The sequence below is a fragment of the Hymenobacter caeli genome (assembly GCF_013294115.1).
GTDB classification, from domain to species: Bacteria; Bacteroidota; Bacteroidia; order Cytophagales; family Hymenobacteraceae; genus Hymenobacter; species Hymenobacter caeli.
On the sequence record NZ_JABSNP010000011.1, the window covers coordinates 113,805 to 163,612 of the forward strand.

Here is a 49,808-nt window from a genome sequence, read left to right on the forward strand (position 1 = left end):
CTTCAATTCATAACTCATAATTTTTAATTCATAATTAATTAGCTAGCGCTGCATTTCCACCACGGTGGTTTTGGGCGCGATGTTGTTGCGGATGCTCACCTGGCGGGCCACGGCTTCGGCTAAGTTAGCAAAGGCCTGGCCGACGGCCGATGCGGGGTCGAGCACGGCGGGGCGGCCCTGGTCGCCGTCTTCGCGGATGCTTTGCACCAGCGGCAGCTGCCCCAGCAGGGGCACGTCGTGCAGTTGGGCCAGGCGCTGGCCGCCGTTCTCCCCAAAGATATAGTATTTGCTCTCGGGCAGCTCGGCCGGCGTGAACCAGGCCATGTTTTCGACGATGCCCAGCACGGGCACGTTGATTTGGGGCTGGCGGAACATCTGGAGGCCCTTCTGGGCGTCGGCCAGGGCCACGCGCTGCGGCGTGGTCACAATCACGGCCCCGGTCACGGGCACCGACTGCACCAGCGTGAGGTGAATGTCGGAGGTGCCGGGCGGCAGGTCGAGCAGCAGGTAATCCAGCTCGCCCCACTCCACTTCGGTGATGAACTGCTTGAGGGCCGACGAGGCCATGGGGCCCCGCCACACGATGGCGCTTTCGGCCGGGGCCAGGAAGCCGATGCTCATCAGCTTCACGCCGTAGCGCTCGATGGGCTGGATGAGGTTCTTGCCGTTGGGGCCCTGGAACACGTGCGGCTTGGCGTCTTCCACCCCGAACATCAGCGGCATGCTGGGGCCCGAAATGTCGGCGTCAATCAGCCCCACCTTGGCCCCGGAGGCGGCCAGCGCCACCGCCAGGTTGGCCGTGACGGTGCTTTTGCCCACGCCGCCTTTTCCCGAGGCAATGGCGATGATGTTTTTCACGCCGGGCAGCAGCTCGTTGTTGTTGCGCAGCGTGGTCACGCGCGAGGTCATGGTAATCACCACGTTGGCGTCCTTGTCCACCATCGTGTGGATGGCCCGCTCGCAGGCGTCGTGGATGAGCTGCTTGAGGGGGCAGGCGGGCGTGGTGAGCACCACCGTGAAGGCCACGGTGAGGCCGTCAATGCGCACGTCCTCAATCATTTTGAGGGTTACCAGGTCCTGGCCCAGGTCGGGCTCCTCCACGTAGCTCAGGGCCTTAAAAACGGCTTCTTCGGTTATCGGCATCTTGGGTGCGGCACCCGTTGGGGGCGCTGTGCAAAGATAACCCGTGGGCGGGGCCACGGGTTCGGCCCCGCCGGTTATTAGCTGCTGGGCATCACCGGCACCTCGACTTGCGAGGCCAGCACGCCGGCCGGCACTTCCAGGGCCCCGGTGTGGAAGTTGATGAGGCCGTTGCGCTCGTCCTCGATGTTGGTGGCCTGGGTGTACACGTCGCCGGCGATGGAGCGCTGGCGCAGCTCGTGCTTGAAGGCGCGGATGCTGTTGGTGCGGGCCTCGGCGTCCTGGGGCCCCCCGTAGTCGGAGAAGCCGAAGCCGCCCCACTCGCTCACAATCAGCGGCTTCTGGCAGCGGTAGAAGAACGGGTCGCCCACCACGAGCGGGAAGGCGGCGGTGCCCTCCAGTTCGCCGTGCACGAGGCGGTCGAGCAGCTCCTGCCAGCGGCCCAGGTCGGGGGTGTAGAGGTGGGCCGTGAGCAGGTCCGATTTCAGGCGGCCCCGGTCGGAGATGTGGTGCCAGCCGTCGTTGTCCACCACCAAAAACTGGGGGTGGTTGATTCGCATGTAGTGGTACATCTCCACGATGTAGGCCCGGGTTTCGGGGTTCGTGGCAATGTCCTGGCAGCCCCAGTCCTCGTTGTAGAGGCTCCAGATGACCACCGAGGGGTGCGATTGCATCAGGGCCAGCATGCGCAGCAGCTCGAAGCGGTGGTTCTGGCGGCTGCGGGGCGTGGAGCTGTGCGGGCTGGGCACCTCCACCCACAGCAGCAGGCCCAGCTCGTCGGCCAGGGCGTAGAGGCGCGGGTCGATGCCGGCGATGTGCACCCGCACCAGGTTGCAGCCCAGCGCCTGCATGGCGTAGAAGTGGCGGCGGATTTCCTCGTAGGTAGCGGTGCCGGGCTGGTAGAGGATGCCGTCGAGGTACACCGGCGCGTTGTTGAGGTACACGCGGCTGCCGCGGCTCTCGATTTTGCGCAGGCCGAAATCGGTCTCAATCTGGGCCGCGTAGCCGTTCTGGTCGATGAGCTGGGCCACGAGGCGGTAGAGGTGCGGGGCCCCGGGCTGCCATAAGCGGGCCCCGGGCAGTTCCACCACCACGCGCTGCTCGCGCTGCCCGGCGGCGAGCCGCAGCGGAAAGTCGGCGGTGGCCAGCGGGCCGGGCGCTTCGTCGGCATTGCCGAACACTTGGAGGCGCAGCGTGTAGGGCCCCGGGTCCTGGATGCGGGTGCTGAGGTTGAAGCGCACCAGCCGGTCCTCGATGATGCTGTCCACGCCCACGCGCGAGCGCAGGCGGTTGCGCTCCACCATCTCCACCCACACGCTGCGCACGGCCCCGGTCTGGGTCTGGTACCAGATGCCGCCGCGCTTGTACACGTGCGACTCCTGCTTGCCGCGCGGCGTTTCGGCGTCCATCGTGTCGGCGATGCGCACCGTGAGGCGGTTGACGGGCTGGAGCAGGCCGGGCCGCAGCTCGAACGAGAACGAGGTGTACTCGCCGTAGTGCACGTCCTCGCCCTCGATGGTGCGCAGCAGGTGGCCGTTCAGCCACACCCGGGTTTCGTAGCCGCAGGCCCCGAACGTGAGCTGGAACAGCGAGTGCTTGTCGTCGGCGTCGCGGGCGGGCAGGTCGAACTCGCGCTCGTACCAGGCCACCACCTGGTCGTGCCACGCGGCGGGCTGGTTCTGGTCCTTGGCGGCGGCCATGTGCTCTTCCACCGAGCCGGGCCAGCTGGCGGTGCGCTCGTAGGTGTGGCCCAGGCACCAGTCGTCGTTTAGGCCAACGTCCTGGTAGTCAACCGTAAAATTCCATACGCCGTCGAGCAGCAGGTAGTTGTTGTCGCGCACCACCGAGCGGGGCAGGGGGTTGGCCAGGTGCGGGTCGTGGTTGAGGGCAGAGAAGCCGTAGTTGGGGGCAGGGGGCAGCATGTGGCGGGGGTAAGGTCATCGATAGAGTTGCAAGGTCAGCATAACCGGCGAAATGCCCGCCCGGATGACGAAATTCCAACTTTTACGCCCCGCCGGGGCCCTAATACAGCTTTACACCGCCGATGGTGTTCAGCTCCGTCCACTTCACGACCGGGTTTTTGCGCAGCTCGGCCCGCCAAAACTTCTCCTGGCCCGCCGGTACTTTTAGCTGCACGTTCCGGTAGTCGCCCGTACCAGCCGTTAGCCGCAGCTGGGGCACGGTGGCCAGCCAATCCTGCTGGCTGGCCAGGTCCATGCTAAAGAAGGTACTGGCTTCGCGCAAAGACCCATCCACTGCGCTCAAATAAGTGTAGGGCGTGAACCCGCGCTGGTTGAAGTAGGGCTTGGCCCGCACCACCCGTTGCACGTAGGCCAGGCTGTCCTTTGGCAGGGCCGATACGTAGTCAAACCCATTCATCTGGTTGATGACAAATTGCTGCGCGTTGGCGAGCTGAAAAACCTGCTCAATGGGCACGCCCACCTTGATGCCCACCAGCAAATCGCCGGCCACGAACGGGTAGGCATCTTCCGGCTCTGCCGGGTCGGGGGTGGCTTTCTGGCAGCCGCCAAAGGCCAGCAAAAGCAGCAGAAGCCAGGCGCAGGTAACGTTTTTCATGTTTGACGGGGAAGACGTTCGACGGGGAAGGCGGGAAAACCACCGCCCCGAACCGAAGAGCCCGGCGGGGCCCCAACGGTTGCACGGGCCCCGTAGCGCGGTTAGGTTTTCTGCTTCTTCTTTTTAGCGGCCGGAAACAGCACGTTGTTCAAAATCAGGCGGTAGCCGGGCGAGTTGGGGTGCAGGGCCAGGTCGGTGGGCTCTTCGCCCACCAGGTGCTGGTAGTCCTCGGGGTCGTGGCCGCCGTAGAACGTCCAGGTGCCCTTGCCCAGGGTGCCGTGCAGGTAGCGGGCCTCGCCGGTCTGCTTGGTGTCGCCCATTATCACCACGTCGGGCTTGATGAGGCTCTTGCGGAAGGCCGTGGTCTGGCCCATGAAGCCCTTGATGACCTTCTCGTAGTCCTGGGTGAGCATGGTGGGCACGGGGTCGTACTTGGCCGAGAAGGTGAAGAGCTGAAAGTAGTCGTTCTGCTCGCCCAGGCCCCGCTCGTAGGGCTGCATGTCGATGTTGGAGTACTCGTACTGGTAGGGGTCGCGCACGAGCTGGAAGTTCTGGAAGGCCAGGCAGCGGTTGAAGTTGAGCTTGCTCTGGGCGTTGGGGTCGGCGGGGTCGCCGTCGTACATGCTCTCCACCATGTCCACGCCCAGGCCGGCCAGGGCAATGTCGTAGCTGTCGGTGGCCGAGCACATGGCGAACAAAAAGCCGCCCCCGGCAATAAATTCCTGCATCTTCACGGCCACCGTGGCTTTCATCTGGCTCACTTTAGTGAAGCCGTTGCGCTTGGCGGCGGCCTCGGCGTCGCGCACCTGCTGCTGGTACCAGGGGTAGTTGCGGTATGTGGCGTAAAACTTGCCGTACTCGCCGGTGAAGTCCTCGTGGTGCAGGTGCAGCCAGTCGTACTTGGGCAGCACGCCGCTCAATATTTCGTCGTCGTAAATCTTGTCGTAAGGAATTTCGGCGTACTCCAGCACCAGCGTCACGGCGTCGTCCCAGGGCTGCTTGCCCTTGGGCGTGTACACCGCAATTTTGGGTACCTTCTCCAGCTTCATCACGTCCATGTTGGCGTTGGCATCGGCGATTTCGGCCAAAATGCCGCCGTACTGCGCCTCGCTGATGACCGAGTAGCTCACGCCGCGGGCGGCCAGCTCGGTTTCGGCCCCCGGCGTCACGTCGAAGGCAAACGAGCCGCCGCGGTAGTTCAGCAGCCAGTCCACGGGCACTTCGCGCTGCAACAGCCAGAAGGCCACCCCGTAGGCTTTAAGGGCTTCCTTCTGGGTATTATCCATTGGAATAAGGACGTGGTTGGCGCGGGCCGCCAGGGGCCCTAGTAAGCCGGCCACGGCCAGCAGCAGCGAAAGGGCAAGGCGCTTGAATAGCATAGGTTTTTCGGGGGATGGAAGCCTTAGTTACGAAACACTTAGATTATAACGTCATGCTCATCTGGCGTCCGCGCAGCCGAAGCATCTCTACCGCGGCAGTAATCAGGGTTAGTCAGCGGGAGAGATGCTTCGGCTGCGCTCAGCATGACGGTCTAGTACGATGTTGTAAGCAGTGTCAAAAGACGTTGCCGCAACGAGGCGTCCGCCGCGGTGGTTCAAGTTAGGCGCGGGCCGCCGAACTTTGGCGCGGCCCGGGCCCCCGCCGGGGCCCCGCCGCCCAAACCCGCCGCCGCCATGAACCTGCTCGAAAACATCCGCGAAGCCTTCCGCTCCATCCGCAGCAACCTGCTGCGCACCGTGCTCACGGCCCTCATCGTCAGCATCGGGCTGTTTGCCCTGGTGGGCATCCTCACCAGCATCGACGCCATGAAGAACTCGCTGAACGAGACCTTCGCCAGCCTGGGCAGCAACTCGTTCGAGATTTCGGCCAAGGGCTACACCAACCGCTTCCGGCGCGGCGGCGTGCAGGGCAAGCAGTACCCGGCCCTCACGCTGCTCCAGGCCCGCCAGTACAAGGCCCTGATGGGCGGCGAGGCCGAGGTGGGCGTGTCGGCGGCCATCACGGGGGCCGCCGAAATCAAGGCCCGGGGCGTGAAAACCAACCCCAACATGCAGGTGGTGGCCGGCGACGAAAACTACCTGCGCATCCAGGGCTACAACCTGGCCCAGGGCCGCAGCTTCTCGCAGGGCGAGCTGACGCGCGGGGCCAACGTGGTCATCGTGGGCGACGAAATCCGCTCGAAGCTGTTCCCGCGCCAAACCCCGGTGGGGCAGTACGTCACGGCCCTGGGCCGGCGCTTCCAGATTGTGGGCCTGCTGGCCCCCAGCGGCTCCTCGATGGGCGGGGGCGGGGCCGACCGCCTGGCCCTGCTGCCGCTCGAAACCGGCAACCAGCTGCCCCGCTCCGGGGCCCTCACCTACGCCCTGAAAACCGCCAGCCCCCGCCCCGCCCTGCTGCCCTACCTGCTCGACCAGGCCACCGGCACCATGCGCAACGTGCGCCACGACCGCCTGGGCCAGCCCGACTCGTTCGAAATCGAAAGCAGCGACTCGCTCTCCAACAAGCTCGACGACTTGTCGGGCAAAATGCGCGTCGGGGGCGGCATCATCGCCTTCATCACCCTGCTCGGGGCCAGCATTGCCTTGATGAACATCATGCTGGTGTCCGTCACGGAGCGCACCCGCGAAATCGGCGTCCGTAAGGCCCTGGGGGCCACGGCGGTGCAAATCCGGCAGCAGTTTCTCATCGAGGCCATCGTGATTTGCGTGCTCGGCGGGGCCCTGGGCATCTTGCTGGGCGTGCTCGGCGGCAACGGCGTGGCCGCGCTCATCGGCAGCGGCTCGTTCTACGTGCCCTGGTTCTGGATGCTGGTGGGCCTGGCCATCTGCGTCAGCGTGGGCCTGCTCTCGGGCTCGTACCCAGCCGGCAAAGCGGCGGCCCTGGACCCCATCGAAAGCCTGCGCTACGAATAAGACCGCTGATTTGATGGATTTCCAGCGGATGAAACGGATTTTTTGGGGTTCCGCCCGGTCGGTTTGCGGGTTTGGGATTTTCGTGGGATTGGTACTGGCTAGGGCCCCGGCGCGGGCCCAGTCCGCGCCAGGTGGCCGGGCGCAGGTGTACAGTGTTACCGAGGCAAGTTTCACTGTGCCGCAGGTGAAGCTGGCGGACGCCGCTGTGGCCCGGCGCATCAACCGCGTACTGCTTCGGCACTTGGTGGAAGAAACGGTGGACTCTACTGCCAGTGCCCACCGGCAATTGCGCCAAGCCGCGCTGGCGTGCTGCTACGACCAGGAAAACCACCAGTGGATGGCCAGCGGCATGGGCTATTCTGGTACCAGTTATAAAGTGCTGCTGAACCAGGGCTACCTGTTGTCGTTTGAGTTTCATAAGGACTATAACGGCCTCGAATGGCCCGCCCAAGACTGGCACCTCACCTTCGACCTGCGCACCGGCCGCGTCCTGACGTTGGCCGATGTGGTAGCCGACCCGCCTGCCCAACTGGACCGCCGGCTGGGCTGGGCCGTGGACCGCCGCCTGAAAGACGAGTTGGCCAAAGTAGCCGAGACCTACGGCGACTCGTCCATAGTTGCGCACGTGGCTGACCTGTACGGTCTGTCCGATTGGATTACCCCCACTACTCCTGTTGCGCCTGGAGACACGGCGGCTGATGAATCCGGAACTCGCTTTAAACTGCTCGATTTTGCGCTGCGACCCCATGCGCTGCTGCTTTTCCATGCAGTGGATATGGGACGCTTCGACTTTCCCTTTTTGCCTGACCCTACTTACACTTTTCCCTACGCCCGCCTGCGCCCCCGGGGCTTGCTGGTGCCCCTAGCCAAAGCCGCAGCGTTAACCAAAAGCAAATAGACGCGCCGCGCTTTTATACATTTGCAAAACTTCTCATTTGTGCAAATTTTCATGCTGGCCCCCGTCAACTTGCGTTTCGCCGAACTCATCCAAGAAATTGGCCTGACCAAGAACGCCTTTGCGCAGTCGCTGGGGAAAACGGCCAGCGTAGTGCAACACCTTATCGATGGCCGTAATAAGCCGGGCTACGACTTGCTCTGCAAGGTTTTTGAGGTTTACCCAAATGTGTCGAAGGATTGGCTGATGGAAGGCCAGGGCCCCATGCTGCGCACCGGGGTTCCCAAGGCCGCCCCATTCCTGGCCGCCCCAGTAACCGCTGCGCCCGCCGTGGCTTTGAAAAGAGCGCCGTCGGACACGCCGCTCTTTGGCGCTACCGCCACCGAACCCGCGCCGGCCGCGCCCGTGGCCAGCGTTCCGCCGCCGGCTCCCGCAGCCCCGGCCGCTCCGCTCGCGTTGCCCGCCGCCGCGCCCGCCGCCGACGGGGCCATCGGGGCGGCGCTGCAAACCCAGCACCTGCTGCACCAGCTGGCCCTGGCCGAGCTGCGCAACCAGCACCTGCTGGAACAGCAGCTGCTGCTGCGCCAGATGCTGGAACTGGCGCGGGGGCGGTAGGGGCCCGGCGTTGTTTAGTCCGGGTTGTTTGGTGACGGAACCATTACTCCTGGTTCGGTAAGAAGGGTTTTGCGGTGGGGTGAATGTGGATGATGTCCACCCGCTCGGTATTGATAATTTCGTACATCAAGCGGTACCGTCCGTCCAGCAATTCGCGCACCGCAGCGTTGCCGTATTCGGGTACGACGCGGCCCAGGCGCGGAAATTCTGCCAGGGTGTCCGTGCGTTCAATCAACCGCTCAATCAATTGCTCCGCGTAGCGAGCCGAAAATTGCAGCGCATAGTCCCGTACTTCGGCCAGGTCGGCCAGCGCCGCGTTGGTCCATCTTATTTGGACCATGTTTTCACCAGCTGCTTTACTTCTTCCTGGGAGTAGGTTTGGTTGTTGCGGCTCTGCTCCCGGCCCTTTTCGATTCTCTGAATCAGTAATAAACGGTCAATTAGCTCGTCCAACTCAAAGTGGTCGGGTAATTGGTCGGCGGCGGCTAGCAGGGTTTCTTTGCTCATGATGTCCAAAAAAGCAGGCTACGGGCACCGGGGCTGGAAACGAAACCAGCCCGCAGCCTGTACCAAAGATAGCACGGGCGGCTTTACAAAGCCCGGGGCGGCCGCGTATCTTTGCCGTCCCCCAACCCTAGCCTTGCCGCCTTATGAAATTCATCGTCTCGTCTTCCGCGCTGCTCAAGCAGCTCCAGAGCATCAACGGCGTGGTGACCAACAACCCCGTGGTGCCCATCCTGGAGAATTTCCTCTTCGAGATTGAGGCCGGCAAGCTGACGATTACGGCTTCCGACCTGGAAACCAGCATGATCACCGAGCTGCCCGTGGAGGCCCGCGACGCCGGCCGCATCGCCGCGCCCGCCCGCATCCTGCTCGACACCCTCAAGAACCTGCCCGACCAGCCCGTCACCTTCACCATCGACGAGGAAACGTACACCATTGAAATTGGCTCGGCCAACGGGCGCTACAAGCTGGCCGGCGAAAACGCCGCCGACTTCCCCCGCGTGCCGGTGGTGAAGGGCTCGGCCCCGGTCGAAATCCCGTCGTCGTCGCTGGCCCGGGCCATCAACAAAACCATCTTCGCGGTGAGCACCGACGAGCTGCGCCCGGCCATGACCGGCATCCTGGTGCAACTGGCCGACGCGCAAATCACCTTCGTGGCCACCGACGGCCACCGCCTGCTGCGCTACCGCCGCCAGGACGTGGGGGCCGGCCAAACCGCCAACCTCATCATCCCGCGCAAGGCCTTCAACCTGCTCAAGGGCGTGCTGCCTTCGGAGGCGGCCCCGGTGCGCATCGAGTTCAACCAGAGCAACGCCTTTTTCTCGTTCAACCAGATGCGCCTCGTGTGCCGCCTGATCGACGAGCGCTACCCCGACTACGAAAACGTAATTCCGGTGAGCAACCCCAACAAGCTCACCATCAACCGCCAGGAGCTGCTGAACTCGGTGCGCCGCATCAGCATCTACTCCAACAAAACCACCCACCAGGTGCGCCTGCGCCTGGCCGGCTCCGAGCTGGCCGTCTCGGCCGAAGACCTCGACTTCAGCAACGAGGCCAACGAGCGCCTGGCCTGCCAGTACGACGGCGAGGACATGGAAATCGGCTTCAACGCCCGCTTCCTGCTCGAAATGCTTGCCAACATCGACTCCGAGGAAATTACCCTGGAGCTGAGCACCCCCAACCGCGCCGGCCTGCTGATGCCCGCCGCCGCCGACGACAGCGAAAGCATCCTGATGCTGGTGATGCCGGTGATGCTCAACAACTACGTCTAATTTTTTTGTTCACTGATTGCGCTTACCAATTAGGCCCTCGTGCTGAACGCAGTGAAGCATCTCTCCCACGCAAGTAATTCATTACTGCCGCAGGAGAGATGCTTCACTGCGTTCAGCACGAGGGCCTCTTTATATTTTGAACCATGAAAAAATCCGAAATCCGCTTTAGCATTGCCCTCGACGACAAGAAGGTGCCCGAGGCCATCAGCTGGTCGGCCACCGACGCGGGGCCCGACATCCACTTTGCCAAGGCCATCAATATTGCGGTGTGGGACCGCGAGCAGGTGGGTACGATGAAAATCGACCTCTGGACCAAGGACATGCCCACCGACGAGATGAAGCGCTTCTGCGTGGACAACATGGGCTCAATGGCCGAAAATATCGTCTCGGCCACCAACGACGTGGAAATGGCCAAGAAAATCCGGGCCCTTTGCAAGGAGCTGTCCGAGTACCTCGACCAGCAGGAGCAGGGCCTGAGCTAGGGCCCCGTTGCAATAAGACGACAAAAAGCCCCGCTGGCAATACGCGAGCGGGGCTTTTCTGCCGTTAAAGCAGGTTTAATTTGAGTTAGCAAACCGAGAAAAGGCTAACAGCTTAAAGAAGCTAGCGGGCGTTGCGGCCCAGGTTGCCGGCGGGGCGGGTGGTGGCTTTGGGGTTGGCCGGGCCGATGGTGGCGTTGTTGGCGCGGGCCGGGGCAGGGTTTTGCACCGATTTGATGAAAGCCTGGGTGGTGGCCTGGCTGGCGGTGCTGGCGTAGTCGCGGTCGGCCTTGTTGTAGCGGTTGCGGGCGTCGAAGTAGTTCGAGTACTGTTCGGTGCTGAGCACGGCTTGCAGCTCCTGGTCGCGCTCGTGGTAGATGCCGGTGCGCTGCTGGTCGAGGACCGGCGCGTTTTTGGCGTTGGTGCGCTCGGCGGCTTCTAGCTTGGTGGTTTTGTCGGCGTTGATGGCCCGCAGGCGGGCGGCCTGGTAGCCGTTGAGGCGCAGGTCGCGCACCATGACGTCGCTCAGGTGCCCGGCGCGGTCGGCGGCGGGGTTGGGGCGGGGGCTGGGCGGAGTTTGGGCCGGCGCGGCCCCCGGGGACGCGGCCTGCTGCTGGGCCCGGGCGGCGGGACCGGCGGCCAGGGCGAGGGCCAGCGCGGCGAGGGAAAGGCGGTTAGTCATCGTGGAAAGGAATACGTGGGACCACTGCATGCGCAAGGACCGGGCCATGCCCGCCCGTTCCCCGGTTTCTTTCTAACGACGAAAACGGCCCGCTGGTTGGGCTAAAACGTATTTTGCCACATCATCGACTCCACGGGCCGGTCGCTGCGGCGGTTGTACTTGGCGCTGGGCTTGCGGTTGTAGAAGGTGGCCACGTCGCCCTGCACGGCGAAGTAGATGAGCTGCCCAATGGGCATGCCCGGGTACACGCGCACGGGCACCGACACGCTGATTTCCAGCGTCCAGTGGTTGCAAAAGCCCACGTCGCCCTTGCCGGCCGTGGCGTGAATGTCGATGCCCAGGCGGCCCACGCTGCTCTTGCCTTCGAGGAAGGGCACGGTGGCGTGGGTTTCGGTGTATTCGGCCGTCACGCCCAAATACAGCTGGCCCGGTTGGAGCACGTAGCCTTCGGCGGCGTCCAGCTCGAAGGTGTCGATTTCGTTGTGGCGGCGGGCGTCCAGCACCGCGTCGCGGTAAGTGGCCAGGTAGCGGCCCAAGTGCACGTCGTAGGAGTTGGTGCCGAGGCAGCCGGGGTCGTAGGGTTCGATGACGATGGTGCCCTTTCCGATTTCGGCGAGGATTTGCTGGTCGGTCAGAATCAAAATGAAAGCGGTTGGTTGGTAAGCGGTAAGGGCTGGTTATTCCTGGTTATTCGTAGTCGGGCCGGGGCGGCGGGGGGCCGGGGGCTTCTTCCTCGTCGTCGTCGGCGTAGCGGTCGTCGCGCAGGGGCTTGGGGCGGGCGTCGCGCAGGCGGCTGAGCAGGCTGCGCGGCGCGGGCCGGGCCGGGGCGTCGGGCTCCGGGTCGGCCTCGGGCGTCAAGTAGTCGATGCGGCGCTGGAGGCCGGGCAGCACGTTGAGCACCAGGTGCAGCAGCAGCAGGAAGCTGCTGAGGCTGAGCAGGAACGTGAGGTAGTCGAGCCAGTTGTGGCGCGGGGCCGGGCCGGCGGGCTCGGGCGTGGCCACGGCGGTGTCGTCGCCGGCCGGGGCGGGCGCGGCGGCCGGCTCGGTCGGGGTGGCGGCGCTGGCGTCGTCGTTGGTGGTGAGGGGGGCGGCCACGGGGGCCTCGGCGTCGGCGGGCACGGCGGCGGCATCGGCCGGGGCCCCGGCGGCGTTGAATTGGGCGCTGGCCTGCTTGATGAGGCGCTCCTCGGCCCGCACCAGGGCCACCCGCTCGTCGCGCGGCAGGCCGTGGATGAAGAACTCGAAGTTGCGGTCGCGCAGGATGCCGTTGAGCTGCTTGTCGAACTCGGCCAGCGACACGGGCCCCGTGCCGAAGCGGCCCTTGTAGCGCTCGGCGCTGGCGTTGTAGTTCAGAAACAGCTTTTTGAGGGCAGCGTTGGCGCCGAACTGGTCGAACTGCCGGCGGGCGGCGGCGGTGCGCAGCGTGACGGGGAACTTGCCGCGGGTGAACGACTTGTCGTACACCGTCTCGAAAGTGCGGAAGTTCAGCTCGTCCACCGTCTTGTCGAACAGCGCTTTGTTGGCCTGGGCCGGGGTTTGGGCCGGGGCCAGCCGGGCCAGCAGCAGCAGCAGCGCGAGGAGTTTTAGTTTCAGCATAAAAAAACGGCGCGCGAAGTGGCGCGGAGTTTAAAATTAAGTTTCGCGAAGAGCGGGGATGCGGCCACAAACTTCGCGAAACTTAATTTTAAACGCTGCGTTACTTGGCGCGGTGGGCTTCGACCAACGACTCGCGGCAGGCATGGAAGTACATTTCCACCAACTCGTCGGAAATGGCGGTGGAAACGAACAGGGCCTCGAACTGTGAGGGGGCCAGGTAGATGCCGCGGGCCAGCATGGCGTGGAAGTAGCGGCCGAAGGCGGGCAAATCGCAGCGCTTGGCGTCTTCGAGGTGGTTTACGGGCCCGGACGTGAAGAACAGGCTGAACATCGAACCCACCTGGTTCACGGTATAATTGAGGCCCAGCTCCTGGGCAATTTGGCGGGTGCCGTCGGCCAGGCGGGTGGTGGTGGCGTTCAGCTGGGCGTAGAGGGCCGGGTTGTTTTGCAAGTGGCGCAGCTGGGCCAGGCCGGCGGCAGTGGCCAGCGGGTTGCCCGAGAGCGTGCCGGCCTGATAGACCTTGCCCACCGGGGCCACCTGGTTCATGATGTCGGCGCGGCCGCCGTAGGCCCCCACGGGCAGGCCCCCGCCGATGATTTTGCCCAGCGTGGTCATGTCCGGCGCGATGCCGAACAGCTCCTGGGCCCCGCCGGGCGCGAGGCGAAAGCCGGTCATCACCTCGTCAAAAATCAGCACGATGCCCTGGGCGGTGCAGAGGGCCCGTAGCCCCTGCAAAAAGCCCTGCTGCGGGGCCACCAGGCCCATGTTGCCCACCACGGGCTCCAGAATGATGGCCGCGATTTGGCCGGGGTTGGCGGCCACGGCGGCGGCCACGGCGGGCAGGTCGTTGTAGGGCACCGTCAGCGTGTCCTGGGCCACGCCGTGGGTCACGCCGGCCGAATCGGGGGTGCCCAGGGTGAGGGCCCCCGAGCCCGCCGCGATGAGGAAGGCGTCGGCGTGGCCGTGGTAGCAGCCCTCGAACTTGAGGATTTTGGCCCGCCCCGTGTAGCCCCGCGCCACCCGGATGGCCGCCATGCAGGCCTCGGTGCCAGAGTTCACGAGGCGCACCTTCTCCACGCTGGGCACCATCTCGATGATGAGTTCGGCCAGCTCGCTCTCGCGGCGCGTGGGGGCCCCGAAGCTCAGCGAGTGGGGCAGGGCGGCCCGCACGGCGTCGAGCACCACGGCCGGCGCGTGGCCCAGAATCATGGGGCCCCAAGAATTGATGAAGTCGACGTAGCGGTTGCCGTCCACGTCGGTAAGCCAGGCCCCGGCGGCGCTCTGCATGAACACCGGCGTGCCGCCCACCGAGCGGAAGGCCCGCACCGGCGAGTTTACGCCCCCGGGAATCAGGGCCTGCGCCTGGGTGAAGAGGGTATCGGAAGTGGTTTGGTTAAGCACGGATTTTAGTTAGGAGTTAGAAGTTATGGGTTATGAGTTGGGGTTTACACATATTCGTTGCGGCGTAGGGTGCGGGGCTTGCCCCCGCCCGTCGTTGAACGGAATCGTGGAAACGGGGCGAACGGCGGGCAGGGGCAAGCCGCGCACCCCACGCCGTTACTGCATTTCACCCTTCAATGAGTATAACAAGCCAACGCACGAATTGAAAAGCTCATAACGCATAACCCGCAACTCACAACTCACTTCACCACGCGCACGTCCAGCCCGTCGAGCCGGGTGATGGGCACCACCTGGTTGTCGCGGAAGCCGTTGGGGTAGTCGTAGCCCTGGAACACGGCCCCCGGCGCGGCCCCCTCGGTGGCCAGGGGGGGCTGGAACGCGGGGCCGAACTGGGCCAGCGCGGCCCCAAAAAACAGCAGCAGGTCGTAGCCCTGGCCCGCGTAGGGGCTGGGCGGCAGGTGCTGGTGCTGCAAGTAGAGCTGCCGGAAGCGCCGGTAGCCCGGGGCTCCCTCGTCGATGAACTTGGGCTGCACGAAGTACGTGCCGGGCCCGTTGAGCTGGCCGGGGTCGAGGCGCGGGTTGTCGAGCCAGGCCCCCGAGGCCAGCAGCGGCGGCCGGGCGGCGGCCGGCGCGCTGCGCTGCACGCCCAGGAAGTAGGGGCCCGCCTTGCGGCTGTCGGAGGCCACCACCAGGTGGCCGGCCCCGGCCAAATCGAGGCCCGTGCTGGCGGCGGCGAGGCTCTCGTCCGCGTCGGGGTTGAAGCGGCGGCGGGCGCTAATCTTCCCGCCCAGCGCCTCGAACGTGGCCTGGTAGGTGTCGGCGAAGGCGGTTTCGTCGCGGGCGTCCTCGTGCAGCAGCACGGCCGGCCGGCCGATGCCGAAGGCCGCCGCCGCGAACTGCGCCGCCAGCCGGCCCTGGGTGGCCGCGCTGGGGCTGTTGAGGAAGTGCCAGGGGTTGTCGAGCACCAGGTCGCCGTCCTGCGAGAGCGGGTTCACGCACACAATCTGGTGCTCCTGGGCGTAGCGGCCCAGCAGCCGGGCCCCCGCCTTGTACACCGGCCCAATCAGCAAATCCATGCCGGCCAGCTCGGGCAGGGCCAGCACCTGCTTCAGCTTCAGGGTGTCGGCCCCGGTGTCGTAGGCGAAAAGCTGCACCGGGTGGCCGGCCCGTTGCAGCGAGTCCTGGGCCAGGCGCAGGCCGGCGTAGAGGTCGGTCACGAACTGGTTTTTGCGCAGCTTCTGCCAGCTCGGGTCGTCCAGCTCGAAGGGCAGCAGCACGGCCACGTTGTAGCTGGTTTTGTGGGCCGCGGCGTGGGCCACGGGGCGCGGGGCCAGGGCCCCGGCGTAGCGGGCGCGGTCGAGGTGGAACTTGTCAATCAGCGCGTCGAGCTGGGGCCGGTCGGCCTCGGTGCCGAAGCCGATGGGCGCGGCCAGGCGGTCGGCGTAGGCGCGGGCCAGGGCGGCATCGTCGGGGCTGCGGCGCAGCAGGCGCTGCCAGGTGGCCCGCTCGTTGAGGCGGGGCAGGTAGGCGGCCTTTAGCGCGTCGCGCTCGGCGTCCAGCTTCCCGGCCGGAATGGCCCCAAGCGTTTTCAGGGCCGTGTCGTAGTCGCCCTGCTCCAGCGACACCTGGCCTTGCAGCAGCAGCGCTTCGGGCAGGGCGGGGTAGGCGGGGTACTCGGCCCGCAGCAGGTTGAGGAGCTGCTCGGCGTCGGCCCACTGCCGGAGGCGGGCGTTGGCCACGGCGGCCAGGTAGGCGGCGTCGGCGGCGTGGGCGAAGCGGGCGGCGGGCTGGGCCAGGGGCTCCAGCGCGGCCAGCGCGGCGGCGTACTGGCCCTGGTCGAGCAGGGCTTTGCCGGCGCGGTAGCGGGCATCGGGCGGGGTGGGCTTCGCGCCGGCTTTGCCGACGGGCTTGGCCACGTCGGGCTTGGCCGCTGCTTTCGCCGCCGGCTTCGCCGCGCCGGCCTTGGCCGGGGGCCCCGCGGCCGGCGCTTGGGCCGCGGCGGCCAGCGGCGGCAGGGCCCCCAGCAGCAGGCAAAACAACCGGAACCGGCGGGTAGAAGCAAAGGGCATGAGCGGCGCGGGATGAACAGTGCGGGGTGGGTGGCCCCGCAAAAGTACGCAGGGCCCGGGCCCCCCGGTGGGCCGTGCAGCCCCCGGAAGGCAACGAAGCCCGCGCCCGCGGCTCCGAAGCCCTGCGCCAACCGCCGGGGCCCGGGCCGTACTTTCGCCGGCATGGAACCCACCTTGCCCTTCACCCGCACCCGGGTTACGCTGCTGTTCGTGCTGGCCCTGTCGGTGGGCCTGAGCCTGTTTCTGATTGCCGGGCGGGTGGTGGTCACCCACCAAATCCGGTTCCTGTTCCTGGCCTGGAACCTCTTCCTGGCCGCCATCCCCTACGCGCTGAGTACCCTGCTCGGGCTGGCCCGGGGGCCCCTGCGGGCGCGGCTGCTGCTGCCGGTGGGGGCGGCGTGGCTGCTGTTTTTTCCTAATGCGCCCTACCTCGTCACCGACCTCTTCCACCTCGACGAGCGCCCCGACGCCCCGCTCTGGTTCGACCTGGCCCTCATCCTCTCCTGCGCCTGGAACGGCCTGATGCTGGCCTACGCCTCGCTGGCCGACATGCAAACCCTGGTGCGCCTGCGCCTGGGGCCCCTGGCCGGCTGGGCCTTCGCCACGGTGGCGCTGCTGCTCAGCAGCTTCGGCATCTACCTGGGCCGCTACCTGCGCTACAACTCCTGGGACATCCTGGCCAACCCGCTCACCCTCTTCTACGACATCCTCGACCGGCTGCTGCACCCCTTCGCCTACCCCCGCACCTGGGGCGTAACGGTGGTATTCGGCGCGTTCCTATTGCTAGGTTATGGAACCGTTAGGGTGTTAGGGCGGGCCCAGGCGGAGTAGGAAAGGGGTAGTGCGTCGTAAACCGAAATCCTTTTTATTTATACAGTGGTTTCCACTTGCCTTTTTTGAAAAACACATTTCCGAACTTGGGAGAGTTGAAGACCAAATAAAATCCTCCGTTTCTGCGATATACAGTAGGATTAGTAGTTAGAATATGGTGCGTTGGCTGCTCCATATCCATAACGGGAACTTCAGAGCTATTTGGCTTTACTGTACTGAAACTGCCCCTAAAAACCTTCGTTGTCAAGCTTTCTTCCATTACATAAAAGACTATTGAATTATCAGACCTAATTTAAAATTTGAAGCTTTTGTATTGCCAATCAGCTTGTTTTCCTGGGTACTGATTCCGGTCAATTACATATTGACCGTAAAAATCGTCTTTATCCAAATACGGTTTAGGACCTAAAAAATTAACCATTCCAACAAATAATACTAGGCTAATAATTCCTGCCCAAATACCTAAAAGTATTTTGCCAAAAATAATTTTACCTGATCCAGCCCAAACAAGTACGAGCAGTACTGTCAGTGGTAGTAATATAAATATAAAGAATAAATTAAAGCCAAATCCCATTTCGTGCGATTTTAATTATATAAATTTGGTACTTATCAAGCAGGGGCTTCATATAGTTGCTGGTTGCGCGACGTTTTTAAAAATCAGTAATTTATTAGCAGTTTCCAGCACTGCTGCCGCCTGCGCTTTAGTTACCGTAGGGAAGTCGTCTAAAAAAATCATCCAGCGAAACGCCAGCTTCCAGGTGGTCAAACAGCGACTCTACCGGAACCCTGGTTCCGGTAAATACTGGTTGGCCGCCTAGTATATCTTGGTCAGTGGTTATCAGTATATGAATATTCATAATTAAAAATGAGTAATCTAACAGAGATTTATTATTTATTTTACATTTTGCTCACTGTTATGTGTTTGCAATACTAATTCAAATTAGGAACTAGATGGGTTGGTGTTGGAGCTATTTTTTGATTCTTCTATTTGTATCCGTTCAATAGACTCTAATTTAATCAATGTGTTTATGTTTGAGATAACTAAAAGGTTATCCATCATTGAATGGTATTCATCTTCCCCTTTTTTTAGTTCCGAGGCAGTTATATAAATCATTTTTTCATTCCCAAATTTTATTTGAAAGATTTGAGGATACAATGTGACAAAATGATAATTCCTATTGAGATCCAAAATCCCTGTCTCCTTCCAATCTATCTTAAAATCGACAATTTTTTGTCCCACAATATCAGTCCATTTGGTTTCTTCTGAAACATCCCACTTTTGTTCATAGGTGTTTGTGTTTTCTGTAAAATCAATTAATTTTGAGATTACACCATAGCTGCAAAAGGTGCTTTCCCAATAAATAAAAATAGTTTCTCTATCTGTCTTGAAATATATGGAATGATCAAGTGTGTCGACATCTGGATATTTGGTCTCGTAGCAGGGCCCGGGATTAATGTTGTCTCCCTCTTCGTTCATGAAGTATTTTAATTCTCCATAAATGATTGCACGAATTGTTTGCCCAATAAACATTTGTCGGCACTCGTTCTCATAAGGGATTGTTCCTCTGTTAATATCATTTTTAGATTATTTCAGATGTCCGTAAGTGTTACTGTTGTGTAATGGAGTAGTTTATCAGTGTACAGATTAGTTACTGCAAGTTAGCTAAGAAGAGCAGTCTATCTCAACCGTTCAATCAGGTATCTTCAAATATTGGCTGCCTTGTAGTAAAAATGCATTTATAAACTGTCTATTAAAGAATCTTTTTCCCTAATTCGCCGCCCCTACCTTCGCGGCCGTATGCCCGAACCCATGTCTTGGCCGCGCTTGCTCTCGCAGCGCCGCTTCCCCGACCAGCAACTGCCGCCCACCAGTGCGGCCCCCGTGCGTGGGGCCTTCGTGCAGGACTACGACCGGGTGGTGTTCAGCTCCGCGTTTCGGCGCTTGCAGCGCAAAACCCAGGTGATGCCGCTGCCCGAAACCGACTTTGTGCACACCCGCCTCACGCACTCGCTCGAAACGGCCGTGGTGGGCCGCTCGCTGGGCCGCCTCGCCGCCCGCCACCTGCTCGACGCCGACGACGCCCTGGCCCGGCTGCTGCCCAACCTCGACCAGGACTGCGGCGACATCGTGGCCGCCGCCTGCCTGGCCCACGACATCGGCAACCCGCCCTTCGGCCACTCCGGCGAAGACGCCATCAGCAGCTACTTCGCCAGCGCCGCCGCGGCCCCGCACCTGGCCGGCCTGTCGGATGCTGAAGTGGCCGATTTGCAGCACTTTGAGGGCAACGCGGCCGGTTTTCGCATCCTCACCCACACCTACGCGGCCCACAGCACCGGCACCGCCGGCCTGGGCCTCACCTACGCCACGCTGGGGGCCTTCACGAAGTACCCCAAGCCGAGCGTGGTGCCCACCGGGGCCCGCACGGGCGGCGCGTCGGAGAAGAAATACGGCCACTTCCAGGCCGAAAACGTCCGGTTTCGCCACGTGGCCGACGCGCTGGGCCTGCTGCCCAAAGACGCGGCGGCCGGCTTCTACCACCGCCACCCGCTGGCGTTTCTGGTGGAGGCGGCCGACGACCTCTGCTACCGCATCATCGACTTCGAGGACGGCCTCAAGCTGGGCCTCGTCGCCTCGGAAACCGGCCTGCCGCTGCTCAAAGCCATGCTCGGCGACCCGGCCGGGCGCGTGGGCAGCGTGCGGTGGCACGACTGGCGCGAGGAGCTGGGCTACGTCCGGGCCCGCCTCATCGGCAAGCTGGTGGGGGAGGTGGCCGCGCTGTTTGCCCGCCACGCCCCGGCCATCCTGCGCGGCGGCTACGACCAGCCGCTCATCAAGGAGCTGGGCTGCTACGCTGAGTTGCAGGAAGTGCAGCGCCTGAGCATCGAGCGCCTCTACCGCAGCCGGCCGGTGCTCGAAATCGAGGCCGCCGGCTTCGAGGTGCTCGGGGGCCTGCTGGATGCGTTTCTGTGCGCCACCTTCGACGCCGGGGCCGGCCACCGCGCCCGCAAATTGCTCGACCTCGTGCCCGACCAGTTCCGCGCCGTGGGGCCCCAGGCCGGGGCCTCGGCCTACGAAAAAATCCTGCTCCTCACCGACTACGTGGCCGGCATGACCGACCAGAACGCGCTGAGCCTCTACAAAACCATCAAGGGCATCGAGCTGCCGAAAGGGTTTTAGACGGTTGTTTAAGAGGGGGTGGTCCGGCGACTTTTTCTGTCGTCGGGCCACTCTTTTTGAAAAACGGTGGCTCCGGGCTACCGTCAGAGTGGCCCGACGAAGCCCTTCGGGCAATTCGCCGGACCACCCCGTGTCAGACCACCGCCGGATTTCAATGTGAGATGTTGAGCCGCGAGGGCTAGAGTTGCTGCGGCAATGCGGGCTTGAAAATGAAGGGGTTGTGAAGCCGAACAATTTTGGCTGGCGGGGTAACCCCGGCGTTTGCCTGGCCGTTACGAATGGCCCGTACCCCACCCCAACCTGTTCAATGGCGTCTTCCCAATTCCTCTTTGCCACGGGCATCGAAAACAGCAACCCCACCATCCAAAACGGCACGGTGCGCGTGGACGAGCTGGAAAAATGCGGCCACTACAAGTTCTGGCAGAAAGATTTTGAATTGGTGCAGGAGCTGGGCATCGGGTTTTTGCGCTACGGCCCGCCCATCCACACCACCTGGCTGGGCGTGGGCAAGTACGACTGGTCGTTTGCCGACGTGACGTTCCAGGACCTGCACCGGCGCAACATCGTGCCCATCGTGGACCTGTGCCACTTCGGGGTGCCCGACTGGCTGGGCAACTTCCAGAACCCCGATTTCCCGGCGCTGTTCGCCGAGTACGCGGGGGCCTTTGCCCGGCGTTACCCGTGGGTGCAGCTCTACACGCCGGTGAACGAGATGTACATCTGCGCCGAGTTTTCGGGCCTGTACGGCTGGTGGAACGAGCAGCTGCGCAGCGACCAGGCCTTCGTGACGGCCCTCAAGTACATCGTGAAGGCCAACGTGCTGGCCATGCACGCCATCACGGCGGTGCGGCCCGACGCGCTGTTCATCCAGAGCGAGTCGTCGGAGTACTTCCACGCGTCGAGCCCGGCGGCCATCAAGCCCGCCGAAGTGCTCAACGCCAAGCGCTTCCTCTCGCTCGACCTCAACTACGGCCGGCGCGTGGACTCCGACATGTACGAGTACCTGCTGGACAGCGGGATGACGCGCGACGAGTACCACTTCTTCCTGGAGAACAACCTCAAGCACCAGTGCATCATGGGCAACGACTATTACCAGACCAACGAGCACCGCGTGCGCGAGGACGGCAGCACGGTGGCCTCGGGCGAAATCTTTGGCTACCACGTCATCACCACCCAGTACCACGACCGCTACCGCCTGCCGGTGATGCACACCGAAACCAACCTCTGGCAGGGCCCCCGGGGCGACGAGGCCGTGAACTGGCTCTGGAAGGAGTGGGCCAACGTGATGCGCGTGCGCAACGACGGCGTGCCCATCGTGGGCTTCACCTGGTATTCGCTCACCGACCAGGTGGACTGGGACACGGCCCTGCGCGAAAACAACGGCAACGTGAACCCGCTGGGCCTCTACGACCTGGACCGCAACATCCGCCCCGTGGGCGCGGCCTACAAGAAGCTCATCAGCCAGTGGCAGCAGGTGCTGCCCGCCCAGAGCATGGCCTTGCAGCTGCCCATCATCATGCCCCAGGACAGCGGCCAGGCCCCGGACCTCCAGCAGCAGGCCGCGGCCAAACAAGCCCAGCAAGACCCCGCCACCGCCGCCAGCAACGCCCAGCCCGCAGGGGCCCACTAACCCACCTCACCCCATGCGTTTCCAAGACAAAGTAGTGATTATCACCGGCGGGGCCAGCGGCATCGGCCTGGCCACCGCCAAGCGCCTGGCTTCGGAAGGGGCCCGCATTGTGCTGGCCGACATCAACCAGGACAACCTCGACCAGGCGGTGCCCGAGGTGCAGCAGGCCGGCGCGCCCGACGTGCTGCCCAGCATGTGCAACGTGGCCAAGGAAGACGAGGTAATGGCCACCGTAAAAGCCACGCTCGACAAGTTCGGTCGCCTCGATGCGGTAATCAACAACGCCGGCCTGATGCAATTCAAGGCCCTGGAGGAGCTGAGTGGCGACGACTGGCTGCGGGTGCTGAGCGTGGACCTGCTGGGCGCGTTTTACTTCACCAAGCAGGCCTTTTTGCACATGAAGCCCGGCGGCGCGGTCGTGAACGTGTCCAGCATCCACGCCGTGGCCACCGAGGCCCTGGTGGCCCCCTACGCCGCCGCCAAGGCCGCCGTGCTCTCGCTCACCCGCTCGTCGGCCATCGAGGGGGCCCCCAAAGGCCTGCGCATCAACTCGGTGCTGCCCGGGGCCATCGATACGCCCATGCTCTGGAACAACCCCAACGTGAAATCGGGCGTCGAAAAAATCAACCCCAGCGACGTGGGCAAGCCCGAAAACGTGGCCGCCGCCATTGCCTTCCTGGCCTCCGACGACGCCGAGTTCGTGCAAGGCTCCGAGCTGCTGGTCGACGGCGGCCGGCTCGACCACTTGTAGGGTCCGGCAAGCTTCCCTGCGTAATGAAAAAGGCCGCTCCGGATTACCGGAGCGGCCTTTTTCATTACGCAAAACCCTGAAAAATCTGTCGAATCCGTGGTCCTATTCCCACTCAATGGTGGCCGGGGGCTTGCTCGAAATGTCGTACACCACGCGGTTGATGCCGCGCACCTGGTTGATGATTTTGTTGCTAACCTCGGCCAGGAACTCGTAGGGGAGGTGGGCCCAGTCGGCGGTCATGCCGTCCACGCTGGTCACGGCGCGCAGGGCCACTACCCGCTCGTAGGTGCGCTCGTCGCCCATCACGCCCACGCTTTGCACGGGCAGCAGCATCACGCCGGCCTGCCACACCTGGTCGTAGAGGCCGTGCTCTTTTAATAAATTAATGAACACGCCGTCGGCGCGCTGGAGCAGGTCCACTTTCTCGGGCGTGATGTCGCCGAGGATGCGGATGCCCAAGCCGGGGCCCGGGAAGGGGTGGCGGTGCAGGATTTCGCCCGGCAGGCCCAGCGTGGCCCCCACCTCGCGCACCTCGTCTTTGAAGAGCATGCGCAGCGGCTCCACGATTTTGAGGTTCATCTTTTCGGGCAAGCCGCCCACGTTGTGGTGGCTCTTGATGGTCACCGACGAGCCGTGCACCGACACCGACTCGATGACGTCGGGGTAAATGGTGCCCTGGGCCAGCCAGCGGGCCCCTTCCACCTTCTGGGCCTCGCGGTCGAACACCTCGATGAAGGTGCGGCCGATGGCCTTGCGCTTCTGCTCGGGGTCGGTGAGGCCGGCCAGGGCGGCGTAGAACTCGGCCCCGGCTTCCACGCCGGTCACGTTCAGGCCCAGGCCCTCGTAGGCCTTCAGCACGGAGGCAAACTCGTCCTGCCGCAGCAGGCCGTTGTCCACGAAGATGCCGTGCAGCCGGGGCCCCACGGCGCGGTGCAGCAGCAGGGCTGCCACGCTGCTGTCCACGCCGCCCGAGAGGCCCAGAATCACCTGGTCGTCGGGCCCGATGGTGTGTTGCAGCGCGGCCACGGCCGAGTCCACGAAGTGCTCGGGCGTCCAGCTCTGCGTGCAGCCGCAGATGTCGATGACGAAGTTCTTAAGCAACTGCTTGCCTTCCGTGGAGTGCGTGACTTCGGGGTGGAACTGGATGCCGTAGGTGGCCTGGCCTTCGATTTCGTAGGCCGCCACCGCCACTTCGGGCGTGCCGGCAATGGCCAGGAAGCCGGCGGGCAGCGTTTTGATGGTGTCGCCGTGCGACATCCACACCTGCGAGCCGGGCGTGAGGCCGTGCAGCAGCGGGTGGTGCTGGTTGAGGTGCGAAAGGCGGGCCCGGCCGTACTCGCGGATGGTGGCCGGCAGCACCTCGCCGCCGCCCTGCTGGGCCAGCAGCTGGGCCCCGTAGCACACGCCCAGCACCGGCACGCGGCCCAGCAAATGGCTCAAATCGGGGTTGGGGGCGTCGAAATCGCGCACCGAGCAGGGCGAGCCCGACAAAACAACGCCCCGGATGTCGTCGCCTAAAGCGAGGTCCGGGGCGTGGGTGTAGGGGTGAATTTCGCAGAACACGTGCAGCTCGCGGATGCGCCGGGCGATGAGCTGGGTGTACTGCGAGCCAAAATCCAAAATGACGATACGTTCCATGCCGCAAAGGTAGGGCGGGCCCCCTTGCGGGCCCAACGCCCGAAAGAATCTTGTGCCAACCCCCGATTTTTGCCTACCTTTGCAGCGGCAAGTCAGAACGACCAGCTCCTGCTGAACTCCCCCAGGACCGGAAGGTAGCAAGGGTAGGCGGTCGATGCGGTGCGATTTTGGCTTGCTTTTTTTTGTCTTTTCCCGTCGGCCCCGGTGCTGCTCCGTTTCGCTTTCCGGCGAGGCAGCGAGTAGCTTTGGGGCCGACTCTTTTTGTATTAGCTGTTAGCTGGCAGCCGTTAGCTGTTAGCTTTTGTTCTGGTGGCCGGTTTGAAAAAGCAGCTAGCAGCTAATAGCCACCCGCTAACCGCTTACACATGAAGTTCTTTCTTGATACCGCCAACCTGGCCGACATCCGCGAAGCCGTGGAGCTGGGCGTGCTCGACGGCGTGACCACCAACCCCTCGCTCATGGCCAAAGAAGGCGTGCGCGGCGTGGACAGCGTGCTGGGCCACTACCGCCACATCTGCGAACTGGTGGACGGCGACGTGTCGGCCGAAGTAATTGCTACCGACTACAACGGCATCCTGCGCGAGGGCGAGGTGCTGGCCGAGCTGCACCCCAACATCGTGGTGAAAGTGCCCATGACCCGCGACGGCGTGAAGGCCATCCGCTACTTCTCCGACAAAGGCATTAAAACCAACTGCACGCTGGTGTTTTCGGCCGGGCAGGCGCTGCTGGCCGCCAAAGCCGGCGCTACCTACGTGTCGCCCTTCGTGGGCCGCCTCGACGACATCGGGGCCGACGGCCTCCAGCTCGTCGAGCAAATCGTGCAGATTTACGGCAACTACGGCTACGAAACCCAGGTGCTGGCCGCCTCCGTGCGCCACGTGCCCCACCTCATCCAGTGCGCCGAAATTGGGGCCGACGTCGTGACGTGCCCGCTCAGTGTCATCCTGGGCCTGCTCCACCACCCGCTCACCGACAAAGGCCTGGCCACGTTCCTGGCCGACCATGCGAAGGTGAATGCATAATTAATTGTTGGAGGTTGGGTGTTTAATTGTTTTTCGAAATAGAAAGCCAATTAGCCCGTTTTAAAAACAATTAGACACCCAACATTTAAACAATTAATCTGTGTACATCATCAAAGTCAAGGGCAAGGCCAAAATTCCGGATTATATCCAGCTGCGCGACGAGCAGTTTGTGCTCATCGCCTATTTCCGGGCCGACCGGCCGCTGAAGGATTTGCACCGCTACGGCCTCGAAGGCAAGGAAATAGAGCTGGCGGCCGTCATCTCGCAACTGGAATTTGGCAAGCTCCGCCCGTTAGCCATTTAATGCCCGATGCCGGAAATTCTCATCGAATTGCGCGATGCCACCGTGATGCAGGAAGAGCAGGCGGTGCTGCAAGGCGTAACGTTTGCGCTGGCCAAGAGTGAATTTGCTTACCTGGTGGGCCGCACCGGGTCGGGCAAGTCGTCGCTGCTCAAAACCCTCTACGCCGACCTGCCCCTGCTGGTGGGCACCGGCGCGGTGGCGGGCTTTGCCCTGCCGCGGCTGCCGGCCGGTAAGGTGCCGTACCTGCGCCGCCAGCTGGGCATTGTGTTTCAGGATTTCCAATTGCTGCCCGACCGCACGGTGGCCGAAAACCTGCTCTTCGTGCTCAACGCCACGGGTTGGAAGGGCAAGGCCCGCAAGCAGCAGCGCATCGCCGACGTGCTGGCCCGCGTGGGCCTGAGCAGCGCCGCGGGCCGCATGCCGCACCGCCTCTCGGGCGGCGAGCAGCAGCGCGTGGTCATCGCCCGGGCCCTGCTCAACGAGCCGGCATTGCTGCTCGCCGACGAGCCCACCGGCAACCTCGACCCCGAAGTGGCCGACAGCATCATGCAGTTGTTCACGGAAATCAACCACGCCGGCACCGCCGTTTTGATGGCCACGCACAATTTCCAGGTCATTGACAAATACCCGCACCGCGTCCTCACCTGCAAAGACGGCCAACTGCTGGACTCGGCGCAGAGTTAATTAATTCGCATCGAATTAATTTGTTGAAAAATAATTTCAATCAGCGTCAATTAAATGCCCGGCCTGTCGGTACTGATTCCGGTGTACAACCGGCCGGTGGCGGAATTAATTACCGCGCTGGTGGCGCAGGCCCCGCAGTGGCCGGGGCCCGTCGAAATCTGTTTGTTGGATGACGGCTCCGCGGAAGAATTCCGGGGGGCCAACCGGGCCCTGGCCGCGCAGCCGGGCGTGCGCTACCAGGAGCTGCCGCGCAACGTGGGCCGGGCCGCGGTGCGCAACCGGCTCGCCGCCGGGGCCCGGCACGAATGGCTGCTGCTGCTCGACAACACCGGCCAGCTGCCCGACGGCCAGTTCCTGGCCCGCTACGCCGCCGCGCTCGGCCGGGCCCCGGTACTGGCCGGGGGCGTGTGCTACGCCCCCGGGCCCCCCGCCGACCCCGCCCAGTATTTGCGCTGGCACTACGGCCGGCGGCGCGAAGCCCGGCCGCTGGCCCAGCGCCAGGCCGCGCCCTACGACCAGCTATTAGTAAACAATCTACTGCTGAGCAAGGAGTTGCTGCTAAGATTTCCGCTTGATGAAAGCCTGCGGGGCTACGGCCACGAGGACACCAAGCTCGGGTGGCAGCTGGCGGCGGCGGCCGTGCCCGTACTACACCTGGAAAACCCCGTGTGGCACGCGGGCCTGGAAACCGCCGCTGCATTCCTGGCAAAGTCGGAGCAAGGGGTGCGCAACCTGGCGCAGCTGCTTGGCGAGAGTGGCCCGGGGGCCGATTCGCGGCTGGTGCGGGCCGCCCGGCGGCTGCGCCGCGCCGGGCTGGCCCCGGCGGCCCGGGGGCTGCTGGCGGCGGCGGCCCCCGCGCTGTGCCGCCACCTGCTGGGCCCCCGCCCGGCCCTGGCCGCCCTCGACGCCCTGAAGCTGGGGTGGCTGCTGGCGGCACTGCCCGCCTGAGGCCCGCCGCCGGCTACCTTTGCCCGCCCACGCCCGCCTTTCCCGCTTGAACCAGCCGCTTGCCCCGATACGCCTGCTCGATTTGGCCGCCGAGCACGCGGCCCTGCAACCCGCGCTGGACGATGCCGTGCGCGAAACGCTGGCGGAGGCCGCGTTTATCCAGGGCCCGGCGGTGGGGCAGTTCGCCGCCGAGCTGGGGGCCTATCTTGGCGGGGCCCGGGTGGTGCCCTGCGCCAACGGCACCGACGCCCTCACGCTGGCCCTGCTGAGCCTGGACTTGCCGGCCGGGGCCGAGGTCATCGTGCCGGCCTTCACCTACGTGGCCACCCTGGAGGCCGCCGCCCTGCTGGGCCTGCGCCCCGTGCTGGCCGACGTGCGCCCCGACACCTTCAACCTCGACCCGGTGGCCGTGGCAGCGGCCCTCACGCCGCGCACCGGGGCCATCATCGCCGTGCACTTGTTTGGGCAATGCGCCGACTTGGCGGCACTGGGGGCCCTGGCCGACCGCCGCGGCGTGGCCCTGATTGAAGACAACGCCCAGGCCCTGGGGGCCACCTATCGGCTGGCTGATGGTGCCACGGCCTACGCCGGCACGGTGGGCACGGTGGGCACCACATCCTTTTTTCCGTCGAAAAACCTGGGGGCCCTGGGCGACGGCGGGGCCCTGCTCACCCGCGACCCGGCCCGCGCTGCGCTGCTCCAGCAGCTGGCCAACCACGGCCAAAGCGCGAAATACTGCCACCAGCGCATCGGCCTCAACTCGCGCCTCGACACCCTGCAAGCCGCCCTGCTGCGCGTGAAACTGCGCCAGCTGCCCGCCAATACCGCCGCCCGCCAGGCCGTGGCCGCCCGCTACGACGGGGCCCTGGCCGCCGTGCCCGGCCTGGCCGTCCCGGCCCGCGACCCGCGCAGCAGCCACGTCTTTCACCAGTACACCGTTACGCTGGCCACCCCGGCGCACCGCGACGCCCTGCGGGCCCACCTGCACCAGCACGGCGTGCCCACGATGGTGTACTACCCGCTGCCCGTGCACCAGCAGCCGGCCTATGCTTATTTGGGCTACCGGGCGGGGCAGTTTCCCGTGGCCGAGCGGCTGTGCGAAACGGTGCTTTCGCTGCCGATGCACCCGCTGCTGACGGTAGAGCAGGCGGAATACATTGGGGCGGCGGTAAAACGGTTTTAGTGATTTTGCGCACAGAGTTCACGGAGTTTCACAGAGGTTGGCCCCAATAACACGCTACGAAACTCCGTGAACTCTGTGCGAAATTTTTGAACGCAGATGACTGACCAGGATAATTTTCCGCCCGTTCGCTTTGCCATTTGCGGCGTGGGCCACATCGGCCGCCGCCACGCCGCGCTGGTGGCCCAGCGGCCCGGGGCCCGGCTGGTGGCCCTGATTGACGAGCGGGACGAGCTGCGGGCGGGCCTGGCGGCCGAGTTTCCCGGTGTGCCGTTCTTTCGTTCGCTCGAAGAATACCTCGCCCAGGGCCCCGCGGCCGACGTGCTCACCGTGGCCACGCCCAACGGCTGGCACGCCCGGCAGGCAGTGGCCGGCCTGCGCCACGGCCTGCACGTGGTGGTGGAAAAACCCCTGGCCCTGACCGTGGCCGACGCCCGCGCCATCGTGGAAACGGCGCAGCAAACCGGCCGCCTGGTGTTCGGGGTGATGCAAAACCGCTACTCGCCGCCCGCCGCCTGGCTCAAGCAGCTCGTGGACGCGGGCCGGCTGGGCGACATCTACTTGGTGCAAATGAGCTGCTTCTGGAACCGCGACGCCCGCTACTACCAGCCCGGCGGCTGGCGCGGCACCCGGGCCCTCGACGGCGGCACGCTCTTCACCCAATTCAGCCACTTCGTCGATTTGCTGTACTGGGTGTTCGGCGACGTGGCCAACCTCACGGCCCGCTTCCGCGACTTCAACCACCAGGGCATCACCGAGTTTGAAGACAGCGGCTTGGTCACGTTTGACCTGGTGCGCGGCGGCAGCGGCACGCTGGCCTACAGCACCGCCGTGTGGGACCGCAACCTCGAAAGCAGCCTCACCGTGGTGGCCCAGCGCGGCAGCCTGCGCATCGCCGGCCAGTACCTGGATAAAGTGGCCTACTGCCACGTGCAGGACTACGCCCTGCCCGCGCTGCCGCCCACCAACCCCGCCAACCACTACGGCCCCTACCAGGGCTCGGCCGCCAACCACGTGCAGGTGGTTGACAACGTGGTGGAAACGCTGCACCGCGGCGCGGCGGCCACCACAAACGCGGCGGAAGGCCTAAAAGTGGTGGAAATAATCGAGCGGATTTACGCGCTGAAATAGTTTTGACGTACTTTTAATCGTTACGCTCACTTCCCAATTGCCATGAAAGCCATCAACAGCGACCCGGAAATTCTTGGCGGTACCCTCGTCTTTAACGGTACGCGGGTACCCATTAAAAACCTGTTTGATTACTTGGAAACGGGGGAAACCATTGAGGAGTTTCTTGCTGATTTTCCTTCCGTTGCCCGGGACCAGGTGCTGGGGGTGCTGGCGTTTTCGCAGCAGATTCTCAGTGCTTCCACACAACTGCTGCATGAAAATCCCGCTTGATGAATGCGTTACCCGCAAACTGAAAAGTCGTTTGTCGCAACACGAGGTTTTTACCGTGACGGAAAGGCAATGGAACGGTCTAAAAAATGGCAACCTGATGCGTGCCGCTATTGGAGAAGGGTTCGACGTGCTGTTGACAATCGACAAAAATCTGGCTTTTCAACAAAATATGAGTCAGTATTTTAACATTGTAGCCGTACTGAACGTTGAGAAAAGTAAGATTTCTTTTCTGGAAGATATATTACCGGCTTTCACCAGCCTGCTCCCCACGTTTGTAAAAGGCAATGCTTACCTGATTGAGAAGTAATCGCGGCTGCTTCTAAACAATTACAAAAGATGAATACAACGTGGCGCGGCAGTGTGTTGTCGGCAGAAATACGTTGATACAGGTAAGTTCCCGCCCGCTAGTCAATTAATTTTGCCATCGGGTTACCCGGGCCCAACCCTTGGCCCACAGCGCGTTCACTTCCGGCGCGGCGCGGGTGAGCAGCAGGCCGGCCCCGTAGAACACCGTGAGCGCTCCGCCGCGCACCAGCAGCGCCCCCCAGAGGCCGGGCGGCACGGGCAGCAGCCACGTGGCCACCCCGGCCGCCGCCGCCACGGCCCCGATGGCCGGGATGCGCCGGTCGAACGGCTGCAGGCCGTAGGCGTACCACACGAACCAGGTGCGCAGCGAGTTGTAGCCCACCAGCGCCAGGCCGTTCGAGAGGGCCGCGCCGGCCAGGCCCAGGCGCGGGATGAGCAGCGCGTTCAGCCCGACGATGGCCAGGGCCAGGCCGGCGTTGAACACCAAATCGAAGCGGTAGCGGGGCGAGGTGACGACGATGATGCCGTTCACGCCGGTGATGCCGTCCACGAGCCGGCCCACGAGCAGCAGCAGCACAGCGGTGGTGCCGGCAGCGTAGGCCGGGCGGTGGATGAGGCCGTAGATGAAGTCCAGGTTCAGGGCCAGGCCCAGGCCCAGGTAGCAGCCCAGCACGGTGTTCAGGCGGGTGGTGAGGGTGTAAAAAGCGGCCATCTCGGCCATTTTCCCCTCTTTCCAATAGCCGGCGATGAGCGGAAACGCCGTTTTGTAGAGGGCCCGGAAGGGCAGCGTGAGGGCCGTGCTGATGTTGAAGGCAATGGCGTAGATGCCGGCCGCCGCCAGGCTGAGCTTGGCCCCCACCATCAGCGCGTCGATGGTGACCATGACGGTGCCCGAGAGGTTGCTGAGCAGCGTGAACCCACCGAAGGCCAGCAGCTCGCGCAGCGGGCGCACCCGCAGCACCGCCCGCGTGGGCCGCAGGTGCAGCTCGCCGATGGCCAGCAGGTAGGCCGCCAGCAGGGCTGCCACCAGCGCGTAGCCGCCCACGTAGGCCAGCACGAAGCCGTGGAACGACAGCACCCCGCGCCAGTACAGCAGCGCGGCCCCCACGATGTAGAGCCGCAGCAGGATTTCCTGCAAAAACGCGGAAAACGCGGTGTGGAACAGCGATTTCAGGTAGGCGTCTTGCAGCGAGAGCAGCAGCACGGCCAGCGTGAGCAGGATAACGGCCGGGTAGTTGGGGCCCAGCAGGCCGGCATCGGCAGCGTACTGCTTCAGCACCAGTCCCTTGCCGGCCCATAGGAGCCCCGCCACCGCCACAAAGCCCAGCAGCGGCACGCCCAGCAGCAGGGGCAAAAAGCCCGAATGCCCGTTGGCGGGGTTGCGGAAGTAGGGGAAGTAGCGCAGCGCCGTGCTGGCAAACCCGAACGCCGCCAGCTGCGCCGCGATTGCGGCCAGCGACACCATCACCGAGGTAAGGCCCAGCTGCGTCGGCGTGAGCAAGCGCGTGAGTATTAGCGTGCTGCTAACGAACCCGATGCCCAGGCCGACGTAAGAAATCAGGGTGTTGCGGAGGCCCTGGCGTTGAACAATGCCCAAGTGGAGAGAAGATAAATAGAAACACCGGGGCCCTACGCCGCCGGAAACCGGGCCCAAATTTCGGCACCCGTCAGGAAAGCCGCCCCGCGGCCGCGCAGCCAGCCCATGATTTCGTGGAACTGCCGGGGCCCGTTGGCGACGTTGGCCGGGTCGAAGTTCTGGTTGTGCCACAGCACCGAGGCCACGCCGCCAAATTTTTCTACCTCGGCCAACATGGGCGTCAGCGCCGGCAAAATCTCAGCGGGCCCCAGCTGCAAGTAGCTGGGGTGGTGCAGGGTAGTATCCATTACGTTGAGTGGGATTTCGAGAAAACAATGGGCTTGCCCGTGCTGAAAATCAAAGGGAAAGAAAGGGTGGCAGTAGGAATTCCGAAAGCCGAAATGCTCGGCGAAACCTAGGGTTGAATCGTAGGAGTCGCCGGCCTGGTTTAAGATACTAGGGGTCAGACGCGACTCCCAGCGCAGGTAATGGAAGCGGTTGCCACACCATTCTGCATCAAGCACTATCTGCCGCTCGGCGTCAAAACGGGCGAAATTATCAGCCGTCCCGATGCTGGCGTGCAGGGCCATTTCGTGGCCTTGCTTCGCCAGATTGCCCAGCCGCTGCCATAGCCGGGGCGTGAGCCGGTAATCGGCGTTGGGGGTGCCATCGGCCCCGGGCCGGTGCTGGGGCAATACGAAAAACGTGGACCGGGCCCCGTGCTGCGCGGTGGCGGTGGCCACGGCTTCGAGGTTGTCCCAGGCGTCGGGCCGCGTCCAGTGCCGCCACAGCTGCCGGGCAAATGCCAGTGGCCGGCCCGCTCGCAGAGCCGCCTTGGCCGGGGCTTTCCAACCGCCGTGCAGGTTGTCCACGTCGTGGCTGATGAAGGCGGCGAACGGGGCCCCGGGAGCCCAGGGGCGCGGGCGCAGCGGCTGCCCGGTGGCGTGCTCCACGGCCGTCTTCAGCACGTCGAAATAATAATTGACCACCGGCAGCGCCACGAAGCCGTACCGCGCCTGCACGCTGGCCGCGTAGGGAAACCGCCCGTGCCGGTCGCGCGCATCCGAGAAAAATTCCTGCCAGCCGCTGAGCAAATAGAAAGCGGCCGACACCACATCGGCGCTGATTTCGGCCCGGCCCGGCGTCAGCGTCAGCAGGGGCTGGGCCCCGGCATCGAAGAAAAACGGCACCCGCTGGCCGCGCCACTCGCGCCAGTAAGGGGCGGGCGGGTACGGCTGATTCTGGGTGAAAAAATCTGCGCTGCCGGGCGCCACTGTGACGGGTAGCTGGTTGCCGGCGTAACCAATCAGATGACCCGGCACCCCGGCGTAGGCCAGGCCGAAATGCCGCAGCACGTAAGCCAGCCGCGTCTCGTCCGAAACGGGCGCGGTGGGCGGCAGGGCAGGGGCAGCGGCGGGGGCGGGCATGGGCGCGAAGGTAGGGCGGGCCACCCCTCAGGCCAGGGCCCCCAGCCACTCGCCCAGCACGCGGGCGGCCAGGCGCTGGCTGTGGCCTTCGTCGGGGGTGCCGAGGGCGGCGTTGTAGTACGCGGCGCGGCGGTACAGGTCGGCGGGCTTGTGCCGGGCCAGGGCCCCCAGCAGGGCCCCCAGGGCCGATAAATCGGCCGCCCGGGGCACCAGGCCGTGGGCCACGTAGCCGTAGTAGTCGTCGCTGAGCGGGTTGGTGCCGAAGCGGTAGTACACGCTGGCCACGTTCAGCAGGGTGGCTTCGAGGTGGGTGGAGGTGTCGGCGGCCACCAGCGCGTCCTGGGTTTCGAGGAACTCGAACACGTTTTGCTGCCGGGCGTCCGACCACCGCAGCTGGGGCAGCTGGCGGCGCAGGGGGCCGAAGTCGCGGGCGTCGCTGGGGTGGGGGCGCAGCGTCAGGGCCAGGGCGGGCAGCGCGGCGGCGAGGTAGGCCAGCGCCTCGGCCAGGGCCGGCAGCGGGTCGTGGATGTTGCAGGCCAGGCCCACGCGGTGCACCTGGGGAGCCGTGTTGCGGCGGGCCAGGTAGGCGTCGAACTTGGGCATGCCCACCAGCGCCACCGCGCCGCGCACGGGGCCGCACTGCCGGTACTTGTCCAGCGCGTCCTGCCCTTCGAGCAGGCTCAAATCGAAGCCCAGGGGCGGAAAATAGGTGCTCACGCTGGCGTGCTGCACGTAAGCCGTGGGGACGCCCTCGGCCCGGCAGGCCAGCAGCAGCGAGCGGGTGTCGTCGTTGTGGTCGTTGGCAAAAACCACCGCCCGGGGCCGGTGGCGGCGCAGGGCCCGGCGGTACACTTCGTAGTAGCCGATGGCGTAAAAAATCAGGTCGAAAAACCGCCAGGCCTTGCGGCCCTCCAGCCGGACGAGGCCCCGGAGCACCAGCGGGTACTGCCAGTAGTACAGCAGCTTGCGGCGCAGCGAGAGCCGGTGGACGGCCGCATTGTGGCGGCCAACCTGCTTGCCCTGCCCGGCCACGAGCACGGCATCGGGCCGGGCCTGCGCGATGAAGCGCAGCGAGTCGTAGTTGTTGGGGCTCACCACGTACAGCCAGACCTTGCCGCCCAGGGCCCCGGGGTCGCGCACGGGCTGCACTACGTGGCCCACGAGCCGCAGCAGGACGTAGGCCAGCACCCGCGCCAGCCGGCGCAGCGGGTTGGCCGGCGAGATGGTGGCCAGCACGGCCGGCGGGAAGTTGGCGAAGAGCGGCGTGAAGCGCAGCTGCAACACGTCGCGCAGGCGGGCCACCCGGCCCGGGGGCGGGGCCGGCGTCACAGCGCTGCCCAGGTGAGGGGGGTGCCGGCGGCCAGGGCCTGCCGGGCCGGCTTGCCCAGCACCTGCTCGTAGTAGCGCGGCGGCAGGCCGTCGCCGGGGCGCACCACGCGCAGGTTTTCTTTGGTGAACACCTCCCCCGCGGCCACGTCGCGGGCCACGTACAGCGAGCGTTTGTAGAGCCGGCTCGGCTCCTCGGCCCGCTGGATGCCGTACTGGATGTGCCCCAGGGCCTGCCAGGCGCGGCGGGTTTCGGTTACCAGGCTGGCCACTTCTTCGGGCTCCAGCGAAAAGGCCGCGTCCACGCCGCCGTCGGCGCGGCGCAGGGTCACGTGCTTTTCAATCACGCAGGCCCCCAGGGCCACGGCGGCCACGGCGGCCCCCACGCCGGCCGTGTGGTCGGAAAGGCCTACTAAGCAGTCGGGAAACAGCTGCTGAAAATGGGGCAGGGTGCGCAGGTTGGTGTTTTCCGGCGAGGCCGGGTAGGTGCTGGTGCACTTGAGCAGCACCAGCTCGCGGCAGCCGGCCCCGCGCAGCACGGCCACCGCCTCGGCCACCTCGGCCAGGGTGCTGGCCCCGGTGCTCATGATGACGGGCTTGCCGGTGGCGGCCACGCGGCGCAGCAGGGGCCAGTCGGTGTTTTCGAAAGAAGCAATCTTGTAGGCCGGCACGTCCAGCGTCTCCAGAAAGTCCACCGCCGACTCGTCAAACGGCGAGCTGAAGGCCAGCATCCCGTGCTGCCGGGCCCGCTCAAACAGCGGCCGGTGCCACTCCCAGGGCGTGTGGGCCTGCTGGTACAGCTCGTGCAGCTCCCGCCCAAACCACAGCGAATTAGGGTCGCTGATGCGGTGGGCCCCGGGCAGCGTCATCGTATCGGCGGTGTAGGTTTGGAGCTTGATGGCGTGGGCCCCGGCGGCGGCCACCGCATCGACGATGGCCAGGCCGCGGGCCAGGTCCTGGTTGTGGTTGCCGGAAAGCTCGGCGATGATGAGCGGCGGCTGGTCGGGGCCGAGGCGGTGGGAACCGATGTGCATGAAGGCAAGGAGTGCCGCCAAAGCAGCCGGCAAACGCGTCGGCTTTCAGGCAAGCCAAACAAAAGTAAGGCCCCCGGCGGGCGTATCGGCTTCGGGGGCCGCCCGCGCGAACCCGGCCCGCTCGAAGGCCCGCACCGAAGCTAGGTTGGTGGCCTGCACCTGCCCGCGCACCCGGCGCACCTGAGGAAACTGCCCTAGCACCGCCGCCGTCCCGGCCAGCAGCAGCGGGGCCGCCAGGCCGTGGCCGCGCCACTCGGCCGCCAATTGGTAGCTCAGCGTGGCCACGGGGCCCGCCACCTCAAACCGGACCAGCCCCACCGGCGCGGCGCTGCGGGCGTCCACGGCCAGTAGCAGTAAGGATTGAGAGTCAGCCCGGCGGGCCCGCAACCACGTTTCGTGGGCGGCGGGCGGCACGGGCTGGGGGTTGAAGGAGTGCTGCCGCACCACGGGGTCGTTGGTCCAGGCAAGCAGGAGCTCCGCATCGGCGGCCTCGACGGGGCGCAAGTGAAACGCCGGGGGGGCCACCTGCACGGCTGCCAACGCCTGGCGCAGCCGCCCCGGGGCCAGGCCGTCGAAGTGCAGCCGCTGGGCCGCTTGCAGCTGGGCCCCCACCCGGCCTGCTTCGGGGCTGGTGAGCACGTTGGCGGCGCTGGGGTAGGGCAGGGCCAGGCCCGCCGCCCGCAGAAAGTGGTTGAGGTCGTGCTGGTTATCGGCCGTGGGCAGGGTGAACAACAAGCCGCCCCCGGCCGCGCAATACTCGTAGCTGATGGTGCTGGGGGAAAGCACGGCGGCCCCGCAGTCGCGCATCAGGGCCGCCAGCTCGGGGGCCGTCAGGGCCCGGTGCAGGGCCAGCCGGTTTTGGGCGGCCCCCCAATCGCACAGTACGTCCCAACCTTGGTAGGCGGGCCCCACCACCACGTGCAATTGCCGCACCGCCGCGGCTGGCAGCGCGAGCAGCTGGGCGGCCGTCTGCTGCGTCAGGCGGCGGGGGTCGGCTCCGCCCAGGCACAGCAGCACCGTGTCCGGGTCCGCAGAAGGAGCGCCACTATCGACCCGAAAAGCCGCCCGCAAAGGGGCAAAAGCGGGCCCGGCTATTAATCGGGCCCCCGGTTGCCGTAGGTCGTAAACTTCCTCAGAAACGCCCCCGGCGGGATTGATAACCAAATCCGCTGCGAACGGAAAGGCGTGCACGTCGTCCAGGCAAACCAGCACCACGCCCTCGCTTCGCACGGCCCGCTGGTAGTCGAAATCGAAGCCGTAGCCGTCCAGCACCAGCACGTCGCCCGGGCGCAGCAGGTGCTGCCGCATCCACTCGGCCTCGGCGGCCAGGGGTTGCTCCGGCAGTGCTTGCACGGTTAACCCCGCCTCTGCCATCAGGGCCTGGAGCGCGGCCGCGGGGGCCCGCACCGCAAAAATTATTTCGGCAAACTGCCCGCGCACGATGTCGGCCAGCGCCAGCAACCGCATCACGTGGCCCAGGCCAATGGCCGCGCCCCCGTCGGCCCGCAGCACCAGGCGGGCCGGTTGCCTGGGAGGGTTTTTATTGGGCCCCGGGGCATCAGCGCCCGGCGTTTTGGGGTTAGAAGGCGCGGCCACGGCTCAGACTTTTTTTTGTTCCACGGCCGCGTTCAGGGCCACCAGCTCGGGGTGGTCGGCCAGCAGGGCAATGAGGGCTTCCCCGTCGAGTTGGCCGGCGTCGTAATCGGCTAATAGGGTACGGGCCAGGGCGAAATCCTCCGGCGTGTCCACCGTCAGGCGGTAGCGGCTGGCATCGGCGGGGCGGGCGAGGTGGGCCAGCCGCACGGTACCGGCGCGGTTCTGGTTGATGTACGGCGTCACGTGCTCCCGGTCGGCGGGCAGGGTGGCCCTTTGGGCGGCTTCCTCCAGCAACTCCCGCGAGAACACCTCAAAATCGAAGCCGCGCGGGTAAGTCCGCTGCACCACGTTGGACAAGTACAGGCGCGGGTCGGCCGCGGCCCGGTAGCGGGCCACGCCTTCGGCAATCAGCTCGGGCGCGATGAGCGGGCAGTCGCTCGTGACCCGCACCACGGCCTCCAAATCGTGCTGGCGGGCGCAGAGCCGGAACCGGCCCAGCACGTCGTGCTCGTCGCCCCGCGTCACGGGCAGGCCGTGCGCCGCGCCGAAGGCGGCCAGCACGTCGTCGGCCGCGTTGGTGGTGGTGGCCAGAAACACCGGCAGCCCGGTTTGGCGCAGCCGCCGCAGGTGCCAGCCCAGCAGCGAGTTGGCCCCGGCCCGGAGCAGCACCTTGCCCGGCAGGCGCGTGCTGGTCATCCGGGCCTGCGACACGATGCCGATGCGCAGCGCGCCGCTCATCAGGCCCCGGTTTTTTCCAGCAAGTACATGCAGTCCGTGTTGCCCTGCTCGGCCGGGTTCACGTACGGGAAAAACTCCTGCTGCACCACCCGCAGCTGGCCCGGGAACTGCTCCATGAACAAGCGGGCGTAGTCGCCCTTCCAGGCGTAGCCCACGTTGTCGCGGTATTTAATCGTGGTGATGTCGGGCGTGTAGTACTCAAACCCCCAGATGTAGCGGCTGGTGCAGCGCATCATTTCGGCCATCACCTTCGGCAAGTCGTCGGGCGAGATGTGAATGAGCACGCCGTTGGTGCCCACCACGTCGAAGAATCCGTCTTTAAAAGGCAGGTCCAGGCCGCTGCCCTGCACGATGTTCACGTGCTGGGTGTATTCCTTGGCCTTCTCAACGGCGTAGGGCTGAATTTCTACCCCGTAGAGGTTCTTGAACCCATTTTCTTGCAGGCCCATCAGCTGCATGCCGGTGTTGCAGCCAACTTCCATAATGCGCGCCTCGCGGCTCAGGTGCCCCAGAAAACGCTCGTTCATGGCCAATTTGGTCTGGCCCCAGTTGTCGAGGTAAAACTGGTTCCAGTCTTCCAGGTGCCGCGAGTTGCGGTCGGTGTAGTGGCGGCCAAAGTCGCTGGTCCAGAAATGTTCTTGCTTGGTGCTGGGGTTCGGGGTCATGTAAAAAATTTAGATAGGCAAAAGGGAAACCGGGGCCGGCAAGCGGCCCGTAAAAGTACAAGCCCGGTGCCGGGCGCTGGGCAGGGCCCGCAACGGCCGGCCGGCAGCAGTCGCGCCGCATTGCGCGCCCAGACTGCTGATAGTTTAAAAAGCGTGGTCGCCGCCCACGGCCCCGCTTTCGTTAAAATCAAAATACCAGGAGGTTACAAATGGGTTGTCGGCCTGAATGGTCACCCACCCCGGCTGGCCGCCCAGGAACTCCCGCAGCTCGGCGTCGGCCCCGGTGTCCAGGCGCAGTTGGCCAAACGGCGGCAGCTGGGCTGCCCGCAGCAAGGTTTGGTTGTCGGCCTCGCGGTAGAACGACAGTTGCAGGTGGGCTGGCGTGGCGTACGCTTTCACGGCCGAGCCGTTGAGGATGACCACCACCGAATGGTCGCCGTCTAGGATGGGGCTCCACTTGAACGTGCCCGGTTTGGTGAGCACCTTGGCGTTGGCAATCTGGGAGTTGAAGCACACGTTGGTCGGCAGGTTCATGGCCCGGCCGGTGCGGCCAATGTTGAGGCCGAACTTGAGGCGGGTCGGAATCTGCGCCCGGTTGGGCCAGTGCTTGACGATGTTCACCCCCCGCAGCCGACGCGCCTGCTCGGGCGCGAAATGCTCGGCAATCACTTCGTTGAAACTGAGCGTAAAAAACTGGTCGGGGGTGGCGTGCAGGTCCAGGTGCCGCCAGTCGCGCACGGTGCCCACCAGGGCCCCCGCTTCGTCGTAAAACTCCAGGCTGATGCCGAACGCCGAGGGCGAGTAGATGGGGTAAAACACCAATTGGGTGTACTCGCCCTCGTCCATAAACAACGGGGCAAACACCGCGCTGTCGTGGAACCGCTCGTCCGTGTTGCCCCAGTAGGCCCCCGCGTCGGTCACGGCCGACGAGTCGTAGTACGTGTGGGTGATGCTCAGCGCGTGGCGGTGCTGCTCGAAATTGCCGGCCACGAACCGCGGGAAAAAACCCCGGAATTGGTGGTGCAGCTTCACGGTGCCCTTGCCGCCGTGCAACACGGCGTCGAGGTCAATGTAATCGCGCAGCAGCACGAAGCGGGTGGCGTAGGCCGGCACGGGGGGCAGCGTGAACTGGCCCCGTTGCGCCTGGCCCTGCTCGTCGATAATGGTCCACTCGATGACGGGACTGTCGTAATTATACACCCCGTTGACGAAGGCGAAAAACGGGGCATAAGCCGCGCCCGATAAAATATCGAACCCGCACTCGGGCACTATTTTATCTTCGTTTTCCTGTAGGTCTTCGATGTCGTTGTACACCCGGCCCGTGGTGTGCACGCTGGCCATGAATTCGTCGCCGTAATAATTAAGCACGAAGGCCGGGTAAGGATAAACCAGGTCCCGGGTGGCGAAAATCTCTAATTCCAGCGAGCCGGTAAAATCGGCCCCCGTGGCCCCCAGCGCGGTTTCGGCCAGTAGGTCGCCCACGCGCAGCGCAAAGGCCTTGGGCTCGGTGATGAGCAGGCTTTTGCGTAGCAGAATCGGCCCGTCTTCGCCGCGCAGCGTCACCAGCATCTGTACTTCGGGAATGCGCCGCTTGAGCAGCCAATACCCCATGAACAGCACCCGGCTGGAATAATTAGCCGTGTGCAGCACCGGAAAAATAGCGGACGAGCGGAACACCGGCCGCCGGGTCAGGCTCACCGTTTCGCCCGCCGCCAGCGTTGATTCGAGGTGTTTGTGGTAGCTCTTCATGGGAAATCAAAGCATCAAATGGCGTGGACCAAACCCGTGGCTTACCGCTAAAACGCAATTGCCACCTAATTATTTATTGGGTGTTGGCAACGTAATTCCCGGCTTCACCACGAAGCTGGGCGTGTGCGTATAAGACAGCTTTTGCAGCCGTAAGTTGTGGCGGGCCACTAATTCGTCCACGGCGCGGGTTTCGCCGGCCACGGTGCCGTAGTCGTCAAAAACAAGCACGCCGCCGGGCACCACCAGGTCGTACAGCGCGTCCAGGGCCACCTTGCTGGGCTTGTACACGTCCACGTCGATGTGCAGCAGGGCGATGCGCAGCTCCGGGTGGGCCCCCACGTAGGCGGGTATGGTTTCCACTACGTCGCCGGGCACCAGCTCCACGTTGCGCAGCCCCTTGTGCGCCAGCACGGCCTGCACTTGGTCCAGACTCAGGCCTTGGCCGGCCACGTCGTCGTGGCGGGCCGCAAACGCGTTGTCCGACTCGTCGTCGTGCCGCGGGAAAGCGCCAAAAATGTCAAACCCGACGATGCGGCGCGACATCGGGCTTTCCAGCAGCTCCCGAAACGTGGCCCAGCGCACGAGCGACGTGGCCTTGAATACCCCGCACTCCACCACGGCCCCCGGCAGGCCGGTTATCAGCTTGTACAGCTCAAAGTGCCCCATCGCCTTGGCCAGCCGCGTGATATCACTGGTCAGGTAAAAGCCGTTTTCGTAGTGAATGGCTTGCGCCGAATCAAAATCCTGAACAGTCATGCAGGAGGAATTTAACGTAGGAAAATGATGAAATTAATTCAGCTTATAAACGTGAATTGAATGAATTAGCGGCCAATTAAATAGGCAAATAATTTTTACTTAACTTATTAATTAGCCTTATTCTTGAATTAGTAAAAAAAGGTGGTCAAGCCGAGCGCAGCCGAGGCATCCCGCGTGCTTCGTTGCCCCGATTGAATTGCTTCCCCACGCGAGATGCCTCGGCTGCGCTCGGTATGACCGCCTTATTGAGGTATTTTTCCTATTTGGAAATAAATCAATCTATTATTACTGGTTAGTAAACTCCCGAATGCAGGCCACCACGTAGTCCTGCTCCTCGTCGGTGAGGGTGGGGTACAGCGGCAGGCTCAGGCAGCGGGCGTAATAGGCTTCGGCCAGCGGGAAGTCGCCCTTTTGCCAGCCCAGCCGCTCGTAGTACGGCATGCGGTGGACGGGGATGTAGTGCACCTGGGCGAAAATCTGCCGGGCCTTAAGGAAGTCGTACAGCCCGCGCCGGTCGGCTACCTGCACCACGTAGAGGTGGTAGGCGTGGCCGGGGCGGCCGGGGGCCAGCGTCGTCACCCCGGCCAGCAGCGCAAACGCCGCGTCGTAGCGGGCGGCCAGCTGGCGGCGGCGGGCCAGGCCGGCCTCGGCGCGGGCCAGCTGGCTCAGGCCCAGGGCGCAGTTGATGTCGGAAATGCGGTAGTTGTAGCCCAGCTCCTGCATTTCCATGTACCAGCCGCCTTCGCCGGGGTTCACGAACGAGGCCTCGTCGCGGGTGATGCCGTGGGTGCGCAGGCGCAGCAGGCGGCGGTACAGGGCTTCGTCGTTGGTGGTGACCATGCCGCCCTCGCCGGTGGCGATGTGCTTGACGGGGTGGAAGCTGAAGATGGCCAAATCGGCAAACCGGCCGTTGCCGCAGCGCTGCGCCTGGCCCCGGCGGTCCACGAACGAGCCGCCCGGCGCGTGGCAGGCGTCCTCGATAATCCACAGCCCAAACTCGTCGGCCAGGGCCCGGGCCTGCTCCATGTCAACGGCCAGGCCGGCGAAATTCACCGGAATCAGGCCCTGGAAATGGCCCCGCGGGTGCGCGGCCAGCAGCCGGCGCACCTGGGCCAGGTCGAGCAGGCCGGTGGCGGGGTCGATGTCGGCGAAATGCACTTCGCCGCCGCAGTACAGCACGCAGTTGGCCGACGCGGCGAAGGTGAGGGGCGAGGTGATGACCCGCTGGCCCGGGGCCACGCCCAGCGCCAGGGCGCACAGGTGCAGCGCCGCCGTGCCGTTGCTGACGGCCACGGCGTAGCGGGCCCCGATGTAGGCCGCGAACTGGGCCTCAAACTCGGCCACGCGGGGCCCCTGGGTGAGGAAGTCGCCCCGCAGGGCTTCGGCCACGGCGGCCACGTCGGCATCGGTGACGTGCTGGCGGCCGTAGGGCAGGGGATGGGCGGGAAAAAACGGGGGCGTTGGCATACGGACGGCGGTACCGCGCCCCGCGGGGGGGGCACGAAAAGGGGTTATACGAGCGCTGCCGCGGCGGGCCCTGGCAACGGGTTAGGCAGGCATGAAATCGGCGTCCACGTGCCGCCGGATTTCCTCTTGAATCTGGGCCGCGTCGAGCCACTCGTTGTTGTTGGCCGAGTCGTAGTGGAAGCCTACGGGCACGCGCCGGCCGTGGAAGTGGGCCACGAACCGGTCCACGTCCCAGTGCGGGGTGTTGGGCAGAATGACGTAGTAGCGGTCCAGCTCCACGGTGCTCAGGGCGTCGGTTTCGGTAATCATCTCTTCGTGCAGCTTCTCGCCGGGGCGGATGCCCACGATGCGCTGCTCGCAGGCGGGCCCGATGGCGCGGGCCACTTCGGTGATCTTGTAAGAGGGGATTTTGGGCACGAAAATCTCGCCGCCCCAGGCGTGCTCCAGCGCGTAGAGCACCAGGTCCACGCCTTCTTCGAGCGAGATGTTGAAGCGCGTCATGTCGGGGTGGGTGATGGGCAGCACGCCGGTGCGGCGCTCCTTCAAGAAGAAGGGCACCACCGAGCCGCGCGAGCCAATCACGTTGCCGTAGCGCACCACCGAGAAGCGCAGGTCGCGGCTGCCCTTCATGTTGTTGGCCGCCACGAAGAGCTTGTCGGAGCACAGCTTGGTGGCCCCGTACAGGTTGATGGGCGCGGCGGCTTTGTCGGTGCTCAGGGCCACCACGTCCTTCACGCCGCAGTCGAGGGCGGCGTTTATCACGTTTTCGGCCCCGAAAATGTTGGTTTTGATGCACTCCATCGGGTTGTATTCGGCGGCCGGCACCTGCTTGAGGGCGGCGGCGTGAATCACGATGTCGATGCCTTCGCAGGCGCGGAGCAGGCGCTGCGGGTCGCGCACGTCGCCGATGAAGTAGCGGATGGCCGGGTATTTGGCGGGCGAAAACTCCTGGCTCATCTCGTACTGCTTCAGCTCGTCGCGCGAGAACACCACCAACCGCTTCACCCGCGGGAATTTTTCGAACACGGTGCGCACGAACTGCTTGCCGAACGAGCCGGTGCCGCCCGTGACGAGGATGGACTTGTGGTTGAGGTCGAGAGCCATTGAAAAGAGGAAAGCCGAAAACAGGACCGCAAAAGTAGTGCAGCCCGGGCGGGCGGCCCGCCCGGGGCGCGGTACTGGCGGCTGCGCCCGACCTTTGGCGGCCGGAAGCCGCTTCCGCCGCCTATGCTCTTCAACTCCCTGCATTTTCTGGTGTTTTTCCCGGTGGTGGCCGGGCTGTACTTTGCCCTGGCCCCGCGCTGGCGCGGGCCGCTGCTGCTGGGGGCCAGCTACTACTTCTACATGAGCTGGCGGCCGGCCTACGCCCTGCTGCTGGGGGCCACCACGCTGCTCGACTACTTCAGCGGCTACCGCATGGGCCGGCTGGCCACCAAGCGGCAGCGGCGGCCTTACCTCTACCTCAGCCTGGCCAGCAATCTGGGCACGCTGTTCGTGTTCAAGTACTTCAATTTTTTCCGCGATGCCGCGGGGCAGCTGGCCGGGGCCCTGCACCTGCCCTGGGCGGCCGGGCCGGCGCTGGGCCTGCTGCTGCCGGTGGGCGTGTCGTTCTACACGTTCCAGTCGGTGGGCTACATCCTCGACGTGTACCAGGGCCGGCTGGCGGCGGAGCGCAATCTGGGGCGGTTCGCGCTGTTCGTGGCGTTTTTTCCGCAGCTCGTGGCGGGGCCCATCGAGCGCGGGGGCCACATGCTGCCGCAGTTCCGGCGGACGCACGGCTTCGATTACGCCCGCGTGGTGAGCGGGCTGCGCCTCATGGCCTGGGGCCTGTTCAAGAAAGTGGTGGTGGCCGACCGCCTGGCATTGCTCGTCAACCCGGTGTTCAACGCCCCGCGGCAGCACGCCGCGGGGCCCCTGCTGGTGCTGGCCACGCTGGCCTTCACGTTCCAGATTTACGCCGATTTTTCGGGCTACACGGACATGGCCCGGGGCGCGGCGCGGGTGCTGGGCTTCGAGTTCAACCTGAATTTCCGGCAGCCGTACCTGGCGGCTTCGGTGCCCGAGTTCTGGCGGCGCTGGCACATCTCGCTCTCCAGCTGGTTCCGCGACTACCTCTACATTCCGCTGGGCGGCAGCCGCGCGGGGCCCGCCCGGGCCTACGGCAACCTGCTGGTGGTGTTCCTCGTCAGCGGCCTCTGGCACGGGGCCAACTGGACGTTCCTGGTCTGGGGCGGCCTGCACGGCCTGTACCTGGTGGCCAGCACCTGGGCCCGGCCGGCGCGGGCGTGGCTTGCGCGGGCCACCGGCCTGGCCGCCCACCCGCGGCTGCGGCGCGGGCTGGGCGTGGCCGTCACGTTTGCGCTGGTGGCCTACGCCTGGATTTTTTTTCGGGCTAATAATTTGGGCGACGCCGTATTCATCAGCCGGCACCTGGGCAGCGGCTGGGCTGGGCTGCGCGGGGCCGGCGTCGCGGCGCTGCTGCTCGAGTTCTCGCAGCACTACCGCCCCGAGCTGGCCGTGGCCGCCCTGGCCGTGGCGCTGCTGCTGGCCGTGGAGTACCTCGGCCGCCACCGCAGCCCGCAGGCCTGGGTGGCGGCCCAGCCGCTGGCCGCGCGGTGGGCGGGCTACGCAGGGCTGGCCCTGCTGATTCTGTACCTGGGCGTGTTCAACAGCACGAGCTTTATCTACTTTCAATTTTGATGCGCCCCGTGGCCCACCCTGTTTTTCGGTTGCTGGGGCGCCTGGCGCTGCTGGCCGGCGCGGCGCTGGCGGGGGCCCTGGCGCTGGGCCCGGTGGTGCTGCGCGGGCAGGTTGACGCGTTTTACGGCCGGTTCACCGGCCCGCCGGCGGGTTCGCTGGTGCTGGGCACGTCGCGGGCGGCGCAGGGCTTGCAGCCGGCGGTGCTGGCGGCCGGCCTGGGCGGCCGCTTCGCGGGGCCCTGGCTGAACTACGCCTTCACGCTCACCCACTCGCCCTACGGCCCGGCGTACCTGCGCAGCATCCGGCGCAAGCTGCGGCCGGACGTGAAGAACGGCCTGTTCGTGGTGGCCGTCGACCCGTGGTCGCTGTCGCTGACGGGCCCCGAGGGCACGTTTCCCGAAGATGACTCCTTCATCGGGCAGCTGCGCGACGTGAGCCAGAACCCCAACTGGGCCTACCTCGCGCACTACCAAACCAAGCCCCTCTACCGCCTGCTGCTCGACTACGCCACCGCCACCGAGCGCCTGCACCCCGACGGCTGGCTCGAAGTGCGCATCGGCACCGACAGCGCCCAGGTGCGGGCCCGCACTGCCCAGAAGCTGCGCGACTACCGCCGCCTGGCCGCCACCCAGCACCTTTCCGCCGGCCGGCTCGGGGCCCTGCGCCAAACCATCGAATTCCTGAAACCACACGGCCGCGTGTGCGTGGTGCGCCTGCCAGTGGGCCCCGGGCTGCTCCAGCTGGAGCAAGCCTACCAGCCCGGTTTCGACCCGCTCATGCGCCGGACTGCCGCCGATTTGTCGGTGCCTTACCTTGATTACAGCGCCCAGCCCTACGCCACCACCGACGGCAACCACCTCCAGCGCGCCGCCAGCACGGCCTTCACCCAACGCCTGGCGGAAGACCTGCGCGTAATCATGCGTTAATAAAGGAGAAGGAAATAGCCACGGGGGCCGAACGCCTTATTCCTTCCGTAGAATGGCCGCCAGCTGTCCCGCCAGGGCCCGGCGGGCGTAGCGGCCGTGGCTGGCGGCGGGCAGGTCGAGGTTGGGGTTGATGGCCCACTGGTGCAGCAGCGCGTCAAGAGTTTCTTGCATCAGGGCGGCGTCGGCGTAGGGCAGGGCCTGGCCCGCGCCGCATTCTTGCAGCAAATTATCGGCGTCGGAGCCGGCGGGCCCCACGCACAGCACGGGCTTGTTGGCGGCCAGGTACTCGAAGATTTTGCCCGGCAGGATGCCCCGGTTGCGCGGCACGTCGGGGATGGCCATCAGCAGCGCGGTGGCCTCCAACAGCTCGGCCACTGAGGCAGCGTGCGGCACGAAGGGCAGGTATTCGGTGACTTCGGCCAGCCCCGCCGCCTGCACCTGGGCCCGCAGCCCGGCGCTGGCCTGGCCCACGAAGCGCAGCCGCACGGGCACGGCGGGGTGGCGGGCGGCGGCGGCGGCCAGGGCCCCCAGCAGGCCGCCGAGGTGGTACAGCTCGGTGATGGTGCCGGTGTGGGTGAGGCGGAAGCAGTCGGTGGGCGGCCGCGAGGGCTGGCGGAAGTCGGGCGCGTCGTAGCCGTTGGGCAGCACGTGGATTTTGCCCGCCGCCAGCCCCGGCAGCTTGGCCCGGAACAGCCGCTCGGTTTCCGGCGAGGTCACCAGCACGGCATCGGCCCGCGTCAATACCCGGCGCTCGTAGCGGGCGTCGAGCCAGGCGGCCAGCGGCGTGTGGTGCAGGTCCTTGTAGTAGTAGATGTCCGTCCACGGGTCGCGCATATCCGCCAGCCAGCGCAGGCCGTGGCGCTGTTGCAGGGCCAGGCCGATGAGTTGGGTGGAGTGCGGCGGCGAGCTGGTGAGCACCGCGTCGAAGGTTTCGCCGGCGGCCAGCAGCTGCTCTACCGCGGCCAGCGCGTGCCGGTTCCAGCCCCGGCGCGGGTCGGGAATGAACAGGTTGCCGCGCACGAAGCGCAGGGCCTGCTGCACCAGCCCCGGCCGGCCCTCGTTGGCAAAGCCGCCGTAGGGCACGGCGCGGCCCGTCAACCTTTTGTAGCTCTCAAATGGCTCCGAAGTGGGCGTGCGGATGACGCGCACCCCCGCCGGCACCTCGGCTTCGAGGCTGGCGTCTCGCACCGGGTAGGTGGCCTGGGCCGCGTCCACCGTGACCACGGTAGCCTCCACCCCAAACTCGCCGAGGTACTTCACCCATTTCAGGCAGCGCTGCACCCCCGCCCCGCCCGAGGGCGGCCAGTAGTAGGTGAGGACGAGCAGGCGGAAAGGAAGGGCTTCGGGCACGGCGGGCAGCGGCAAGGGCAAACCGCAAAGCTACGCGAACGACACGCCTGCCGCCGTAACTTTGGGGCCCCGCTCCCCCGCCGCGGGCCATTCCTCTGCCCATGAACAACGACCAAATTAACGAGCTGCTGGCCCTGATGGGGCAGCAAATAAAGGATCAGGCCGAGCTGCGCGAAACTTCCGACCGCCGCTTCGCGCAGCTCACCGACGTGATGGTGAACGGGTTTTTGCGGCTGGAAGACCGGCTCGGGGCCCGCATCGACAATGTTTCGGCCCGGGTGGACCACCTCACTGACCGGGTGGACCACCTCACTGACCGGGTGGACCACCTTACCGAAGAAGTGCGGGAAATCAAAGCCCAGGGCCAAGAAACCAACCGCCGCTTGGGCAACGTTTTTGAGCACACCGGCCAGCTGACCGAAACCACGCAGGCCGCCGGGCTCCGCCTGAGCCACGTGGAGGAAGCCCAGCAACCCACCAACGCCGAGCTGGACGCCCGCCTCCGGGCCGTCGAAGCCCAGCTCCGCAACGCTTCCTGAACCGGGTAAAATCCTGAAAATCTGTTTAATCTGTTAAAATCTGCTTAATCTGTGGCTCATGTTCGATAACCTCTCCACCAAGCTCGACCGGGCCATCAAAACCCTCAAGGGCCAGGGCAGCATTTCCGAAATCAACGTCGCGGCCACCATCAAGGAAATCCGCCGGGCCCTGGTCGATGCCGACGTCAACTACAAGGTGGCCAAGGACGTCACCGACCGCATCAAGGATGCTGCGATGGGCCGCGACGTGCTCACGGCCGTCTCGCCGGGCCAGCTCATGGTCAAAATCGTGTACGACGAGCTGACCCAGCTCATGGGCGGCGAGAAGCAGGATATTGTCATCAAGGGCGACCCGGCCGTGGTGCTGCTCTCGGGCCTGCAGGGCTCGGGCAAAACCACGTTTGCCGGCAAGCTGGCCAGCTTCATCAAGAAGCAGAACCGCACCGTGCTGCTGGTGGCCTGCGACGTGTACCGCCCCGCCGCCATCGAGCAGCTGAAAGTGCTGGGCGAGCAAATCGGCGTGGAAGTGTACAGCGAGGTAGAGAACAAGAACCCCGTCGAGATTTCGCGCAACGCCCTCGACTACGCCAAGAAAAACAACAAGAAAGTCGTCATCATCGACACCGCCGGCCGCCTGGCCGTGGACGAGCAGATGATGCGCGAGATTGAGGCCGTGAAGACGGCCATCCGGCCCAGTGAAACGCTGTTTGTGGTGGACGCCATGACCGGGCAGGACGCCGTGAACACCGCCAAAACCTTCAACGACCGCCTGAACTTCGACGGCGTGGTGCTCACCAAGCTCGACGGCGACAGCCGCGGCGGGGCGGCCCTCAGCATCCGGGCCGTGGTGGAGAAGCCCATCAAGTTCATCTCGACGGGCGAGAAGATGGAGGCCCTGGACTTGTTCTACCCCGACCGCATGGCCCAGCGCATCCTGGGCATGGGCGACGTGATTTCGCTTGTAGAGCGGGCCCAGCAGCAGTTCGACGAGGACGAGGCCAAGCGCATCAACGCCAAAATCCGCAAGAACCAGTTCAACTTCGACGACTTCCTCTCGCAGCTGGATCAAATCAAGAAGATGGGCAACATCAAGGACCTGATGGGCATGATTCCGGGTATGAGCAAGGCCATGAAGGACGTCGAAATCGACGACGACGCCTTCAAGCCCGTCGAGTCCATCATCAAGAGCATGACCCGGCAGGAGCGGGCCAACCCCGACCTCATCAACGGCTCGCGCAAGCGCCGCCTGGCCAAGGGCTCGGGCACCGACATCCAGCAGGTGAACGCCCTGATGAAGCAGTTCGAGGACATGCGCAAAATGATGCGCACCATGAACAAGATGAGCCAGACCAAGGGCGGCATGGCCCAAATGGCCAAGATGATGGGCGGCCTGAAAGGGGGCCCCGGCGGTATGATGCGCTAGCTCAACCGTAACTAGCTCAACCGTAAACGGATTTGCAACAAAAACGAAACGGCCGGGAATTTTTTCCCGGCCGTTTCGTTATCCCAATGTGAAAGAATAGTTTTTTAAGGTGTTTTGGTTTGAAAAGTCCGGCTTCTCTGAAGTCGGACTTTTTTTATGTTCAAAAATTCCGGCGTTTCCCGCGCCCAACGCACCGGGCAACCTAAAGCGCAACCACCCCTTGCCCGCGCCTGCCGGGCGCTTGGTCCTGACGAAAGTTGCTACATTGGGCCCCTTGACCGCCCCGAATGGTGCCGTACCACTAAATTCTTGCAACAAAACGAGCCGCTTCGGGCCGGTTCAGCCGGCTGCGGCCAGGGGTTGCAGCCGGGAGAGCGGCTCGCACAGCTTCAGTGAATGCCATGAAAAACGAACAGATCGGTGCGGTGATTAAGTAGTCACGCAAAAGTAACCGTATAATTTTTTCCGATTCGGATTAGGACGTGTTCGATGCGTTGAAGCAAGGTGTGGTCGGATTGGTAGTC

Annotated in this window: 48 protein-coding genes and 1 other RNA gene; 22 read left to right on the plus strand and 27 right to left on the minus strand. The window is 64.8% G+C overall.

Going from position 1 to position 49,808, the window contains the following annotated elements:
* Positions 1-42: 42 nt before the first annotated feature.
* The 4 genes from HNP98_RS12900 to HNP98_RS12915 all read right to left on the minus strand — a co-directional run bounded on the left by HNP98_RS12900 (position 43) and on the right by HNP98_RS12915 (position 5,096).
* Positions 43-1,143: an Mrp/NBP35 family ATP-binding protein gene (locus HNP98_RS12900; protein WP_173810480.1), complete on the minus strand. Its 1,101-nt coding sequence runs from the start codon at positions 1,141-1,143 to the stop codon at positions 43-45.
* A 77-nt stretch (positions 1,144-1,220) separates the two neighbouring features.
* Positions 1,221-3,062: a glycoside hydrolase family 2 protein gene (locus tag HNP98_RS12905; protein WP_173810481.1), complete on the minus strand. Its 1,842-nt coding sequence runs from the start codon at positions 3,060-3,062 to the stop codon at positions 1,221-1,223.
* 100 nt (positions 3,063-3,162) lie between these two features.
* On the minus strand, positions 3,163-3,717 hold the full coding sequence (locus tag HNP98_RS12910; protein ID WP_173810482.1) for a hypothetical protein: 555 nt from the start codon (positions 3,715-3,717) through the stop codon (positions 3,163-3,165).
* Positions 3,718-3,818: 101 nt separating this feature from the next.
* Positions 3,819-5,096 (minus strand): asparagine synthetase B, encoded by a 1,278-nt coding sequence (locus HNP98_RS12915; RefSeq protein WP_173810483.1) that lies wholly within the window; start codon positions 5,094-5,096, stop codon positions 3,819-3,821.
* Between the two features lie 294 nt (positions 5,097-5,390).
* Between HNP98_RS12915 and HNP98_RS12920 the strand changes: the two genes are divergently transcribed.
* From HNP98_RS12920 to HNP98_RS12930, 3 genes are all read left to right on the plus strand, one after another.
* Positions 5,391-6,629 carry an ABC transporter permease gene (locus HNP98_RS12920; protein WP_173810484.1) on the plus strand — a complete coding sequence of 413 codons (1,239 nt, stop codon included), beginning with the start codon at positions 5,391-5,393 and terminating at the stop codon, positions 6,627-6,629.
* 82 nt (positions 6,630-6,711) lie between these two features.
* Positions 6,712-7,527, plus strand: a complete 816-nt coding sequence (locus HNP98_RS12925; protein WP_173810485.1) for a hypothetical protein — start codon at positions 6,712-6,714, stop codon at positions 7,525-7,527.
* A 39-nt stretch (positions 7,528-7,566) separates the two neighbouring features.
* Positions 7,567-8,139: a helix-turn-helix transcriptional regulator gene (locus HNP98_RS12930; RefSeq protein ID WP_173810486.1), complete on the plus strand. Its 573-nt coding sequence runs from the start codon at positions 7,567-7,569 to the stop codon at positions 8,137-8,139.
* A gap of 43 nt (positions 8,140-8,182) precedes the next feature.
* Here HNP98_RS12930 and HNP98_RS12935 read toward each other — a convergent pair whose 3' ends face one another.
* The gene (locus HNP98_RS12935; RefSeq protein WP_173810487.1) at positions 8,183-8,479 is read right to left on the minus strand and encodes a type II toxin-antitoxin system RelE/ParE family toxin; all 297 of its coding nucleotides are present in this window, start codon (positions 8,477-8,479) and stop codon (positions 8,183-8,185) included.
* The gene (locus tag HNP98_RS12940) at positions 8,467-8,646 is read right to left on the minus strand and encodes a hypothetical protein (protein WP_173810488.1); all 180 of its coding nucleotides are present in this window, start codon (positions 8,644-8,646) and stop codon (positions 8,467-8,469) included. The genes HNP98_RS12935 and HNP98_RS12940 overlap by 13 nt, the downstream gene beginning before the upstream one ends.
* Before the next feature lie 143 nt (positions 8,647-8,789).
* On the opposite strand from HNP98_RS12940, the gene dnaN reads away from it, so the two are divergent.
* Both dnaN and gldC read left to right on the plus strand, forming a co-directional pair.
* On the plus strand, positions 8,790-9,914 hold the full coding sequence (dnaN, locus tag HNP98_RS12945) for a DNA polymerase III subunit beta (RefSeq protein WP_173810489.1): 1,125 nt from the start codon (positions 8,790-8,792) through the stop codon (positions 9,912-9,914).
* A 143-nt stretch (positions 9,915-10,057) separates the two neighbouring features.
* Positions 10,058-10,396 (plus strand): gliding motility protein GldC, encoded by a 339-nt coding sequence (gldC, locus tag HNP98_RS12950; RefSeq protein WP_173810490.1) that lies wholly within the window; start codon positions 10,058-10,060, stop codon positions 10,394-10,396.
* Between the two features lie 121 nt (positions 10,397-10,517).
* Here gldC and HNP98_RS12955 read toward each other — a convergent pair whose 3' ends face one another.
* From HNP98_RS12955 to HNP98_RS12975, 5 genes are all read right to left on the minus strand, one after another.
* Positions 10,518-11,075 carry a hypothetical protein gene (locus HNP98_RS12955; protein WP_173810491.1) on the minus strand — a complete coding sequence of 186 codons (558 nt, stop codon included), beginning with the start codon at positions 11,073-11,075 and terminating at the stop codon, positions 10,518-10,520.
* A 101-nt stretch (positions 11,076-11,176) separates the two neighbouring features.
* Positions 11,177-11,716 (minus strand): dCTP deaminase, encoded by a 540-nt coding sequence (gene dcd / locus HNP98_RS12960; RefSeq protein WP_173810492.1) that lies wholly within the window; start codon positions 11,714-11,716, stop codon positions 11,177-11,179.
* A 46-nt stretch (positions 11,717-11,762) separates the two neighbouring features.
* A complete protein-coding gene (locus HNP98_RS12965) occupies positions 11,763-12,671 on the minus strand; it encodes a hypothetical protein (RefSeq protein ID WP_173810493.1) in 909 nt (302 codons plus the stop codon).
* 100 nt (positions 12,672-12,771) lie between these two features.
* On the minus strand, positions 12,772-14,073 hold the full coding sequence (gene hemL / locus HNP98_RS12970) for a glutamate-1-semialdehyde 2,1-aminomutase (protein ID WP_173810494.1): 1,302 nt from the start codon (positions 14,071-14,073) through the stop codon (positions 12,772-12,774).
* A gap of 239 nt (positions 14,074-14,312) precedes the next feature.
* Positions 14,313-16,142, minus strand: coding sequence for a tetratricopeptide repeat protein (locus tag HNP98_RS12975; RefSeq protein WP_173810495.1), 1,830 nt, complete (start codon positions 16,140-16,142; stop codon positions 14,313-14,315).
* Between the two features lie 162 nt (positions 16,143-16,304).
* Between HNP98_RS12975 and HNP98_RS12980 the strand changes: the two genes are divergently transcribed.
* Positions 16,305-16,973, plus strand: coding sequence for a DUF1361 domain-containing protein (locus HNP98_RS12980; protein ID WP_173810496.1), 669 nt, complete (start codon positions 16,305-16,307; stop codon positions 16,971-16,973).
* A 292-nt stretch (positions 16,974-17,265) separates the two neighbouring features.
* Here HNP98_RS12980 and HNP98_RS21565 read toward each other — a convergent pair whose 3' ends face one another.
* From HNP98_RS21565 to HNP98_RS12995, 3 genes are all read right to left on the minus strand, one after another.
* Positions 17,266-17,544: a hypothetical protein gene (locus tag HNP98_RS21565; protein WP_217425759.1), complete on the minus strand. Its 279-nt coding sequence runs from the start codon at positions 17,542-17,544 to the stop codon at positions 17,266-17,268.
* 127 nt (positions 17,545-17,671) lie between these two features.
* Positions 17,672-17,827, minus strand: coding sequence for a DUF433 domain-containing protein (locus HNP98_RS12990; RefSeq protein WP_246275123.1), 156 nt, complete (start codon positions 17,825-17,827; stop codon positions 17,672-17,674).
* 83 nt (positions 17,828-17,910) lie between these two features.
* Complete coding sequence (locus HNP98_RS12995) at positions 17,911-18,447, minus strand: hypothetical protein (RefSeq protein ID WP_173810497.1); 537 nt, start codon at positions 18,445-18,447, stop codon at positions 17,911-17,913.
* Positions 18,448-18,768: 321 nt separating this feature from the next.
* On the opposite strand from HNP98_RS12995, the gene dgt reads away from it, so the two are divergent.
* The 3 genes from dgt to HNP98_RS13010 all read left to right on the plus strand — a co-directional run bounded on the left by dgt (position 18,769) and on the right by HNP98_RS13010 (position 22,529).
* Complete coding sequence (dgt, locus tag HNP98_RS13000; protein ID WP_173810498.1) at positions 18,769-20,148, plus strand: dGTP triphosphohydrolase; 1,380 nt, start codon at positions 18,769-18,771, stop codon at positions 20,146-20,148.
* Positions 20,149-20,455: 307 nt separating this feature from the next.
* Entirely contained in the window at positions 20,456-21,778 is a 1,323-nt protein-coding gene (locus HNP98_RS13005) for a family 1 glycosylhydrolase (protein WP_173810499.1), read from the plus strand.
* 13 nt (positions 21,779-21,791) lie between these two features.
* Complete coding sequence (locus HNP98_RS13010; protein ID WP_173810500.1) at positions 21,792-22,529, plus strand: SDR family NAD(P)-dependent oxidoreductase; 738 nt, start codon at positions 21,792-21,794, stop codon at positions 22,527-22,529.
* Between the two features lie 102 nt (positions 22,530-22,631).
* Here HNP98_RS13010 and guaA read toward each other — a convergent pair whose 3' ends face one another.
* Positions 22,632-24,167 carry a glutamine-hydrolyzing GMP synthase gene (gene guaA, locus HNP98_RS13015; RefSeq protein ID WP_173810501.1) on the minus strand — a complete coding sequence of 512 codons (1,536 nt, stop codon included), beginning with the start codon at positions 24,165-24,167 and terminating at the stop codon, positions 22,632-22,634.
* 84 nt (positions 24,168-24,251) lie between these two features.
* On the opposite strand from guaA, the gene ffs reads away from it, so the two are divergent.
* From ffs to HNP98_RS13060, 9 genes are all read left to right on the plus strand, one after another.
* An RNA gene (gene ffs, locus HNP98_RS13020) (signal recognition particle sRNA small type) lies at positions 24,252-24,349 on the plus strand.
* A gap of 183 nt (positions 24,350-24,532) precedes the next feature.
* Positions 24,533-25,189 carry a fructose-6-phosphate aldolase gene (fsa, locus tag HNP98_RS13025; protein ID WP_173810502.1) on the plus strand — a complete coding sequence of 219 codons (657 nt, stop codon included), beginning with the start codon at positions 24,533-24,535 and terminating at the stop codon, positions 25,187-25,189.
* Positions 25,190-25,289: 100 nt separating this feature from the next.
* The gene (locus tag HNP98_RS13030) at positions 25,290-25,493 is read left to right on the plus strand and encodes a fructose-6-phosphate aldolase (protein ID WP_173810503.1); all 204 of its coding nucleotides are present in this window, start codon (positions 25,290-25,292) and stop codon (positions 25,491-25,493) included.
* Positions 25,494-25,499: 6 nt separating this feature from the next.
* On the plus strand, positions 25,500-26,177 hold the full coding sequence (locus HNP98_RS13035; RefSeq protein WP_173810504.1) for a cell division ATP-binding protein FtsE: 678 nt from the start codon (positions 25,500-25,502) through the stop codon (positions 26,175-26,177).
* A 54-nt stretch (positions 26,178-26,231) separates the two neighbouring features.
* The gene (locus tag HNP98_RS13040; protein ID WP_173810505.1) at positions 26,232-27,125 is read left to right on the plus strand and encodes a glycosyltransferase family 2 protein; all 894 of its coding nucleotides are present in this window, start codon (positions 26,232-26,234) and stop codon (positions 27,123-27,125) included.
* 46 nt (positions 27,126-27,171) lie between these two features.
* Positions 27,172-28,308 carry a DegT/DnrJ/EryC1/StrS family aminotransferase gene (locus HNP98_RS13045; protein ID WP_246275124.1) on the plus strand — a complete coding sequence of 379 codons (1,137 nt, stop codon included), beginning with the start codon at positions 27,172-27,174 and terminating at the stop codon, positions 28,306-28,308.
* A 96-nt stretch (positions 28,309-28,404) separates the two neighbouring features.
* Positions 28,405-29,436, plus strand: a complete 1,032-nt coding sequence (locus tag HNP98_RS13050) for a Gfo/Idh/MocA family protein (RefSeq protein ID WP_173810506.1) — start codon at positions 28,405-28,407, stop codon at positions 29,434-29,436.
* Between the two features lie 42 nt (positions 29,437-29,478).
* Positions 29,479-29,706, plus strand: a complete 228-nt coding sequence (locus HNP98_RS13055) for a DUF433 domain-containing protein (protein ID WP_173810507.1) — start codon at positions 29,479-29,481, stop codon at positions 29,704-29,706.
* On the plus strand, positions 29,690-30,013 hold the full coding sequence (locus tag HNP98_RS13060; protein WP_173810508.1) for a hypothetical protein: 324 nt from the start codon (positions 29,690-29,692) through the stop codon (positions 30,011-30,013). Before HNP98_RS13055 ends, HNP98_RS13060 begins: the two co-directional genes overlap by 17 nt.
* Positions 30,014-30,118: 105 nt before the next feature.
* Here HNP98_RS13060 and HNP98_RS13065 read toward each other — a convergent pair whose 3' ends face one another.
* From HNP98_RS13065 to pseB, 11 genes are all read right to left on the minus strand, one after another.
* Positions 30,119-31,609 carry a lipopolysaccharide biosynthesis protein gene (locus HNP98_RS13065; RefSeq protein ID WP_173810509.1) on the minus strand — a complete coding sequence of 497 codons (1,491 nt, stop codon included), beginning with the start codon at positions 31,607-31,609 and terminating at the stop codon, positions 30,119-30,121.
* Positions 31,610-31,641: 32 nt separating this feature from the next.
* Positions 31,642-33,015 (minus strand): DUF7033 domain-containing protein, encoded by a 1,374-nt coding sequence (locus tag HNP98_RS13070; protein ID WP_173810510.1) that lies wholly within the window; start codon positions 33,013-33,015, stop codon positions 31,642-31,644.
* 27 nt (positions 33,016-33,042) lie between these two features.
* The gene (locus HNP98_RS13075; RefSeq protein ID WP_173810511.1) at positions 33,043-34,344 is read right to left on the minus strand and encodes a hypothetical protein; all 1,302 of its coding nucleotides are present in this window, start codon (positions 34,342-34,344) and stop codon (positions 33,043-33,045) included.
* Positions 34,341-35,375, minus strand: coding sequence for a pseudaminic acid synthase (gene pseI / locus HNP98_RS13080; RefSeq protein ID WP_173810512.1), 1,035 nt, complete (start codon positions 35,373-35,375; stop codon positions 34,341-34,343). The genes HNP98_RS13075 and pseI overlap by 4 nt, the downstream gene beginning before the upstream one ends.
* 45 nt (positions 35,376-35,420) lie before the next feature.
* Positions 35,421-36,971 (minus strand): UDP-2,4-diacetamido-2,4,6-trideoxy-beta-L-altropyranose hydrolase, encoded by a 1,551-nt coding sequence (gene pseG / locus HNP98_RS13085; RefSeq protein WP_173810513.1) that lies wholly within the window; start codon positions 36,969-36,971, stop codon positions 35,421-35,423.
* 3 nt (positions 36,972-36,974) lie between these two features.
* On the minus strand, positions 36,975-37,709 hold the full coding sequence (locus HNP98_RS13090) for a cytidylyltransferase domain-containing protein (protein ID WP_217425760.1): 735 nt from the start codon (positions 37,707-37,709) through the stop codon (positions 36,975-36,977).
* Positions 37,709-38,374, minus strand: a complete 666-nt coding sequence (locus HNP98_RS13095) for a pseudaminic acid biosynthesis-associated methylase (RefSeq protein WP_173810514.1) — start codon at positions 38,372-38,374, stop codon at positions 37,709-37,711. Before HNP98_RS13095 ends, HNP98_RS13090 begins: the two co-directional genes overlap by 1 nt.
* Before the next feature lie 144 nt (positions 38,375-38,518).
* A complete protein-coding gene (locus tag HNP98_RS13100) occupies positions 38,519-40,123 on the minus strand; it encodes a hypothetical protein (RefSeq protein ID WP_173810515.1) in 1,605 nt (534 codons plus the stop codon).
* Positions 40,124-40,192: 69 nt separating this feature from the next.
* Positions 40,193-40,879, minus strand: coding sequence for a TylF/MycF/NovP-related O-methyltransferase (locus HNP98_RS13105; RefSeq protein ID WP_173810516.1), 687 nt, complete (start codon positions 40,877-40,879; stop codon positions 40,193-40,195).
* A 285-nt stretch (positions 40,880-41,164) separates the two neighbouring features.
* Positions 41,165-42,346 carry a UDP-4-amino-4,6-dideoxy-N-acetyl-beta-L-altrosamine transaminase gene (pseC, locus tag HNP98_RS13110; RefSeq protein WP_173810517.1) on the minus strand — a complete coding sequence of 394 codons (1,182 nt, stop codon included), beginning with the start codon at positions 42,344-42,346 and terminating at the stop codon, positions 41,165-41,167.
* Positions 42,347-42,427: 81 nt separating this feature from the next.
* Entirely contained in the window at positions 42,428-43,450 is a 1,023-nt protein-coding gene (pseB, locus tag HNP98_RS13115) for a UDP-N-acetylglucosamine 4,6-dehydratase (inverting) (RefSeq protein WP_173810518.1), read from the minus strand.
* 123 nt (positions 43,451-43,573) lie between these two features.
* Between pseB and HNP98_RS13120 the strand changes: the two genes are divergently transcribed.
* Positions 43,574-45,046, plus strand: coding sequence for an MBOAT family O-acyltransferase (locus tag HNP98_RS13120; protein WP_173810519.1), 1,473 nt, complete (start codon positions 43,574-43,576; stop codon positions 45,044-45,046).
* Between the two features lie 8 nt (positions 45,047-45,054).
* A complete protein-coding gene (locus HNP98_RS13125) occupies positions 45,055-45,972 on the plus strand; it encodes a hypothetical protein (RefSeq protein WP_173810520.1) in 918 nt (305 codons plus the stop codon).
* A gap of 36 nt (positions 45,973-46,008) precedes the next feature.
* Here HNP98_RS13125 and HNP98_RS13130 read toward each other — a convergent pair whose 3' ends face one another.
* Entirely contained in the window at positions 46,009-47,343 is a 1,335-nt protein-coding gene (locus tag HNP98_RS13130) for a glycosyltransferase family 4 protein (RefSeq protein WP_246275125.1), read from the minus strand.
* Positions 47,344-47,423: 80 nt separating this feature from the next.
* Here HNP98_RS13130 and HNP98_RS13135 point away from each other — a divergent pair, with 80 nt between their 5' ends.
* Positions 47,424-47,861: a hypothetical protein gene (locus tag HNP98_RS13135; protein ID WP_173810521.1), complete on the plus strand. Its 438-nt coding sequence runs from the start codon at positions 47,424-47,426 to the stop codon at positions 47,859-47,861.
* A 58-nt stretch (positions 47,862-47,919) separates the two neighbouring features.
* Complete coding sequence (gene ffh / locus HNP98_RS13140; protein WP_173810522.1) at positions 47,920-49,284, plus strand: signal recognition particle protein; 1,365 nt, start codon at positions 47,920-47,922, stop codon at positions 49,282-49,284.
* The last annotated feature ends 524 nt before the right edge of the window (positions 49,285-49,808 follow it).

Bases quoted from the DNA above. Each gene is read 5' to 3' on its own strand.
- HNP98_RS13105 (WP_173810516.1), bottom strand. From the start codon at position 40,879: ATGACTGTTCAGGATTTTGATTCGGCGCAAGCCATTCACTACGAAAAC.
- HNP98_RS13070 (WP_173810510.1), bottom strand. From the start codon at position 33,015: ATGCCCGCCCCCGCCGCTGCCCCTGCCCTGCCGCCCACCGCGCCCGTT.
- HNP98_RS12980 (WP_173810496.1), top strand. From the start codon at position 16,305: ATGGAACCCACCTTGCCCTTCACCCGCACCCGGGTTACGCTGCTGTTC.
- dnaN (WP_173810489.1), top strand. From the start codon at position 8,790: ATGAAATTCATCGTCTCGTCTTCCGCGCTGCTCAAGCAGCTCCAGAGC.
- HNP98_RS12915 (WP_173810483.1), bottom strand. From the start codon at position 5,096: ATGCTATTCAAGCGCCTTGCCCTTTCGCTGCTGCTGGCCGTGGCCGGC.
- HNP98_RS12990 (WP_246275123.1), bottom strand. From the start codon at position 17,827: ATGAATATTCATATACTGATAACCACTGACCAAGATATACTAGGCGGC.
- HNP98_RS12965 (WP_173810493.1), bottom strand. From the start codon at position 12,671: ATGCTGAAACTAAAACTCCTCGCGCTGCTGCTGCTGCTGGCCCGGCTG.
- pseC (WP_173810517.1), bottom strand. From the start codon at position 42,346: ATGCCAACGCCCCCGTTTTTTCCCGCCCATCCCCTGCCCTACGGCCGC.
- pseI (WP_173810512.1), bottom strand. From the start codon at position 35,375: ATGCACATCGGTTCCCACCGCCTCGGCCCCGACCAGCCGCCGCTCATC.
- fsa (WP_173810502.1), top strand. From the start codon at position 24,533: ATGAAGTTCTTTCTTGATACCGCCAACCTGGCCGACATCCGCGAAGCC.
- HNP98_RS12975 (WP_173810495.1), bottom strand. From the start codon at position 16,142: ATGCCCTTTGCTTCTACCCGCCGGTTCCGGTTGTTTTGCCTGCTGCTG.
- HNP98_RS12920 (WP_173810484.1), top strand. From the start codon at position 5,391: ATGAACCTGCTCGAAAACATCCGCGAAGCCTTCCGCTCCATCCGCAGC.
- pseB (WP_173810518.1), bottom strand. From the start codon at position 43,450: ATGGCTCTCGACCTCAACCACAAGTCCATCCTCGTCACGGGCGGCACC.
- HNP98_RS13035 (WP_173810504.1), top strand. From the start codon at position 25,500: ATGCCGGAAATTCTCATCGAATTGCGCGATGCCACCGTGATGCAGGAA.
- HNP98_RS13060 (WP_173810508.1), top strand. From the start codon at position 29,690: ATGAAAATCCCGCTTGATGAATGCGTTACCCGCAAACTGAAAAGTCGT.
- HNP98_RS13090 (WP_217425760.1), bottom strand. From the start codon at position 37,709: ATGAGCGGCGCGCTGCGCATCGGCATCGTGTCGCAGGCCCGGATGACC.
- guaA (WP_173810501.1), bottom strand. From the start codon at position 24,167: ATGGAACGTATCGTCATTTTGGATTTTGGCTCGCAGTACACCCAGCTC.
- HNP98_RS21565 (WP_217425759.1), bottom strand. From the start codon at position 17,544: ATGGGATTTGGCTTTAATTTATTCTTTATATTTATATTACTACCACTG.
- HNP98_RS13095 (WP_173810514.1), bottom strand. From the start codon at position 38,374: ATGACCCCGAACCCCAGCACCAAGCAAGAACATTTCTGGACCAGCGAC.
- HNP98_RS12940 (WP_173810488.1), bottom strand. From the start codon at position 8,646: ATGAGCAAAGAAACCCTGCTAGCCGCCGCCGACCAATTACCCGACCAC.
- HNP98_RS12935 (WP_173810487.1), bottom strand. From the start codon at position 8,479: ATGGTCCAAATAAGATGGACCAACGCGGCGCTGGCCGACCTGGCCGAA.
- HNP98_RS13055 (WP_173810507.1), top strand. From the start codon at position 29,479: ATGAAAGCCATCAACAGCGACCCGGAAATTCTTGGCGGTACCCTCGTC.
- HNP98_RS12955 (WP_173810491.1), bottom strand. From the start codon at position 11,075: ATGACTAACCGCCTTTCCCTCGCCGCGCTGGCCCTCGCCCTGGCCGCC.
- HNP98_RS13135 (WP_173810521.1), top strand. From the start codon at position 47,424: ATGAACAACGACCAAATTAACGAGCTGCTGGCCCTGATGGGGCAGCAA.
- HNP98_RS12905 (WP_173810481.1), bottom strand. From the start codon at position 3,062: ATGCTGCCCCCTGCCCCCAACTACGGCTTCTCTGCCCTCAACCACGAC.
- HNP98_RS13100 (WP_173810515.1), bottom strand. From the start codon at position 40,123: ATGAAGAGCTACCACAAACACCTCGAATCAACGCTGGCGGCGGGCGAA.
- HNP98_RS13120 (WP_173810519.1), top strand. From the start codon at position 43,574: ATGCTCTTCAACTCCCTGCATTTTCTGGTGTTTTTCCCGGTGGTGGCC.
- ffh (WP_173810522.1), top strand. From the start codon at position 47,920: ATGTTCGATAACCTCTCCACCAAGCTCGACCGGGCCATCAAAACCCTC.
- HNP98_RS12910 (WP_173810482.1), bottom strand. From the start codon at position 3,717: ATGAAAAACGTTACCTGCGCCTGGCTTCTGCTGCTTTTGCTGGCCTTT.
- dgt (WP_173810498.1), top strand. From the start codon at position 18,769: ATGCCCGAACCCATGTCTTGGCCGCGCTTGCTCTCGCAGCGCCGCTTC.
- gldC (WP_173810490.1), top strand. From the start codon at position 10,058: ATGAAAAAATCCGAAATCCGCTTTAGCATTGCCCTCGACGACAAGAAG.
- HNP98_RS13010 (WP_173810500.1), top strand. From the start codon at position 21,792: ATGCGTTTCCAAGACAAAGTAGTGATTATCACCGGCGGGGCCAGCGGC.
- HNP98_RS13050 (WP_173810506.1), top strand. From the start codon at position 28,405: ATGACTGACCAGGATAATTTTCCGCCCGTTCGCTTTGCCATTTGCGGC.
- HNP98_RS12995 (WP_173810497.1), bottom strand. From the start codon at position 18,447: ATGAACGAAGAGGGAGACAACATTAATCCCGGGCCCTGCTACGAGACC.
- HNP98_RS13005 (WP_173810499.1), top strand. From the start codon at position 20,456: ATGGCGTCTTCCCAATTCCTCTTTGCCACGGGCATCGAAAACAGCAAC.
- HNP98_RS12900 (WP_173810480.1), bottom strand. From the start codon at position 1,143: ATGCCGATAACCGAAGAAGCCGTTTTTAAGGCCCTGAGCTACGTGGAG.
- HNP98_RS13040 (WP_173810505.1), top strand. From the start codon at position 26,232: ATGCCCGGCCTGTCGGTACTGATTCCGGTGTACAACCGGCCGGTGGCG.